We start from the raw sequence: 57,671 nt of genomic DNA, 5'->3' as shown, positions 1-57,671 counted from the left end.
AAGAGAGAGATCAACCTCGTGCCCACAATCCATGGTGAATACAACTTGCCTGGAAGCCACGAAACAGATCCTCTGTCGCGGGCTTCTTTTTATTTTTGAATATCTATTCAGAGGGCGACATAGGGTTAATCATGGAGGTGGGGAATCGGCGAGCTACTAGGAATGCGTGCTTGCACGCTAATCTACAATAGTCGCGTCATTTGAGATCATGCGTAACAGTTGACGGCGGGGCTATGAAGGAGGACCGAGGAAGTGGGCATGTTCCAACTCAAGGATACCCATGATAAACGATCATCCAGCATGTCTTTCGCATTGCGATGGAAGCATGAAAATTTGCGTTTGATTGTTCTAAGTGCTATTATCTCAATCGCTATGACTTTCATGTTACTGGTGTTGCTGTACGGTACGGCTTACAAGAGCGTATCGCTCGTAGTCAATGGACAAGAAACCGTTGTTTCGACGAAACAGTGGGTCCTGCAGCGCCTGTTGGATGAACAAGCTATTACAGTCGGGGAACACGACAAAATCTCGATGCCGCTTGATGCGGACATCAAGGACGGGGCCCGGATTGTAATTGACCAGGCTATACCGGTGACGGTTAGGGCAGACGGTACAACGAAGACATTCTACACCACAGAAAGAACCGTGAAAGCGGCGATCGAGGATTTGAATATTTCGCTTTCAGACGACGATAAGATCATGCCTGCCTTGACAGAAGAGCTAGAGGCTAATGAGACCGTATCGATCGTTCGTGTAGATAAACAGGTTGCCAAGACAGAGCAGTCGGTGCCGTTCGAAGTGGTGAAGAAGAATGATCCGACGCTCGAGGAAGGCAAGGAGAAGGTCGTACAGGCCGGCAAGGAAGGTCTGCTCGTGGAACAATACGAGAAGGTCTATGAGGATGGTCAGCTCGTATCAGAGAAGCTGGTTACGAAGACCATCGAGTCGAAGAGCGTTGATCAGATCATCGCCATCGGCACGAAGAAGAAGCCGGAGGTTATGGTTGCTTCCGCGGACGCAGGTACTGGCGCAGCGCAGACCGTAACCAAGTCAGGCGTTACCTTCAAGGCGAAGAAGGTGCTCAAGAGTGTAACACTGACCGCTTATTCGGCGGGTGTAGCTTCGACGGGCAAGGATGAGAGCCACCCGCTGTATGGCATTACAGCCTCGGGAGCGACGGTGCAGGAGGGACAGACGATTGCTGTCGATCCTGATGTCATTCCCATGGGCTGGTGGGTATACATCGAAGGGGTGGGCTTCCGCCGGGCAGAGGATACCGGAGGAGCTATTAAGGGCAACAAGATCGATGTTTACTTCGATAGTGAGTCCCATGTGAAGAAGTTCGGTCGCAAAAAAGGGCATACCGTGTATGTGATTGGCCCTAACAAGCCCAAATCGAGTTAATACCGGCGGTGCCTCAAGCTCTGCAAGACTTTTTATTGACTGTGCTCTAATCATATCGTAATTTCGATGCAAATATGTCATGATAAGAAGAGGCGATGCCTCTTCTTTTTTTGATTGATAATTAAAGCTTAGACGGACAGAGGGAAGGTTCAAATGATTAAGGAAGTTATCGTTGTAGAGGGCAAGGATGATACGATTGCGATAAAACGAGCGGTCGAAGCCGATACGATCGAAACGGGCGGCTCTGCGATCGGGGAGGCTGTGCTGCGTCGAATCGAGCTGGCTATGGAGCGGCGGGGGATCATTATCTTCACCGATCCCGACCATGCCGGAGAGCGTATCCGCAAGATCGTAGCGGCCCGGGTACCAGGCTGCAAGCACGCCTTTCTCGCGCAGGAGGAGGCGCTGTACAAAGGGGATATTGGCGTGGAGAACGCCTCGCCTGAGGCAATCGTGCGTGCGCTCAGCAATGTTCGGACAGAATATACGGAGCAGATGCAGCCGTCCACGCCGCAGATCGAGTGGAGTGATCTGGTGGACGCCGGTCTGCTCGTTCACCCGGATGCGGCGCGCAGAAGGCTGCTGATGGGCAATCTGCTTGGCATCGGATATGCCAACGGCAAGCAGTTCTTCAAGCGATGCACCATGTTCCGCATCTCGGCAGAGGAATTTGGCGCTGCGCTGGCACAGATGGAGGAGACGCTGGGGCAATCAGAACAGGATTAAGGGGAGACAGGGATGAGCAAGCAGGTGGGACAGGATGCTGCGCTTCAGGTGGCTACACCGAAGCGGACGAAGGAGATTATTGCAAGGCACGGATTCTCGTTCAAGAAGAGTCTGGGGCAAAACTTCTTGATCGATCAAAATATTCTCGATAAAATCGTGGCGGCTGCTGAATTGGACAAGACCAAGGGGGCGCTGGAGATCGGGCCTGGCATCGGCGCGTTGACCCAGAAGCTGGCCGATGCGGCCAAGGTAGTGACAGCGGTCGAGATTGATAACCGTCTGATTCCGATTCTCTCGGAGGTGCTGGAGGGCCAATCTCATGTGGAGGTCGTCCATGGCGATGTGCTGAAGCTGGATCTGCGGGCGCTGATGGAGCGGCGCTATGCAGATACGACGGGGGTCAGCGTAGTCGCCAACCTCCCGTATTATGTGACGACGCCGATCCTGATGAAGCTGCTTGAGGAGCGGCTGCCGCTTGAGCATATCGTGGTGATGATTCAGAAGGAGGTGGCCGAGCGGATGGCCGCACGGCCAGGAGGCAAGACCTATGGGAGTCTCAGCGTGGCGGTGCAATATTATTGCGAGCCGGAGCTTGTCTGTACGGTGCCGCATACGGTATTCATCCCGCAGCCCAACGTAGACTCGGCTGTCATCAAGCTGTCGCTGCGCAGCGCGCCGCCCGTACAGGTCAGTGACGAAGCGTTCTTCTTCCGCGTCGTGCAGGGGAGCTTTGCGCAGCGTCGCAAGACGCTCAGCAATAATCTGGGCGCGCTCGTGGGCAAGGAGCATCGCGAGGCGCTCCAGCAATTACTCAACGGCTGCGGAGTGGACCCTGGACGCCGCGGCGAGACGTTGAGTCTGGAGGAGTTCGCGCGCATCAGCGAGGCGCTGCTGGAGAGCGGTCTTGTTGCACAGATCAATTAATATTTAAGATCACCAATCCGGCTATTTGCCCATAGGATAGACGAAGAGGTGATCTATTCATGAAGCCAGGCGATCTGGTCGTGCGCCATTCCTACGGCGGCGATGTGTTGTTCCGTATCGAAGCTGTTCGTAATGCGTCCGCGATATTGAGGGGGGCGGATTACCGTCTGCTGGCGGACGCCCCGATGAAGGATTTGTCGATTGTAACCCACCCTGAACTGACGGATGCATCCAAGCAGGTTCGCATTAAGGAAGCCCAGACAACAGACCGGATACAGCAGCAGCAGCTTCATCAGCAGATGAGCTGGATTGACCGTCAGAGCCAGCCGGGACAGCCCTCCTATTTTGAGGTGCCAGGTGTGGTGCTGCATCTCGATGGCGATGCCAATTATATGAAGAAGAGCATGCAGCTCTATTCGACGATGCGCGTGCCTGCGCATGGCATCTATGTGCATGAATCGCGTATGGCGGAGATGGTTCATCGTCTGCTGCCGCAGGTGAAGCCGGACATTATCGTCATTACCGGTCATGACGGCGTATTGAAGCATCGCAACCCGCAGAGCGGATATTACAGCCTGGGCGGCTACAAAAACTCCCAAAATTTTGTTAATGCCGTGCAGGTTGCCCGGGATTATGAGAAAAGCATGGATGGACTCATCGTGATTGCAGGTGCCTGTCAATCCCATTACGAGGCATTGCTGCATGCGGGAGCGAACTTTGCCAGCTCGCCTGGCCGTATCCTGATCCATGCACTCGATCCGGTCTATGTGGCGATCAAGGCGAGCTATACGCCGTTCAAGGATACGATCAATCTGCCGGAAGTGATTAGCGGAACCATCAGCGGCATGGATGGCGTAGGCGGCATTGAGACACGTGGTCGATACCGGTTGGGACTGCCCCGTCCCAAGGCGCAATCGCAGCCGGCGGCAATGCCTTATTCAAGCATGCAGGCATAGTAAGAGGGCTGCATTCGACCTGCTGCCGGCTGAGCTGGGTTGTCTGTAGCCCAAGCAGCAGAAGAGTTAGCTTTCCTGGGACGAGGAGCTCGTTTCGGGAGAGCTTTTTGCTATGCGTGTTCAAGCGCGCCGATGGAATCTTGTTCTGGGTTGGCGTCTGCTTCATTTTCATTGGTATCGCAAGAAAAAATAAAAAAAGTTCATTGACAAAAACTTTAGAATACTGCTATAATATTTCCTTCGTTTGACAAGCCCCCTCTTTTTGGGTATAATGAATAAGGAAAGAGGTGGTTGTACACAATGGCAAAAAACGCGCTGTTGGAAATCAAACGCAGTTTGGAAGTCCATGTCGGGTCAAAGATCAGCCTTCGTGCTAATGGTGGCCGAAAGAAGACCATTGAACGTACCGGTGTGTTGGAAGAAATCTACCCCTCTGTTTTTATCGTCAAGCTAGACCAGGATCAGCATGCCTTCAAGAGAGTGTCCTACAGCTACGCAGATATTCTGACGGAGTCTGTCGAGGTAACGGTATGTAACGATGATGGACAAGTCAAGATCAGCTACCTGCAATAACATAATGCCTGCTATCGACAGTACAGAGTTATTTCCTCTGTACTGTGTTTTTTTTGTATATAGGGGTTTGGAGGGCAAAGCTGATGTCCATTGCGAATAGCGGAGGAGGACACAGCGCATTCTAAGCCTGAGCGCAACTGTGCTGAATTATTGCGCCGGAGAGGAGGGCTTGATTCCTGATGAGCAGAAGAAGGCGTTCTGTCATGTCGGAGAACCTGAAGTATGAGCTGGCGAAGGAGCTTGGCTTTTACGATACCGTTCAGAAGGAAGGCTGGGGAAGCATCCGCGCCAAGGATGCCGGCAATATGGTCAAACGCGCCATCGAGCTTGCAGAGCAGGCGGCATCCAGAACACCCCGGCCGTAATAAGGCCCCATACCTTGCTGTAAGCTTGAAAGCTAGGATGGACCCGCTCAGTATGCTGAGGGAATCCATCTTAGCTTTTCTTGTGCCCTTTTGTTATAATATGTGAAGTTGTAATTGATGACGAGCGGGTGACAAACATGAAGATTTATGAAAAAGCTCCAGCAAAGATTAACTTGCTGCTCGATGTGCTGCGCAAGCGTGAGGACGGCTTCCATGAGGTCGAGATGATTATGACGATGGTCGATCTCGCAGATCGGCTGGAGATGGAAGAGCTGCCACGGGATACGATCATTATATCGAGCCAGGCAGGCTACATCCCCCTGGACGAGAAGAACCTGGCCTTTCAGGCAGCCAGACTCATTAAGGAGCGCTACGATGTCCGCAAGGGAGTCTACATCCATCTGGATAAGAAGATTCCAGTTGCTGCCGGGCTCGCCGGGGGCAGCAGTGATGCGGCAGCGGCCTTGCGTGGACTGAACCGGCTCTGGGGGCTCGGAATCTCGGAGGAGGAGCTGTGCAAGCTAGGCGCGGAGCTGGGGTCCGATGTGCCCTTCTGTATCACGGGCAGGACGGCTCTGGCGACAGGCCGGGGCGAGAGGCTGCAGCGAATCAGCAACCCCCCGCAATGCTGGGTTGTCCTGGCCAAGCCGCCGATCAATGTATCCACCGCTGATGTATACGGCCGGCTGCGGGCAGCCCAGTTGGACAAGCATCCGTCAACAGCGGATATGCTGGACGCGATTGAGCGCGGCTCCTTCAACGAGGTGTGCGCTGCGCTAGGCAATGTGCTGGAGACGGTCACGCTGCCGCTCTACCCTGAGGTGGAGCAGTTGAAGGAGAGCATGCAGAGGCTGGGCGCAGAGGGCGTATTAATGTCGGGCAGCGGTCCTACTGTGTTTGGTCTGGTATCCAAGGAAGCGAAGGTAGCTCGCATCTACAATGGGCTGCGCGGCTTCTGTAAGGAAGTGTATGTGGTAAGAATGCTTACATGATACTAACGTTCTTCTTGTAAAAACCCGTATAAAAATGTTATATTGACATTATAATATTCGGGTTCTGCGGGGGGAGAGGTTATGAAGAAGTTAAAGAGAAGCGCAAGACTTGTGGAAATGACACAATATTTGTTAGCCCGCCCCCACACGTTAATATCGCTTACAGCATTCGCCGACCGCTATCAGTCTGCCAAGTCGTCCATCAGCGAGGATCTTGCCATTATCAAGGAAGTCTTCGAGGACGAGGGAATAGGTCAACTTCACACGCTGGCTGGAGCTGCGGGCGGTGTGAAATATATACCGATGATGGAGAAGTCAGCCGCGCTCGCAATCATGAAAGACATTTGCCGCCATCTGGAGCAGCCGGAGAGAGTGCTGCCTGGCGGCTATTTGTATATGACAGACATGCTGGGGCAACCGGCGATCATGAATGACGTGGGTCGGATGTTTGCCACGATCTTCGCGGATCGGGAGATTGATGTCATTATGACGGTAGAGACCAAGGGCATCCCGCTCGCTTATGCGACGGCGACCTTCTTGAATCTTCCGGTTGTCATCGTGCGCAGGGACAACAAGGTGACGGAGGGCTCTGCGGTCAGTATTAATTATGTATCCGGGTCGAACAAGCGCATTCAGACGATGTCTCTGGCACGCCGAGCGCTGAAGGAGCAGTCGCGCGTGCTCATCATCGATGATTTCATGAAGGCCGGAGGAACGGTCCAGGGAATGATGGATCTGCTCTATGAATTCAATGCGACGGTGGCGGGTGTCGGTGTGTTTGTGGAGTCGGGCGAGATCGGCTCGGAGGAGCGGTTGTTCGAGGATTACGTATCGCTGGCCAAATTGACGGCTGTTGATATGAAGACGAAGCATACGTCGGTCGTGCCGGGTAATTATTTTTCATCCTAAACCATACTAAGGAGGATACACATGTCGCGATTAAAGGTTATTTCCACTTCAGAGGCGCCCGCAGCGATCGGGCCGTACTCCCAGGCGATCCGTGTAGGCGATCTGCTGTTCACGTCCGGACAGATTCCGCTTGATGTAGCTGGACAGGTCGTGGAGGGTGGCGTTACAGAGCAGACGCATCAAGTATTCCGCAATTTGCAGGCTGTGGTGGCGGCAGCAGGTGCGTCGCTTAATGATGTTGTCAAGGCAACGGTATTTATTCAAGATATGGATCAGTTTGCGGCGATTAATGAAGTGTATGCCCATTATTTTGGTGATCATAAGCCTGCACGTTCTACGGTAGAGGTTGCACGTCTTCCAAAGAATGTGCTTGTCGAAATAGAATTAATCGTATCGATACCTGTCGAATAGCATCGAAAAACCTTTGTATGGAAAAATAATTATAAATTTGGTACTTTATTTTCCAGAAAAAAGAAGGATTTCGATCTGCCATGTGGAAGTATACACCAAGTCTTTGAGAGGCAAAGGTGGTGAACACAAGTGCAGATTACCGATGTCAGACTTCGCCGTGTGAATTCTGAGGGGAGAATGAAAGCGATCGCTTCCATTACCATTGACAATGAATTTGTTGTTCATGATATTCGTGTCATCGATGGTAATAACGGAATGTTTGTTGCAATGCCAAGCAAGCGGACTCCAGATGGAGAATTCCGTGATATTGCGCATCCGATCTCCTCAACCACCCGCGAAAAGATTCAGGCTGCCGTATTAGCTGAATACGAGCGTGCGGCAGTGGAAGAAGAAGCAGTGATTGAAGAAGGTGCATAATGTAAAGGTTATGGGGTATTAGGGAAAGGAGCCGTGCGCGGCTCCTTTTTCCTTGTGTAAGGGGGCTTCGTCGGGCCGAAGATTAGAATAAACTCAGATTTTTCATAAAGGACGAGGGTGGCCCCGATCTGCGGCTGAAAGTGGGCGGACAGACGTTTACACGGTGCTGCGGATGCGATATAGTAAGGTCGACATAGGTTATATTGGGAGGAATCGCAATTGAAGAAGATGGCGATTGTGCTTGCTGCAGGGCAGGGTAAGCGGATGAAATCGAAATTGTATAAAGTGCTTCATCCGGTATGCGGAACACCGATGGTGCAGCATGTTTTGGATATGGTGCAGGAGGCTGGATGCGAGCGCTCCGTTGTAATTGTAGGACATGGTGCAGAGATGGTGCAGTCTGTCTTAGGAGACAAGGCCGAATTCGTGCTGCAAGCAGAGCAGCTTGGAACCGGGCACGCAGTATTGCAGTCCAGAGAGCTGCTGGAAGGTGAGGCCGGGACGACGATCGTCATCTGTGGCGACACGCCGCTCGTCTCCAAGGAGACGGTGCTGGCTATGCTGGCACTGCATGAATCGAGTGCAGCAGCAGCGACAGTGCTCACAGCAGAGCTGCCTGATCCCACCGGCTATGGCCGCGTTATTCGCGGCGAGGGCGGTGAGGTCGAGAAGATCGTGGAGCATAAGGATTGCAATCCCCAGGAAGCAGCGGTCAGGGAGATCAACACCGGTACCTATTGCTTCGATAATCAAAAGCTGTTCGCAGCGCTTGCCAAGGTAACGAACAGTAATGCTCAAGGCGAGTATTACTTGACGGATGTCATCGGTATCCTGCAGCAGCAGGGGGACATCATCCAGGCGTATTGTACGCCGGATGCGGATGAAGCGATTGGTGTAAACGATCGTGTGGCGCTGGCAGAGGCGGAGCGCAGTATGAGAGCCCGAATTATGAAGCGTCATCTGCTCAACGGTGTGACGATTATCGACCCGGCGGCGACCTATATTGAGAGCAGTGTGGTCATCGGCGCCGACTCAGTCATCTACCCAGGTACGGTGCTGCGTGGAGCGACCTCGCTTGGCGAGGATTGTGTTATCGGGCCGCATGCGGATATTACGGATACAGGGATAGCAGATGGAAGTGTCATCCATCATTCGATGCTCAAGGGCGCACAGATCGGCTCGCGCTGTACGATCGGGCCTTATGCCAACCTGCGTCCAGGCTCTGTGCTAGGCGATGGCTGCAAGATCGGAGACTTCGTGGAGCTCAAAAATGCGACACTTGGTGACGGCAGCAAGGTGTCCCATCTGAGCTATGTCGGCGATGCAGTGGTCGGCAAGGATGTCAACATTGGCTGCGGCGCAATTACGGTCAATTATGACGGCTATAACAAATTTAAGACGGAGATTGGCGATGGCGCCTTCATCGGCAGCAATGTCAATCTGATCGCCCCTGTACGGGTCGGTGATGGAGCCTATGTGGTGGCGGGTTCGACGATTACACATGATGTCCCTGACAGCGATCTGGCGATTGCCAGAGAACGCCAGGTGAACAAGCCAGGCTATGCGGACAAGATTCGCAGTCGCGCCAAGGCGAAGAAGGAACGCCAGAATTAATAAAAAAACTCTCATGTTTATTCTCGGCTTGCCAGGGTAAAAATATAGGAATCCAAGCTTGACCACAAGGAGGTTTCCTAGCATGAATACAATGCTGCAAGTCGAGAAACGCACGGCTACAACCAAGGGTGAGCTGCGCAAGCTGAGACAAGAGGGGAAAATTCCGGGTGTTATCTACGGCAGACAAGTGAAGGAGCCGACCCCGCTGGCGGTTGATGCGAAGCAGGTTCAACATATTTTACGTACTGCTCCGAATGCGGTGCTGGAGATACAAGTGCCTAACGGCGGTACACAGCCCGTGATGCTGGGCGAGCTACAGCGAGATCCGCTGTCCAGACAGATCGTCCATGTTGATTTTCATCAGATCAATATGAATGAGGAGGTGCGGACGGCGGTTCGCGTCGAGCTTGTCGGTGAGGCGCCGGGGGCTAAGGAAGGTGGAATCATGCAACTGCTTCAACATGAGCTGGATATTCAATGCTTGCCCAGCCGTATTCCCGAATCCATACAGGTTGATATAACACAGCTTCAGATTGGCGAGAATCTGTTGCTGGAGCAGTTGCAGCTTCCTGAAGGCGTCGAGGCCAGGGCCGATGGGGACTTGGTCATCGTCACGATTCTGGCTCCGCAGAAGGCGCTTGATGAGGCAGAGGCTGCCGAGGCGGCTGAGGCTGCGGAAGCCGCTGCTCAGCGCTCTGAGGAAGCGAAGATGGAGGACATCAGCTCATCCTCGTAATAGAAGCAGCGCAATAAAGGGGCTGGCCCGCATGGGGCCGGCTCTTTTATTGTGCTGCTTGTGGAGGCTGCGATTCTATTAATAGCCCGGTCGCGATACAAAGGTAAATTGAGTGCGTGGGTAGAAAATATGATTAACCTTGACATAATTCGGACAGTATTGTTCAATGAACCCAATGTCTGTATGACATCCGATGGAATAAACCTGAATAGGGATGAGATGCTCCATATGATCTTTAAAGTGAATATCTTCGTACAATAGCTGTCCATGGAAATATAGCTCTTCTGCTTGCCCGAATTCGTATATAGGCATCTTAGCCATGAATATCACCTCATATAGAAGACAAATAGAAACAGGTAAACGTTGCATTAAAAAAAAATAATTTATATAAGGGAGATTGTCAGCATGAAATGGATTGTAGGTCTCGGAAACCCGGGGATGTCCTACCAGGGAACACGGCATAATGTAGGCTTCATGGTTGTCGATGAGTTAGCGAAGCGCTGGGACATTAAGCTGAACCAAAGCAAATTCAAAGGGCTTGCAGGAGAAGGTAATGTTAGAGGCACCAAGATTATCCTGCTTAAACCGATGACCTATATGAATCTGTCCGGCGAGTCGGTGCGTGCGCTGATGGATTTCTATAAGACGGATCTGGACGACGGATTGATCGTATATGACGATCTGGACACGGAGCTGGGACGAATCCGGCTGCGTTACCAGGGCAGCGCTGGGGGGCATAACGGAATCAAGTCAATTATCGCCCATGTCGGCACACAGAGCTTCAACCGGGTGCGGATGGGCATATCACGACCTCAGCCAGGGGAGATCATCTCGGATTATGTGCTCTCTAACTTTGCCAAGCGTGAACAGCCGCTTCTGCAGGATATGATAGCCTACGCTTGCGATAGCATCGAGTATGCCTTGACGCATCCATTCGAGGAGACGATGGGCAAGTTCAACCGTTAGTGATGCGTTGAATGACCTGCTATTGGGCATACTGGAGGTATAACCGATCTCCAGGAGGAATAAAATGGCTGTTAATTACGTTTGCCGTCACTGCAAGACGCCGCTCGGCACCCTATCCGGGCAGGCCGCCACAGAAGCCCGGACAGGGTTTCATTTCTTGACCCCTGAGGAGCGCAGCGATATAATAGCGTATAACCAAAATGGCGATGTGACCGTCAAAGTGGTCTGCGACTATTGCAGCGAGGCCATTGAGGCGAACCCTGAGCTGCTGCTGGTCTCTAATCCATTGCAGTAGATTGGGAATTAAAGATAGAATAAAACAGAAATTTACAGCATGATGACAGCTTTGCCATGACCTTAGGCAAAGCCGTTTACGCTGGCAAGCAGTTACGCGGCCGCTGCTCCTGACCCGTGCGGTGGCTGCCGTTTTATGTTGATGGGATGGAAGACAATAGCGGCAGGGAGCTGTATTAGGTCGGTACAAGAAACGAGGTGCCAACAGGATTGAAAGCGTTAATTGAAGCTTTTGCAGCAGATCAGGATGTGCAGCACATCATTGCGGGCATCCGCCAGGGAATGAAGGAGCAGATGGTATCCGGCCTTACAGGCTCCGCACGCCAGGTAATGGCGAGTGTGATGAGGCAGGAGCTGGACCGACCGCTGCTGATTATGACCCATAATATGTTTGCTGCCCAGAAGATTGCTGAGGATCTGCAGGAGTGTCTGTCTGCGGATGATGTATTGTTATATCCCGCTAATGAACTGGTGGCTGCTGAAGCGGCGATCTCCAGCCCGGAGACGCTGGCAGAGCGCATTAATGTGCTTGTTCGGTTGTCCAGAGGCTTTCGCGGGGTTGTTGTCGTTCCTTTCTCCGGGGTCAGACGCTATCTGCCTGCCCGAGAAGTCATGAGCGATGCGCAGATCGCCGTTAAGGTCGGCATGAATCTGCCAATGGAAGAGTTCTTGAAACGAATGGTAGAGCTTGGCTACGAGAGAGTCGATCGGGTGGAAGCCAAGGGCGAGCTAAGTGTACGCGGAGGTCTGGTTGATTTCTATCCATTGACGGAGCCTCATGGCTACCGACTGGAGTGGTTTGACGATGAGATTGACTCGATCCGAACCTTCGACCCGGCAGACCAGCGTTCGATTGACAAGCTGAATGAATATGTCGTCCCGTTATGCAAGGAGATTCTAGCAGATGAGCAACGCCAGCTTGCGGCTGCTCAGCATGCGCAGAGCTTGCTAGAAGCGCAACTGGAGAAGATGTCTGACCGGATGGCGAAGGACAGGATGCGAGAGGAGATCGGCGCGGAGATTGAGAAGCTCAAGCAGCAGCTCTATTTCCCGGAAATCTATAAATATATCTCGCTGCTCTACCCGGAGCGCCAGACCTTGCTGGACTACATTGCCGAGGACGCTATACTGATTATTGATGAGCCGACCCGCATCATAGAGACGGCGCGCCAATTGGAACGGGATGAGGCGGAGTGGGCTACTCATCTGCTGCAGAATGGCAAGTCCCTTCCGGGTTTTGTATTGTCTCGCAACACGGATGAAATTTTATATACACGATCTTTCCCTACCGTGTTCATGTCGTTATTTCTTCGGCAGATTCCACATACCCAGCCACAGAATATCGTCAATTTTACCTGCAGAGCCATGCAGAATTTCCATGGCCAGATGAATGTGCTCAAGGCGGAGATGGATCGTTGGAAAAAATCCGGTGCAAACGTTATCATGCTGGCGGGCAACGCCGAGCGTATGGATCGTATGCGGCGTGTGCTTCAGGATTACAGCATTGATCCGCCTGTACTGCTTGAGGGCAACCTGCAGACCGGGTTCGAGCTGCCGTCTGTGCATCTAGTCGTCATTACCGAGGGCGAGATGTTCTCGCAGAAGCAGCGTAAGGCTCGCCGCGTCGATAAGAAGATAGACAATGCGGAGCGGATCAAGAGCTATACCGAACTGAAGGTGGGCGATTATGTCGTTCACCAAAATCACGGCATCGGTAAATATCTGGGTATCGGCACGCTGGAGATTGGCGGTATCCATAAGGACTACCTGCATATCCTGTATGCCGGCGGCGACAAGCTGTCTGTGCCGATCGACCAGATCGATCTGATTCAAAAGTATGTCGGGTCCGAGGACAAGGAGCCGAAGGTCTACAAGCTAGGCGGCAACGAATGGGCAAGAGTGAAGAACAAGGTCAAGTCGAGCGTGCAGGATATAGCCGACGATCTGATCAAGCTGTATGCTCAGCGGCAGGCTTCCCCTGGCTTTGCATTCGGCAAGGATACGCCTTATCAGCAGGAATTCGAGTCGATGTTCCCCTACGATGAGACACGCGATCAGTTGCGTGCGATCGAGGAGATCAAGAAGGATATGGAGACGCCGAGGCCGATGGATCGTCTGTTATGTGGAGACGTAGGCTATGGCAAGACCGAGGTGGCGGTGCGAGCGGCCTTCAAGGCGGCTATCGAGGGCAAGCAGGTGGCGGTGCTTGTGCCGACGACGATCCTGGCGCAGCAGCATTATGAGACGTTCCGTGAGCGCTTCTCCGGCTATCCGTTCAATATTCAGGTGCTTAGCCGATTCCGCTCGCGCAAGGAGCAGACGGAGACGATGAAGGGTCTGAAGGCAGGTACAGTCGATGTGGTCATCGGTACGCACCGGCTGCTCTCGCAGGATGTCGTCTTCAAGGACCTGGGCATCCTTATCGTCGATGAGGAGCAGCGCTTTGGGGTATCGCATAAGGAGAAGCTGAAGAAGCTCAAGACCAATGTGGATGTGCTGACTCTGACGGCAACACCTATCCCGCGGACGCTTCACATGTCGATGCTTGGCGTGCGTGATCTGTCTGTTATCGAGACGCCGCCGGAGAACCGGTTCCCTGTACAGACCTATGTGGTGGAGTACAGCCCTTCGCTGGTGCGCGAATCGATCGAGCGCGAGCTGGCGCGCGGAGGACAGGTGTACTATCTGTATAATCGTGTGCAGGGCATCTATCAGATGGCCGAGAACATTGCTGCACTGGTGCCGGGAGCCCGTGTGGCGGTTGGTCACGGTCAGATGTCGGAGCAGGAGCTGGAGAAGACGATTCTGGATTTTCTCGATGGCGAATCCGATGTGCTGGTCAGCACAAGCATTATCGAGACGGGCGTTGACATTCCGAATGTTAATACGCTCATTGTGCATGATGCGGATAAGATGGGACTGTCTCAGTTGTATCAGCTTCGCGGCAGGGTAGGCCGTTCCAACCGGATCGCCTACGCGTATTTCACCTATCAGAAGGACAAGGTGCTGACCGAGGTGGCGGAGAAGCGGCTGCAATCGATTAAGGAGTTCACGGAGCTAGGATCGGGCTTCAAGATCGCGATGCGCGACTTGTCGATCCGCGGTGCAGGCAACCTGCTAGGTGCGGAGCAGCATGGGTTTATCGCCTCTGTCGGATTCGATCTCTACTCCCAGATGCTGGCGGAGGAGATTGCCAAGCGCAAGGCCGAGATGTACGGCGAGCAGACGGTACAGGTTAAGGAAGTCCAGACACAGATTGATCTCAGCATGGATGCGTATCTGCCATCGGATTATATCTACGATAGTATTCAGAAGATTGAGATTTACAAGAAGGTGGCGGTCGTGCGCTCCATCGAGGAGAGCGAGGATCTGCGCGAGGAGCTTGTGGATCGCTTCGGAGACTTGCCGCCAGCGGTTCATAATCTGCTGACAGTGACCAGGCTGAAGGTGTATGGTCGTCACTATGGCATAGAACAGATTAGTCAGCGCGGCGAGGAGCTGACCGTTCGTTTCGCTGAGGCGGAGAGCGGCAATCTGGACAAGAAGAAGATCGATCAGCTCTGCAGTCAATATGACAATCGAATCAAGCGCTTGAATCAGCCGCAGGAGCTGGGCATCATCGTGCAGTTGCGTGGTCAGGGGCTGGAGGATGAGTCCAAGTTGGCTATATTAGAACGGTTTCTGATACAATGTAAGGAAGCCATCAAATCGAAAGGGGAACTACAGGATGTTGCAAAATAAAAGCAAATCGTCTTGGCGCAGTCTCGTGCTGCTCATTGCGGCTGTGCTGATCGTCATGACGGTTGCTACGGCTTGCGGCAAGAAAAGCGAGACCAGTACCGAAGGAGGCACAAAGGAGCCAACAACGCAGACCGGCGGAGAAAAGCCTGCGGATAACGGCAATGTGATCGCGACCTATAAGGGCGGTACGGTAACGGAAGCGGAATTCAACAAATACGCGACGTTCTTCGGCTTCATGAACCAGCAATACGCGATGATGCTCAGCATCCCGCAATACAAAGAGCAGTTCCTCAAGGAATATGTCGGCTACAAAATTTTGTTCGCAGACATTGACGACACCACCAAGAAGGAAGCGGACAAGGATGCGGATGAATTCGAGAAGCAGTTCTCCGAAGCGATTGAAAAGCAACCGCAGATGAAGGAAGCGATGGATAAGGCTGGACTGACTCTAGAAGAAACCAAAGGCTTCTACCATCTGGTGGTTTCGGTGATGAAGGATGCCGAGAGCAAGGTGAAGGAGGAAGCAATCAAGGCGGAGTTCGATAAAGACCCAGAGGGCTTTACTCTGGTAGAAGTGCGCCACGTGCTAGTCGGCTTATCCAAGGATGACGGCAGCGAACGCAGCAAGGAAGATGCGCTCAAGCTTGCTAACGAAGCGAAGGACAAGCTGAAGGGCGGCGCAGCCTGGGATGAGATCGCCAAGGAATATTCTGATGACCCAGGCTCTAAGGATACTGGCGGGTTTTATGCATCCAAGGAAGTGAAGAGCTATGTGACTGCATTTAGGGAGGCATCGTTGAAGCAGCCGCTGAACGAGATCGGCGAGCCGGTGGAGACGGAGTTCGGCTACCATGTCATCCAAGTCGAAAAACGTCAGTCGCAAACCTATGAGACTATGGTCGAATCAACCAAGACATCGTTGCGCCAGCAGTTGGCAAGCACCATCATCTCTGATTTCATGAGCAATGAGCTGCCAGGGCTTCTGGAGAGCGTCAATCTGCCTCAGGAGCAGCCCGCAACAGAAGCTCCGTCCTCAGACACGGAGGGCACGAAGGAAGAGGCTCCAGCTACGGATGACGGAGCGGCAAAAACACAATAGCAATGAACAGAAGGAGAAGCTCTCAGGGGCTTCTTCTTTTTTTTGGCAATCCACGATTAGAATCTCAGGGGAAAATGCAACGCCTCTTCATAATGTTACTTATATGTAACTTTAAATAACTTTCTCTAATGTTAAATGATTGAAAACTTCATTTTCAAGACTTAAATCATCCCATTTTTGATTGAAAATTGATTAAATATAACCAAATGGGTTTTTTGTGTTAATTTAGTTGACATTAAATATTTCCGCACTCTATAATAAACACGAAATAAAGAAACATCCATTAATAACAATGTTCGGAATTAGAGAAAAATTGTAGGGGAGTGGGACGATGGGGAAAAATCGGGTGTTGGTATGGGCATTGTGTGTCTTGACGGTGTGTGTGATGCTCACGGGCTGTGGAAGCGGCAGTGGAGGGACGGGGAATAACAAGCCTGCTTCTACGGATGCCATAACTGGGGGAGATGGTGCGGATGGAGGAGATGAGGATGTTATTAAGGTCGGCATTCTCCATTCTCTGAGCGGTACGATGTCCATCAGCGAAGTATCTGTCAAGGATGCGGAGCTGATGGCGATTGCAGAGATCAATGCAGCCGGGGGCGTGCTGGGGAAACAACTGGTTCCTGTGCTGGAGGACGGCGCATCCGATTGGCCGACCTTCGCTGAGAAGGCTCGCAAGCTGCTGTCCGAGGATAAGGTGGCGACTGTGTTCGGCGGCTGGACGTCTGCCAGCCGGAAGGCGATGCTGCCGGTATTTGAGGAGCTTGGCGGGTTGCTCTGGTATCCCGTGCAGTACGAGGGACTGGAGGCCTCGCCGAACATCTTCTATACCGGAGCGACGACAAATCAGCAGATTGTTCCCGCTGTGACGTGGCTGCTTGAGAATCGGGGCAAGAGGTTCTTCCTGCTCGGCTCTGACTATGTCTTCCCGCAGACAGCCAACAAGATTATTAAGGAGCAACTGAAGGCTGAGGGAGGCGAATGGGTCGGAGAGGAGTATACACCGCTAGGACATACCGATTACAGTACGCTGATCGCCAAGATTCAGCAGGCTAAGCCGGATGTTATCTTCAACACGCTGAACGGGGACAGCAATGTAGCCTTCTTCAAGCAGTGGAAGGATGCGGGGATCTCCGCCAGTGATATAACCACCCTGTCCGTGTCGGTCGCTGAGGAGGAGATTCGCGGGATCGGAGTCGACGTGCTGGCAGGCCATCTGGCAGCATGGAATTACTATCAGACCACCGATACGGAGGCCAATAAGGCGTTCGTTGATCATTATAAGCAGGCATATGGGGCTGACCGCGTCACTGCTGACCCGATTGAGGCCGGTTATACGGCCGTCTATCTATGGGCTGAAGCTGTGAAGAAGGCGGGCACAACCGATGTCGCAGCGGTGAAGGAGGCGGCCAAAGGACTGGAGTGGGATGCTCCGGGCGGCAAGGTTACGATAGACGGCGACAATCAGCATATCTACAAAACAGTTCGCATTGGCGAAGTGCAGATGGATGGCCAGTTCAAGGAGCTGTGGAATTCCGGCGAGCCTGTCAAGCCCGACCCGTACCTGAGTGGTTATGAGTGGGCGGCCAGCTTGGGTACGCCTTAGACCCAGCTTGACGTACCCCCGGTACGCCTGCGAGAACGTGCCTGACCAAGAACGGAAATTCGGAGAAATCTGCTCCCGTCGGAGTTAGAAGACACACCCTGGACCCGTTACGCAGCCAAACACCGCGCGCCCAGACAGAAGCCAAGGCCTATAGGCTGCGATGCGCACAGCACTGGATGGGGCATGCACATGATAAGAGGTGATCGGATGGAACTTACAATTCTCCAATTGTTCAATGGCTTGAGCGTTAGCTCGATCCTGCTGCTGATTGCACTGGGACTGGCGATTACATTTGGCTTGATGAATGTTATTAATATGGCGCATGGCGAGTTGATTATGATCGGCGCGTATGCGACGTATATCACACAACAGATGTTCGCGAGTTATCTCCCTCCCTCCTTATTTGATAGCTACTTCCTGCTGGCAGTTCCGGTCAGCTTCCTCATCGCTTTTCTATTGGGTCTGCTGCTGGAGAGCACCCTCATCCGTTTCCTCTACGGGCGCCCGCTTGATAGCCTGCTCGCCACCTGGGGAATTGCGCTCATGCTGCAGCAGTTGGCTCGCACGATCTTCGGCGCACCGAACGTAGCGGTCAAAAGCCCCGCCTGGCTGGAGGGCGGCCTCAAGCTGATGGATGGCGTCGTCCTCCCTTACAAACGGTTATTCATCATCGGGCTTGTCGCTGTCACGCTCCTTGCCATGTTCCTCTATATCTATCGCAGCCATGCCGGACGGAGAATGCGGGCGGTCATGCAGAACCGCGATATGGCGGCCTGCCTTGGCATATCGACCCGCCGAGTCGATGCGATGACCTTCGCGATCGGTTCGGGAATCGCGGGGATCGCAGGCTGTGCGCTGACGCTGCTCGGCCCGATCGGGCCAGCGCTTGGGACGTACTATATTGTCGATGCGTTCATGGTGGTGGTGCTTGGCGGCGTCGGCAAGCTGGCGGGCACGATCTTCGGCGCGCTCGGCATCGGCCTGACGAATACGATGCTTGAATATTGGACGACGGCCTCGCTGGGCAAGGTGCTGGTCTTTCTCGGCATCGTCGCCTTCCTGCAATGGCGGCCGAAGGGACTGGTCGCGATGAAGTCAAGAGCTCTGGATTAGTACGTGGCGAAAAGGCGATGAAGGATGCCCTTGAGCGGGTTTGAAGACACGTCCTAGCAGCAAGAGGGTAACAAATACAAATGAGGTGATGGGATATGGCGCAGAGAAGTCCACTTACACCACAACGTATCTATATATTAATCGGATACGCGGCTGCTGCTGCCGCGCTGTTCTCCGCTCCGCTTTATATGAGTGATTTTCGGTTGAACCTGCTGGCCAAATTTTTGGCCTTCGCCATGGTGGCGCTCGGCCTGGATCTGATCTGGGGCTATACCGGCATCCTCAGCCTCGGACACGGCGTATTCTTCGGACTGGGTGCGTATGCGATGGGAATGTATCTGAAGCTGGAGGCCAGTGGAGGAAAGCTGCCGGATTTTATGAACTGGAGCGGACTCACACAGCTTCCGCTATTTTGGAAGCCGTTCGAGAGCTTCTGGTTCGCCGCTGCCGCCGGCATCCTGCTGCCGGTTCTGCTCGCGCTGCTCCTGGGCTTCTTCACCTTCCGCAATCGGATTAGAGGCGTCTATTTCACCATTCTGACCCAGGCGCTGGTTCTTATTACAACGACCCTGTTCATCGGGCAGCAGGCATTGACAGGAGGGACGAATGGCCTAACCGGCTTCAGCACCGTGCTCGGTGCTCCGCTCGGTGCGCCGGAGACGAAGCGGCTGCTATACTGGGCAACTGCGGCGCTGCTGCTGGCGATGTTTGTTCTATGCCGGTATATTGTTGCCAGTCGACTTGGCAAGGTGCTCCGCGCGATTCGCGACGGGGAGAACCGGGCGCGGTTCATCGGTTACAATCCTGCGATCTACCAGATGTTTGTCTTCTCGGTATCTGCCGTGCTGGCTGGTCTGGGTGGCATGCTGTTCGTGCTCCATGTCGGTATTATCTCGCCGTCTATGATGGCGATCGTCCCCTCGATAGAAATGGTGCTGTGGGTAGCGATTGGCGGCAGAGGTACGTTGGTTGGCGCAGCGCTGGGCGCGATCGTGCTGAATTATGCCAAGAGCGTCTTCAGCGAAACATATCCCGATGCCTGGCTATTCTTCCTGGGCGGGTTGTTCGTAATCGTGGTCGTCTTCCTCCCCAAAGGGGCGGTAGGCTTGATAGGTAAATGGAGATGGCCAAAAAGGAGGCAGAGCCCGTATGAGCAAGCTGAGCATGAACCACCCGTCCGTCATTCTGCAGTGTAAGGAGGTGTCGGTGGAATTCGACGGCTTCAAGGCAGTGACCGGCATGAACCTGGAGCTGGAGCGCAAGGAGCTGCGATTTCTGATCGGGCCTAACGGCGCGGGCAAGACGACGATACTTGATGTCATCTGCGGCAAGGTGAAGCCGGTGTCTGGCAAGGTGCTGTTCCAAGGGACGACAGACCTTACGAGGCGCAAGGAGCATCAGATTGCAGAGCTGGGCATTGGCCGAAAGTTCCAGGCACCATCCATATTTCCTACACTAACCGTGCTCGAGAATCTGGAGATTGCCATGCAACAGCGGCGTGGCCTGTTCGCAACCCTAAGGGCGAGGCTGACGACGGAGGAGCGAGAGCGGATCGGTGATCAACTGCAATTGATAGGGTTGGAGCGCCGATCAGCTTGGCGGGCAGGCGGCCTGTCTCACGGCGAGAAGCAGTGGCTGGAGATCGGCATGATGCTGTTGCAGGAGCCGGAGGTGCTGCTGCTCGATGAACCGGTGGCGGGCATGACGGATAAGGAAACGGATAAGACAGGGGAGCTGCTGCATCACATTGCGGCGCAGCGTTCAATCGTTGTCGTAGAGCATGACATGGAGTTTGTTCGAAACTATGCAAGTAAAGTGACCGTCATGCACGAGGGGAGGCTGCTCAAGGAAGGCACGATGGAAGAGGTGCAAAGAGATGAGCATGTCGCGGAGGTCTATCTCGGCAGAAAGCGGGTGGATAGCCATGCTAGCCGTTCGACAGCTTGAAGCCGGGTATGGAGAGAGTGTTATATTGCGTGAGGTGTCGCTGCAGATCAAGCCCGGTCAGGTGGTATGCTTGCTCGGGCGCAATGGGGTCGGAAAGACGACGCTAATGAAGTCGATTATGGGGCTGATCAAGGCGCGCAGAGGGAGCGTAGTCTACAATCAGATGGATCTGACGCGGGCCGCCCCCGCTCGGCGTGCACGCAGCGGTATCGGCTATGTGCCGCAGGGACGGGAAGTGTTCGCGCAGTTAACCGTGCATGAGAATATTCTGCTCGGGCTGGAGGCCTGCAAGCAGCGGACGAAGACGATCCCGGAGGAGGCGATCGCCCAATTTCCGGTGCTCCCTACAATATATGCACGGCGTGGGGGAGACCTCAGCGGCGGTCAGCAGCAGCAGCTTGCCCTGGCGCGGGCGCTGGCCTCCAGCCCGGATCTGCTGCTGCTCGATGAGCCGTGCGAGGGCATTCAGCCGTCCATTGTGGACGACATTCGCGATGTCATTCGATCCATTAAGAGCGATGGGAAGACAGCCATTCTGCTGGTGGAGCAGAGCCTGGACTTCGTCAGGCGTGTCGGTGACTACTTCTATATATTGGAGAAGGGATCCATGGCTTGGGAGGGGGAACGGGATCATCTGACGGAGGATGTCGTTCGGCGCTATCTAACTGTGTAAACTCCCGGACGTTATCCCACATGTTTAACCCGGCCACAGGAGAATGAAGAGGATAAAGAAAGTTCCATGATGCATCGATTCAATCATCGAATGTACAATATCGATCGTGGCTTCATCATAGAAAGGGGGCGCCCAGCATGTTCTGGGTAGCCCCCTTTATGAGTTTATGACCAACGAGTAGCGCTGGAACTGGCAGATTCGAAGGACAATAGCAGGATCAGAGCGAATAGACTAATGACAGATTTTCTCGTTTCTACCTATTGGTCAGAACAGAGAATTGTCATATTGGAGTGTTAGGGAGGAATTTTGTTGTGGGGAATCTCAGAAAAAAGGATTATATCCTCTTCTTCATTGTTGCCTTTTTAGGTTTAGCTGTAAATGTAACAAGTGGGTCGGGCCAATCCATCATTTTAATTATTGGAAAAATATTATTGGCCTCCGTCTGCGTGAGTGCTGTTTTCGGTACTCTCACCAATCTGCTCTTTAGAAGAAGAAATACCTGAACAAGTTTCTGGCCAGCCATTTCGCCATTTAATTATGGACATGTATAAGATATTGGGAGGGGATGAATACTATGGTCAGATTCGAAAAGAATTCACCGGGCTGAGCTGGATAGGTCATTGGACATGCTTCTTATGTCTCCCTGCACCATCTGGAGCTGAGCCGATTCAAGCTAAGCCTGGCTGCACAGAGGGTCGCCTCTTGTAGGTGTCTATCTGGCTTGTCTTATCAGCGGAATACAAATTTTTGGCGAAAGTGGGGCAACATGAAATGAAAGCAACAGGAATCGTTCGTCGTATCGATGATCTCGGCCGAGTGGTCATTCCCAAGGAAATCCGCCGGACGCTGCGCATCCGTGAAGGCGACCCGCTTGAAATTTTTGTCGATCGTGATGGAGAGGTTATTCTGAAGAAGTATTCTCCAATTGGTGAACTGGGGGATTTTGCGAAGGAATACGCCGAGTCGCTATTCGAGAGTACCAACCATATTACCATGATTTCCGACAGGGATTCGATTATTACGTTGGCCGGTGCTTCCAAGAAGGAATATCTGGACAAGCAGATCGGGCAATTGCTGGAGAATTGTATGGAGAATCGCAGGACAGTGCTTGAGGCGGGCAGCACAACTCAAGAGCTGGTGAAGGATTTCAGCGAGACGTACACCTCTCTTGTGGCTGCGCCTATCGTAGCAAGCGGCGACCCGATCGGTACGGTAGTGATGGTCAGTAAGGATGAGTCCGTGAAAATGGGCGAGATGGAAGTAAAAATGGCGGAGACGGCTGCCGGTTTTCTTGCAAAGCAGATGGAGCAGTAGCACTGCTCTAGATAGGTTGAAGCATGAAAGCTTCCACAGCGGGGAGGTGCTAGAACGGACCACCAAGCTGAGGAAGCTTTTTGGCATGCAATGACGTTGTTGACGGAGGAGGGGACGCATTAAGCCGGGGCAACGACCGCGGTGTATTGCGGCTCAGGAGGACGAGCTCCATAGCGGGCGACATGATCCAAGCGGACGGTTCCCTAAAGATTGTGCTGTGCGACAAGGGATTCATTGTGAGTCTAAAGGACTAGGTAATAAGTCTTATTTGATCGTGTGATGAAGGGGTTGCAGGTGGAGTACAGTCTGAAGAGACAGAGAAGCGTGCCAGGCGGTTATGCAGTATAATGGAGAAATGTGAAGCCGGATAGTTGAGTAAGCGGCAATTGGACTCCAGTGCTGCAGATAGGCAGGTGCTGCGGAAGCAATGAGCACAAACAATCGATTAAAGCGTCCCGACCAGCACAATCAGGATGGGATTCCAGGGATGAACCCCGGCGGGGAACAACAGGAGCCAGCCGCCGCAAGCGCTCAACGCGAAGCGGGCAGTAAGAGCAGCCAGTGGCTGCGAGGGGCGGCATTGCTCGGCGGTGCGGCGCTGCTCAGCAAGGTGCTGGGCACGCTGCAGAAAATCCCGCTCCAAAACCTGGCAGGCGACCGGGTATTCGGCATCTATAACGCGGTCTATCCGATCTATCAGTTGTTGCTGTATCTGTCCACAGCCGGAATCCCTGTGGCGGTCTCCTTGATGATTGCCAGACATCATGAAGCAGAGGATCAAGAAGGGATGCGCCGCGTGCTCCATGCCGGACTGCTGTTGCTTGCTTGTGGAGGTCTGCTCGGCTGTGGCCTGATGTGGTGGTTGTCCGGGGACGTCTCGCATTGGCTGGGCGATCCAGATACGCTCTGGGCGATCCGAATGGCCTCGCTCGGCTTGTGGTTCGTCCCAGCGGTCGGTGCGCTGCGTGGCTACTATCAGGGACAGCAGCAGATGCTGCCCTCTGCTGTATCCCAGATCGCGGAGCAATCGTTGCGGGTAGCGGCGATCGTCGGCATGCTCCTGCTCGGCCTAAGCGCTGGCTGGTCGGAGAGCGGGATTGCTGCGGGAGCTATGGCGGGCAGCGCCGTGGGTGGAGTCGCCGGGCTGGTCGTGCTGTTGATGTGGGCGCGCGGTACTGGGCCGGGGTCCGCGTGGCCTGCTGGCGGAGCAGCCCGGCGGGGAGCGGAACGCGCGGCCGATGCGAGCGGCCAGGAAGCCCGGGCTGCCATCACGCGCGGCGCGGAGTATGGCAGGCAGAGAGGGGCATTGCCCCCGGAGCCTTCGCCTTCGGAGCCTTCGCCACTGGCAGCCCGCCAGCACAGTGCAGCCGCCGCGGGTGAGCCTGGCGTGCAGGCAGGCGACCATGGCATCGCCGCCCAGCCAGGCACAGCCCAGCCGAGCGCAGCCGCCCTGCCGGCAGCGGCTCTGCCACAGGGCGGCCGCCTGCTGCGCCGCCTGCGCGCCCAGCCGCTGCTGGCGGAGATGCGCCGCCTCGCGCTGCTGGCTGCACCAGTGGCGATCGGCTCGCTGGCGGTGCCAATCGCGGGCATCGTCGACGCCATCACGGTGCCGCGCCTGCTCGCCCGCGCCGGGGCGAGCGGGGCCGAACTGATGACCCAGTTCGGCCTGTATAGCCGCGGCCAGCCGCTCGTGCAACTGGTCGTCATGGTGGCGGGCAGCGCAGCGGCGGCGCTCGTCCCGGCGCTCGCTGCGGCGCGGCAGCGCCAGGATCTGCGCGCAGCCGCTGTCCAGGCGGAGCTGATGCTGCGCCTGACCTGGTGGCTTGGCGCGGCAGCGACAGTCGGCCTCGTCTGGCTGGCGGAGCCGATCAATGTCCTGCTCTACGCCGACAGCCAGGCCACTGTGGCCTTCGCGTGGGTGAGCGCCACCGCGCTTGCCGGCGCGCTCAACGCTGTCACCGCAGCGCTGCTGCAAGGGCTGGGCCGCGTGCGCCTGCCCGCGCTGCTGCTGCTCGTGGCCGCGCTGCTGAAGGCGCTGCTCAATGCCGTGCTCGTGCCGGCATACGGCATCGAGGGCGCCGCCTATGCTGGCGTGCTCGCGCTCAGCGCCGCGGCTCTGCCCGGCGCTGTGGCGGCGGTGCGCGCCGCCAAGGCGCATCTGCCCGCCCGCATCTACGTGGCGGGCACACTGGGGGCGCTCGCGTGCATGGCCGCGGCGCTATGGCTCGTCGAGCGCGCGTATCACGAGCTGCTCGGAGAGCTGCCGCTGCGCATCGCAGCGGCCATATTGGCGCTGACGGGCGTAGCCGTCGGCGCCGCTGTATTCGCCGCCGCGCTGATCGCAGGCGGCGGCCTCAGCGCGCGCGAGCTGCGCGCGCTGCCCGGCGGCGAGAAGCTCGCCGGGCTGCTGCGCCGCATGCGTCTGCTGCGGCGCGAAGAATAAGAGAGGGAGATGAAGCGATGGAACCGTTCATCACAATTGTCGGGCTGGGCTCTGGAGACGCCGACCAGCTCAGTCTGGGCGTATGGCGCAGACTGCAGCGAATGCAGGAGCGCTATGTGCGCACCGGGGAGCACCCGATGCTCCGCCTGCTGCAGGAGGAAGGATTGGCGTACCGAACCTTTGATTACATATATGAGCAACAGGAATCATTTCCAGACGTATACGAGGCCATCACGGAGGAGCTGCTGGAGCTGGCTGTGAACCAGGCCAGACAGGCAGCGGGTGCCGGAGCAGGACAACCGGAGGGCATCCTGTATGCCGTGCCAGGCCATCCGATGGTCGCCGAGCGCACGGTGCAGCTACTGCGGGAGCGCTGCGCCGAGCGCGGCGTGCGGCTGGAGATTGCCGGAGGGCAGAGCTTTCTTGACCAGGCGTTCATCTCGCTGGGCTTCGACCCGATCGAGGGCTTCCAACTGCTCGATGCCAGCTCGATGAAGGCATCCCAGCTCCAGCCCGGTCTCCATACGTTGATCGGGCAGGTGTACGATACCTATACGGCCTCCGAGGTGAAGCTAACGCTGATGGAGGTCTACCCGGATGATTATCCGGTCGTCATCGGACACGCGCTGGGCGTGCCTGGCGAAGAACAGATGGTGACGGTACCGCTGTATGAGCTTGACCGGGTGCAGGGCTATGGGAACCTGTCGCTGATCTGGGTCGCTGCGAGCAGTGATGCTGGGCTTCGCGGCCGCTCATTCGATAGACTGCATGAGATTGTGCAGATACTGCGAAGCCCGGAAGGCTGTCCGTGGGATCGCGAGCAGACGCATCAGTCCATCCGCAAAAATTTTATCGAGGAAACCTATGAAGCGATTGAGGCGCTCGACAATGATGATCCTGACGGCATGCGCGAGGAATTCGGCGATGTGCTGCTGCAGATTATGCTTCACAGCCAGATGGAAGAGGAGCTTGGCAGCTTCTCCGTCTATGATGTCATCGAGGAGCTGAATGAGAAGCTGATCTTCCGCCACCCGCATGTATTCGGCAGCATGGGGGCTGATAATGCAGAGGAGGCATTGGTGAACTGGGAGCAGATGAAGGCGGAGGAGAAGGCGAGGAAGGGGCGCGAGCGGCGTGATTCCGTGCTGGACGGCGTACCGCCGATGCCGGCGCTTATGCGGGCGTACAAGCTGCAGAAGAAAGCCTCCAAGGTCGGATTCGACTGGGATCAGATCGATGACGTGTTCGCCAAGGCACAGGAGGAGCTGGCAGAGCTGCGTGAGGCGGCGGCTTCGGGCGACCCGGAGAAGACAGCGGGCGAGCTGGGCGATCTGCTGTTCGCGGCAGTCAATCTATCCCGATTCGTGGATGCGGACCCGGAGGAGGCGCTGGAGCGCACCAATCGCAAATTTATACGCCGATTCTCGTATATTGAGGAGCAGCTTCGTATAAACGGCAAAACTTTTGACCAGACTGATCTAATAGAAATGGATCAATGGTGGGAGGAGGCGAAGCGGCTTCGGGAGGACGGCTGAGAGCAAATATAGAGACTGGCTTTGACTCTGCGCGCAAAATCGCGCATACTGTTATGAGAAGATGAGCCTTGGCACAGCTTTGAGAGGTACAGCGCGTCATACAAGCTTATATTTTTTTAAAAGTTAGGCCATGTGCAGGATTTTCTTCCCATAGGGAAGAATAGTATCCTTCAGGTAACATCTTCAGCGTTAATCTTACTAGAGGCCGCCAAGAGCTGCCATATATTGATTTAATTAATAGGAGGAAAACAATATGAATAAAACGGATCTGATCAACAATATCGCGGAGAAAAGCGGGCTGTCCAAACGTGACGTCGAAACGGTGCTCAATGGTTTTCTGGGCGAAGTGACCGATGCGCTGTCCAGCGGCGACAAAGTTCAATTGATTGGCTTTGGCACATTTGAAACTCGCAAGCGCAGCGGACGTGTAGGACGCAACCCGCAGACTGGCACCACCATCGAGATTCCGGAATCCAACGTGCCCGCGTTCAAAGCCGGTAACAAATTAAAAGAAGCTGTAAAGTAGGACATGCGTCTCGATAAATTTTTGAAGGTTTCGCGCATTATCAAACGCCGCACTGTGGCCAAGGATGTCTCGGAGCAGGGGCGCGTGTGGATTAATGGTCGTGAAGCCAAGCCTAGCAGCACAGTCAAGCCCGGTGACGAGCTGAAAATTCAATTCGGGCAAAAGATTGTCACCGTGCGTATTGAACGTCTGGCGGAATCGACGCGGAAGGATGAGGCTGAGCAGCTCTATACGATGCTTGCTGAAGAAGCGATCCCGCGCACTAATCCGCTAGATTGGTAGTTTATTGCAGTTATTATGGAGTCGGCCCTGCGGGTCGGCTCTTTTGTTTGGCTCTCTGGGTGTTCTAAGCCCTGTCCCTCCATCATAAGCTAATGGTGGAAGGGGGGGACCAAGCTATGAATGACCAAGCCAAGAACAAGCGGCAACAGGAGCTGAAGCTGTTCAATCGCAAGCTGCTGGAAATCTCGGGCGTCAGCAATGTAGAGAGCTTTGACAACGAAGAGTTTCTGCTTGATACCGACTTCGGCTTTCTGGCGATCAAGGGGCAGAACCTGCATATCAAGCATCTGAACCTGGAGCAGGGGCTCGTTGCCATCGAGGGTCTTGTCCATTCGCTCGCCTATCTGGACGGGCAAGGGGCAGGCACCAAAACAAAAGGGTTGTTCGGAAAGCTGTTCAAGTGAATCTGAGCGTGCAGTTCGAGACGTTGGCCATGATGCTGCTGTCCGGCATAGGTATGGGAATCGCCTTTGACAGCTACCGGGTCGTGTCGAATCGACTCCATATCGGCCGAATCTGGATTCCTATTATGGATTTGTTATACTGGTTGGTGGCAACGCTCCTCATTTTTCGTGTATTGCTGGCGAAGAATGACGGGGAAGTACGAATCTACGTATTTCTAGGACTCCTAATAGGTACTGGGTTCTATTTTTGGCTGTTCAGTTCAACAGTCATCTCTTTTGTGGTATGGTTAATAGAAACATTACACAAACTGTTTCGGTTTCTTATTCGCTGCTTCCAGCTACTGGTCATTCGGCCGCTGCTGCTGCTGTACAAGCTGGCCAGAGTGCTGCTTGGATTCGCGGTGGCACTGTCGCTATTCACGATCAAGCTGATCGGCCAACTGCTTCGCCCATTCTGGCTGTTGTTATGCTGGCTCCTCAGACCGGCGATTCGGCCGATATGGCGGAGAATCGAACCATGGTGGCGGCGTCTTGATCTTGCGGGGCGCTTCATTCGCGGGTGGGCACGATGCAAGACGCTTTGGAAATCTTGGTTCAGGGAGGATTAGATGCATGAGGACAAGCGCAACGGTCAAGGCCAAGACAACTGGATATGAAGGCTCCAAGCGGCGATTGAAGTTGTGGCTGGTCTTTGTGGTTCTATTCATGAGCTGGGCCATCTATACGATGATCAATCAAGGATACAGCAAGGACAAGACGCAGGAGCGTTATCTTGCTGCTCAACATAAACTCGATGAAATCAAGCAAGCGCAGGATCAACTGCAGCATCGCGTGAACATGCTGACAGATCCTGAATATATTAAGGAGCTGGCACGCAAGGAATATGGAATGATCATGCCAGGTGAGCAACAAATCCAGGTATCAGGCCCATAATTGGCGTCATTTACGCGGCTGTCAGTTGACCTTGCTTTGGCGATTCGGTTATAATCACCGTAATGGAGGTTGGCAGTAATTTTTGGTAATGTCAGGAATATCGGTGCCATTCGGGCTGATTGCTCGGGTGTTTCCTCTGTCTGCCCCCAATATTTCATCACTTTCAGTTAAAGCATCTATTCCACTGCGTGGCGTCCGCTGTTATAATATAAGAGACAGCAGTCGTTAACGCCTGCTTCGCAAAACTTTTAGGGAGGAACATTTTATTCTATGGCAATTGAAGTGGGAGCCAAATTAGAGGGCAAAGTGACAGGCATAACGCATTTCGGGGCATTCGTCGATTTGTCAGGAGGTGTCACTGGGCTCGTTCACATTTCGGAAATTGCCGATAATTACGTCAAGGACGTCAAAGATCATCTTAAGATTGACGATGTTGTCAAGGTAAAAGTGATCAACGTGGACAAAGACGGAAAGATCGGACTTTCCATTAAACAGGCGATTGATCGTCCGGAGGGACACCAGCCGCCGCCACCGCGCGAGCGCACTGGCGGAGGTGGAGACCGTTTTCCACGTGGTGGAGGCGGAGACCGTGGCGGACGTCCGTTTAAGTCAGGCGCAGGCAAACCGTCTTACGGCAAACCTTCATTCGAGGATAAAATGTCGCGATTCTTGAAGGATAGCGAGGAGCGCATCTCTTCCCTGAAGAAAAGCACGGAATCCAAGCGCGGAGGCCGTGGAGCTAAGCGAGTCTAATAAGGATCATACAGCAGAACCGTATTCGGTTCTGCTTTTTTGTTGTTTCATGAGCAGTTGTGCCTGAGGCCTCTGTCATTCGCGAATCACGACAGCATATGATGTTATACCTTGTAGCAATGGAGCATGAGAGCAGAAATGTGCTGGATGGCGACCAGGTTCGTGCGGCCGCGCAAGCATAATGCGTCAATTTATAAATAGACCACAAACTTTCCCTGACGTATCCTTCTCCTCCGACAGTATCGGACGCCAACTCGCAATGTCCCCTTCATACAGCGCCACGTTTTTTGTAGAAGGCGCAGCCGCTTCCAGCTACGTGCTGGATACGGCAATCCCTTGCCCCTGCTGGGTCTGACATGGAATTCGTCATGCTCTGCGGCCCGTCGTTCCCTTGTCGGAAAAAACTTTTGGACGAGCTACGGGTTATGACAAACTTCATAATGGCTGACTCCTATAATTAGATTCACAAAAGCGCAAACGGAAGCAGCAGCCTGAAAGGTGCTTCACCGTTTCGCGTGCAGAAAGCGCAAACGGAAGCAGCAGCCTGAAAGGGTGCTTCATCAGTTTCGCGTGCAGAAAGCGAAAACGGAAGCAGCGAGGCTGAAAGGTGCTTCACCAGTTTCGCGTGCAGAAAGCGCAAACGGAAGCAGCCTACGGCTTGTAATCTTTCATTTCAAAAACACGGAATGGTGGTGCCAAATTTATGGACAAGCATAACCTGGTATGGATGCCCGGCGCAAAACGTGAGGGTGCGCTGCATGCGGCAATAAAGAGAGCTCTGGATTGGGTGGGAACGCTCCGCTGGGTGCAAATAATTGCAGCCAAACGATGGACGCTGCTGCTGACGGCGATCGGATTTTTGCTGGGGCGCGCCATCATATTGGAATCCCTGTCCCCTTTTGCCATCGCTTACTTCGCTGTTATCTACTTCTTACGTCGAGATGCCTACCGTCTGGTTGCTATCGCATTGGTTGCCGGCAGTTGGCTTGCTGCCTCTCCAGCGCCATTATGGATCGCGCTTCAGCTTGCGGTGTTCTTCTTAATCGTCAAAGGGCTGGAAGCGTATGAACGTGCCGAGCTGAACTATGCCCCGCTGCTCGTCTTCATCTCCATCATGCTCGTGCGTCTGTTCAATGTGGTCATACATGACGTTCTTGGATGGTATGAGCTGATGATGGTCGGCGTAGAGGCAGGGCTAAGCTTTGTGCTGACACTCGTCTTTATTCAGGCGGTTCCTGTCTTAACGATGACCAAACGTTCCAATTCCCTCAAGACTGAGGAAATTATATGCCTGATGATCATGCTGGCCTCCATTATGACAGGAGCTGTCGGCTGGATGCTATACGGAATGTCTATCGAGCATATTATGTCGCGCTACTTGCTGCTGGTGTTTGCGTTGATCGGTGGAGCGCCTATGGGCGCTTCGGTAGGCGTAATCGCAGGTCTCATCTTGAGCCTGGCGGATATGGGCGCGATCGTGCAGATGAGCTTGCTTGCGTTTGCTGGTCTGCTGGCTGGCTTACTGCGTGATGGAGGCAAATCAGCGGTAGCGTTCGGCATGCTGCTTGGTACTTCTATACTATCCATATATATTGGAAATCAAACCGATATTCTCGCCTCAACCTGGGAATCCGCCGCCGCTGCGCTGCTGTTTCTCTGTACGCCCCGAGGCGTCCTGCGAACGATTGCCCGGTATGTGCCAGGGACAACGGAGCATACGAAATCCCAGCATGAATATGCCAAGCGGGTACGCGATGTGACCGCTCATCGTGTGACACAATTCTCTGAGGTGTTTCGCCAGCTTGCGCGCAGCTTTGGGCCGCTTGCGCCGACATTGGAGGATGCGGAGAAGAAGAAGGACGAGGAGATTTCACATTTTATGAACGCTGTGGCCGAGAAGACATGCAGTAGCTGTCACCGCAAGAACTTATGCTGGGAGGGGAAATTCTATCAGACGTACCGTCTGATGACCGATATGATGCATACGATCGAGGAGGGGCGCCGTCCTGGTGTGAAGGAGGTGCCGCGCGAGTGGTCTTCACACTGTGTTCGCCCAAAGCAGGTGCTGAATGTCATGCAGCAGCAATATGAGCTGCACCGGCATGATCAACACTATCGCAAGCAGCTCCAGGATGCCCGCCAGTTGGTGGCGGAGCAATTGCAGGGCGTCTCACAGGTGATGGAGGATCTGGCGAAGGAGATTAAGCGGGAGGGACAGGAGCTGTATCTGCAGGAGGAGCAGATCCGGGAGGCGCTGGAGGGGCTGGGCCTCTCCATTCAGAGCGTGGATATTATATCGTTGGAGGAGGGTAACGTGGAGATTGAGGTTGCCCATACATTTGGCAAGGGCTATGATGAATGCCGCAAGATTATTGCCCCGCTGCTAAGTGATATTCTCGGTGAGCACATTGCGGTCAAGACCGAGCGCTATCCCGAGCAGAGCGGCCACCCGGCCACTGTACAGTTTGGTTCAGCGAAGGAATATGAGGTGGACACGGGGATCGCCGGGGCAGCCAAGGGCGGCGATCTGCTATCCGGCGACAGCTTCAGCACAGTGGAGCTGGGCAATGGCAAGTTCGCCGTGGCGATCAGCGACGGCATGGGCAATGGCGAGCGAGCGCGGCTGGAGAGCAGCACGGCGCTGTCGATATTGCAGCAACTGCTCCAATCAGGCATGGACGAGAAGCTAGCGATCAAATCGGTCAATTCCGTGCTGCTGCTTCGTTCGTCCGATGAGATGTATGCCACAGTCGATGTGGCGTTGATCGACATGTACACGGCGAAGACCACCTTCTTGAAGATCGGCTCCACACCGAGCTTCATCAAGCGTGGCAATGAGGTCATTATGGTCACGGCGAACAATCTTCCCGTCGGCATCCTGCAGGAGATCGATGTGGATCTGATCCGGGTGCAACTGCAGCCTGGCGATACGCTCATTATGATGACCGATGGCATCTATGATGCGCCGGGGCATGCAGTGAACAAGGAAATATGGATGAAGCGCGTCATCCAGGAAATTGAAGACGAGCAGCCACAGGAAATCGCAGAACGGCTGCTGGAGACGGTCGTTCGCCATCATGAGGGCGAGATTATCGATGATATGACGGTGGTGGTTGCCCGGATCGAGAAGCACCAGCCAGAGTGGGCCACCTTCCGCTGGCCGGGATTATCACGCATCGAACGGCCGCGAACCGTTAGCTGACAGTCAGGGGCGGGTTGTTGCATAGCACGGGTAGTGGAGGAGGATCGGCATACACCCGGCGCTGATGCAATGCCTGCCCTGCGCTCTGTCTGGCTCGCCACTCGCTTAGCAGCCTCCGCAAGTCCCCTGTCTAGGGCGTATCTGAAAACTCTGAACGGAACAGATCTGGTCGAATTTTCGTTCCAGGCAAGGCGCTTTTTCGCAGACATACCGGGGGTACGCCTGCGAAAAAGCAACGCAGCATGGGGCGAAAAGGCGGGGAGAGATGCCCTTGAACGGGTTTTCAGACACGACCTAGCTTCTATGAGTCTATCGGTATTATCCCTCTCCAAGTCTCCCCCAATTCTTCTCTCCTTCTCCCACGGCTTGTGTTCGAGCTGCGAAACACGGCTACGACCGTTTACATCGCTCTGCATTCGGCAATACTGATAGAGTGCGAGTCATAGATTGGTACTGTGAGGAGGAGAAGATGTGAAGCAGATTTTATTAATTACAGATGGCTACTCCAATGTCGGAATGAATCCGGTGACTGCCGCCGCGCATGCCTATGCGGAGGGGATCACAGTGAATGTAGTAGGTGTGCTCGACCAGGGCGATCTGGGAGAATCGGGCGCAACCGAGATTAATGAGATTGCCAAGGCGGGCGGTGGATTAAGCCGCCTTGTACATACGAAGGAGCTGGCGCGTACCGTTCAGATGATGACGCGCAAGACGGTCATGCATACGATTCAGAGCGCGGTTCACAAGGAACTGAAGCATGTGCTGGGCGATGGCTCGCTGGAGGCTCTGCCTCCCGATAAGCGGGGCGAAGTGGTGAGGGTGATGGATGAGTTAGGAGAGAGCGCACCCTTGCGTGTGGCGCTGCTTATCGACGCCAGCGCCAGCATGAAGTCAAAGCTTCAGGCCGTAGAGGAGGCGATCAAGGACTTGATGCTCAGCCTGCAGTCCCGGCAAGGCGACAGCGAGCTGTGCGTGTTCCATTTCCCAGGGGGGCGTAGCGGAGAAGACAGTGCGCTGGATCTGGGCTGGACGCGCAGCCTCAAGGATATTCCATCGCTATTCTCCAGGCTGCAGATGCAGGGCACGACGCCTACAGGGCCGGCGTTGATGGAAGTCATTGATTTTTACCGCAAAGATGATTATGGTAGAGGGAAGAATGATGAAACGGATGGACGAAGAAGTGGACGGGTCGGCTAAGCTGCAGTTGGCCGCTGGCACGGTGCTGCATGGCAAATGGCATGGCGGACGCTATGAGATTGAGAAGCTGCTAGGGGAAGGCGCCAATGGACAGGTCTATCTGGTGAGGCACGGCAGTCGGCACTACGCGCTAAAGATCGGTGCCGATGCTGCTGACCTGCAATCTGAAATTAATGTGCTGCGGGCGATATACGGACGGACAAGGAGCGGCTCCGAGTCGTTCCTGGTACAGGTCGATGACTTCACACATGCATCCGGCCGCGATTATTGCTTCTACATGATGCAGTATATTCAAGGAAGAATATTGACCGATTATCTCCATCGCGAAGGCTCGGATTGGTACGCGCTCATTGGACTGAACCTGCTGCGGCAGCTTGGGGAGCTGCATGAGGAAGGATGGGTATTTGGCGACCTGAAGCTGGAGAACGTACTTATCGCGAGCTACGGGCGGGTGCACCTGATTGACTATGGTGGCGTCACTGCGATGGGCAAGAGTGTGCGGCAATTCACCGAGCTGTATGATCGCGGCTACTGGTCGGCAGGCTCGCGGCGCGCCGATCCAAGCTACGATCTGTTCTCGCTTGCGGTGCTGCTCATCCAGGCTGCCGAGGGGGCCAAGCTGAAGCGGCTGGCTCAGGAACGCCGCCGCTCTGTGGATGCACTGCTGGCACTGGTGGCGGAGAGCATGCTCATGCGACCGTTCAAGCTATGGTTTCAGCAGGCGCTGAAGGGAGAATTCGAGAGCGCTCAAGAGGCAGCCTCCGCCTGGTCGGCGCAGCATCGCAGCAGAAGCTCATTCCAGCGTCAGCGTTCTTCCATGCGCTGGCTGGGAGGGGCTTTTGTCGCTTCGGCTATTGCTGCCGCCACCGCCGCCATCTGGTATATCCAGCTATGAGCGGGTTGCGTAGGCGGGCAGTCAGCGGTGCAGCCTCGGTCGAGCTTCCCCGGCCGACTTCTGCTAGTCGGCGGGCGAACGGCAAGCCGGATCATCCCGGCGGTTCACTCGCTTGCATCACGGCTGCAATGGCTATCGATACTACATATAGAGAGGGATGGAACCATGATGGAATTGGCGGATCGAGTCCGTAGCGCGGCGCGTGAGGAAGGACTATGGAAGGCGGGCGATACCATCATCGTCGCACTGTCCGGGGGGCCCGACTCGACCGCTCTGCTTCATCTGCTCTGGATGATGGCTCGCGAGGAGGGAATCACCCTGGAAGCGGCCCATGTGAATCATGGCTTTCGGGCAGAGGAGTCCGCACAGGAGCGGCAGATGGTCGAGGCATGGTGCGCAGAGCTGGGCATACCGCTTCATGTGGCAGAGCTGAACCTGCCGCAATACATAGCGCGTACAGGGATGAACGCACAAGCCGCCGCCCGCGAGCAGCGCTATGCGTATCTGCATGAGGCCGCTGCCGCCAGCTTGGCCCAGCGAATCGCGCTCGGTCACCATGCGGATGATCAGGCGGAGACGGTGCTGATGCGGGTCATTCGCGGGACAGGGCCCGGAGGCTTGGCAGGCATGCCCGTCAAGCGTAAGGAGAATAACGTGGAACTTATCCGTCCTCTGTTGCGTATTACCAAGGCAGAGCTTATTGCTTACTGCAATCATTACCAGTTGCCTTATTGTATAGACAGCAGCAATGAGAAGCGCCATTACTTCCGCAACCAGATCCGGCTGGAGGTACTCCCGTATCTGGAGCAGATCAATCCGCGGCTGTCTGGCTCGCTCCTGCGGCTCGCCGATATGGCGCGCGAGGATGACAATTATATGGAACACCAGACTGCTGCCATTATGGCGGAGAAGGTGAAGCTGGAGCCCCATGCTGCGATGATGGATCGGCAATCGCTGCTGGAGCTTCATGTTGCTTTACAAAGGAGATTGATTAAACTAATATTAAACTATCTTGTTAAGGAAAATGACGCCATTTCATATGATCGTATCGAGGCTATTCGTGAAGCTGCCGCACAAGGCGCTGCCGCAGGCGGCAATCTGGATGCGGGTGGGGGCGTCCGTTTTGCTGTTGATTACGGGGTATTAATCTGGCGGAAGGACAGTCATCAAGAGCCTTCGGCTCCTTATGCATATCCGTTGTCTGCCGATGCTGGCAGCTTGCTGATTGCACAGACGGGAGAGAGGCTAGCGCTGGATGTGCTGCATCAAGCCGAGCAGGGACTGCCGGGTGGACCCGCCTCGCGGGCTGAAGCGTGGTTCGATCTGGAGGCAGTTGCCTTCCCGCTTGTTGTACGCAGTCGGCGACCAGGGGATCGCATGGAGGTGTTGGGACTAAACGGCACAAAAAAAGTGCAAGATATGTTCGTGGACGCAAAGTGGCCGCGCTACAAGCGGGAGACCGCTCCGATTCTATGCGATGCTAATGGTATCATACTATGGATTCCCGACTTGCGTCGTTCTCCGCATGCCCTTGCAGGGAGACAGACCTCCAAGGTATTGCGCATTCGGCTTGAGAAGACGCCTATGGAGCAGGATCGTTAATTTGCCTGCCGCTCGAATGTACATCTGATTTTGCACATAAGTTGGATTAAGCTATTACGAAACAGGAGGTCGCAGCATTGTTGGACGATATACAGGAGATATTATATGATGCCGGGCAGATTCAAGACAAAATCAAGGAGCTTGGAGAAACGCTAAGCCGAGATTTCGAGGGACGTAATCCGCTCGTCATTTGCGTCCTCAAAGGCGCGTTTATTTTTATGGCGGATCTGGTGAAGACCATTACAGTTCCGTTGGAGATCGATTTCATGGCCATCTCCAGCTATGGACAATCCACCAAGTCGTCCGGTGTTGTCAAAATTATTAAGGATCTTGACGTATCGGTGGAAGGAAGAGATGTCCTTATTGTGGAAGACATCATTGACAGCGGATTGACCCTCAGCTATCTGATTGATGTGCTGGAGCGTCGCAACTCCAAGTCAGTCACGGTCGTCACCCTGTTCGATAAGCCGACTCGGCGTACCGTTGATCTGGAAGCCGACTATACGGGCTTTAGCCTGCCAGATGAGTTTGTGGTTGGCTATGGACTCGATTTTGCGGAGAAATACCGCAATTTGCCTTTTATTGGCGTACTTAAACCGGAAGTCTATGCAAAATCATGATAACTAACCGCCGTAGATGCCCATCCTCCATGCGTTCTATTGAGATGGAATGTCATGCTATGGTAAAATACTTAAAGCGTCTTGAGAGGAGGTAAGGGATGAATCGGATCATCCGTAACACGGGGTTTTATTTGATCATCTTTTTAGTGACCGTGGGTATTGTCCAGGCAATAAGCAGTTCCGGCGATACCGCCGTCGAGCTAAGATATGACCAGTTTCGGCAACAGATGGTGAGTAACAACGTTGCGACGCTCACATTGAAGTTCGACAAATACACGTACTACGCTAAGGGGACCTTTCGCACCAAGCCAGCCAATAATGCTTCAGACCAGTTCTATTCCCGCATTAATGTGGAAGAGTTCGCGCTGAAGGAAATTAATGATCTGGCAATCAGCAACAATGTAGAATACAAGTTTGATCCGATGGAAGGCCAAAGCTTCTGGCTGACGTTTCTTACGTCCATCGTTCCGTTTGTGATTATTTTCATCCTGTTCTTCTTCTTGATTAATCAAGCTCAGGGTGGCGGCGGCAAGGTCATGAACTTCGGCAAGAGTCGTGCACGCCTGTATAATGAGGAGAAGAAGCGGGTTACCTTTGAAGACGTCGCAGGGGCGGATGAGGAGAAGCAGGAGCTCGTTGAAGTGGTCGACTTCCTGAAGGACCCTCGCAAGTTTGCCGCCGTCGGCGCCCGCATCCCTAAGGGCGTGCTGTTGAACGGCCCTCCGGGTACCGGTAAAACGCTGCTTGCCCGTGCGGTTGCAGGCGAGGCAGGCGTTCCATTCTTCAGCATCTCTGGTTCCGACTTCGTCGAGATGTTCGTCGGTGTCGGTGCATCCCGCGTTCGCGACCTGTTCGAGAATGCGAAGAAGAATGCGCCATGTATTATCTTTATCGACGAGATTGATGCCGTCGGACGTCAACGCGGCGCAGGTCTTGGCGGCGGTCATGACGAGCGCGAGCAGACGCTGAACCAATTGCTCGTCGAGATGGATGGCTTCGGCGCGAACGAAGGCATCATCATTATCGCAGCTACGAACCGTCCGGACATTCTTGACCCGGCATTGCTGCGTCCAGGACGCTTCGACCGTCAGATTACGGTGGATCGCCCGGATGTGAAGGGTCGCGAGGCTGTACTGAAGGTACATGCGCGCAACAAGCCGTTGGCCAAGGACGTTAAGCTTGATGTGATTGCGAAGCGTACTACAGGCTTTACAGGCGCTGACCTGGAGAACCTGTTGAATGAAGCGGCGTTGCTTGCAGCACGGCGCAACAAGAAGGACATCGCGATGATCGAGATGGATGAGGCGATTGACCGCGTCATCGTCGGTACCGAGAAGAAGAGCCGTGTCATTAGTGACCGCGAGAAGCGGATTGTCGCTTATCATGAAGCGGGCCACACAATTATCGGCTACTTCCTGGAGCATGCCGATGCGGTACACAAGGTAACGATCATCCCGCGCGGACGCGCAGGCGGATATGTCATTATGTTACCTAAGGAAGATCGGATGCTGGTTACCAAGCAAGAGCTTCTGGACAAAGTCACCGGCTTGCTCGGCGGCCGCGTTGCAGAGGAGCTGTTCATCGGTGAGATTGGTACGGGCGCTTACAGCGACTTCAAGCAAGCGACCGGTATCGTCCGCTCGATGATTATGGAGTATGGGATGAGCGACAAGCTCGGACCGATGCAGTTCGGCAACTCGCAAGGCCAGGTATTCCTGGGTCGTGATCTGGGTCATGAGCAGAACTATTCTGACGCTATTGCCTATGAGATCGATCAGGAGATGCAGTCGATTATTAACGACTGCTACACTCGTGCCAAGGAACTGCTGAACGAGAAGAGCAAGGAAGTTCATCTGATTGCTCAGACGCTGCTGGCTGAGGAGACACTGGAATTCGAACAGATCAAGCGTCTGATCGATACAGGCTCTCTGGCTGGAAGCACGGAGGGGGAGACTCCGCAGGAGTCCCATGCCGAGCCGATCGTGGATGAGGTGGGCGACGTTACTGTGCGCATCCAGACACGCAAGGATGAAGAGGCGCCTGCTAATGGAGACATCCCGGAATCGAAGCCAGGCGACGATGACGGAGAGAATAATAAAGCTTAATTGGTTACGATGCTGCCCTTCACTGGAGGGCAGCTTTTTTTTGATTGTAAGGAATGATTATTTGCGGTTCACCTTACAAGGTCTTCCGTAGTTTCGCGAAATCAAGCCTTGCCCCGTTAAGGACGGCATCAGCCATTCTACATCGGTATCAAGCTGCGCTTGTGAAATTTATTACACGCATTCAGCTATAAGGCAACGTAGCGGAACGATTAAGCAAGCTAGGGGCAACATATTCGGTAGTGGCGGGCTTTGAAGCTTGTTGACAGGGTAGTCTGCGTTGTGTAAATTAAAGTGTAACTTCATCAAATAGTCAAGCTTTGGCTACACTAGGGAGAGCGCCTTGGCGCAGCCTGATGACATACAAGGAGAGGGTTTGCCGTGGAAGCATTGGCATTGGAACGCAAGGAGCAGCAGAATCGCGAGCTGCGCGAACGTCTGCTGGAATTGAAGAAGGAACGCAACGCCATTATACTGGCTCATTATTATCAGCGCGATGAAATTCAGGAGGTTGCCGATTTTCGCGGGGACTCCTTCCTGCTCGCCCAGAAGGCTGCCGAGACGGATGCGGATACGATCGTATTTTGCGGCGTTCATTTTATGGGAGAGAGCGCCAAGATTTTGGCTCCGAACAAGACTGTGATTATCCCGGACGAGCGAGCCGGTTGCCCGATGGCAGATATGGTGAATGTAGATGGACTGCGCAAGCTGAAGGCACAGCATCCGAATGCGACCGTTGTGACGTATATTAACTCGTCCGCGGAGATTAAGGCGGAGACGGACATTTGCTGTACGTCTGCAAATGCAGTCAAGGTGGTCAACTCGGTCGAGGGCGACGAGGTGATCTGGGTGCCGGACAAGAATCTGGGCCATTACGTCCAGCAGAAGACCGACAAGAAGATGATTATCTGGGAAGGCTACTGCAACACGCATGATATGTTGACCGTCAAGGATGTTGTCGAGATGAAAGCCAAGTACCCGAACGCGGAATTTGTTGTCCACCCCGAGTGTCGTCCTGAAGTTGTGGAGATGGGCGATTTTGTCGGCAGCACGACTGCTATTATTAAATATTGCAAGGAATCCCCGAACAAGGAATTTATCGTTGGCACAGAGGACGGTACCGGCTACCAGCTTCGCAAGGACAGCCCGGACAAGACCTTCCATTTTGCAACCAAGTACCTGGTATGTCCCAATATGAAGGTCAATAATCTGAAGAAGCTCGTGAAATGTCTGGAGACGATGCAGCCTCAGATTTATGTTCCGCCTCATGTTGCCAACCAAGCAAGGCTATCCCTGGAGCGCATGCTGCAAGTGAAGTAGCATGCGCTACTTCCTTGTAGGAGGAAAGCGAATGATTCCCAGATATTTAGTAGACGTTGCGCTGGATGAGCTGCCGGTAGTCGAGAAGGATGTCATCGTCATCGGTGCTGGAATCGCAGGCTTGTTCACTGCCATTCAAGCTAGTGAAAATAATAACGTACTTATGATTACCAAAAAATCGGTCATGGACAGCAATACCCGGTATGCACAGGGGGGAATTGCGGCGGTCATCTCCGAGGACGATTCTCCTGCTTACCACCGTCAGGATACGCTGATTGCCGGAGCAGGATTATGCAGCCATGATGCAGTAAGCGTGCTGGTGCACGAGGGGCCGCAGGGCATCGAGGATCTGATCCAGATGGGAACGCAGTTCGACCTGGAGGACGGAGAATACGCCTTGACCAAGGAGGGCGCGCATAGCCAACGCCGCATTCTGCATGCGAACGGGGATGCGACAGGGTACGAGATTGTGCGTGCGCTATCAGAGAAGGCGAAGACGCATCCGAATATAGAGGTATGGGACGATCACTTCGTCATCGATCTCATCACGACCGATGGAGAGTGCTGTGGTGCGCTGGTACAGAAGCCGGATGGACAGAAGCTGTTCGTTCGCGGCAAGGCAACTGTGCTCTGCTCCGGTGGAGCCGGACAACTGTACCGTTATACAACCAATCCAGATGTCGCAACAGGTGACGGTATCGCGATGGCTTATCGCGCAGGCGCCTACATACAGGATGTGGAATTCATCCAATTCCATCCAACTTCATTATGCTATCCGGGTGCTCCACGCTTCCTGATCTCGGAGGCTGTGCGTGGCGAGGGCGCTGTGCTTCGCAATATCAAAGGCGAGCGCTTCATGGAGAAATACCATGAGCAGCTCGAGCTTGCGCCACGCGATGTCGTCGCGCGAGCCATCGTCAGCGAGATCGAAGCGACACGTTCGACCTTCGTCTATCTGGACGTCACCCATGAATCGGCGGAGATGGTCAAGCACCGTTTCCCGACGATCTATGAATTTTGCCTAACGTATGGGCTCGATCTCACGACGGATTGGATTCCGGTGGCTCCGGCGGCGCATTATATGATGGGAGGCGTCAAGACCGATCTGCATGGAGAGACGAATGTCAAGCGTCTGTTCGCCTGCGGCGAGGTATCTTCGACGGGTGTGCATGGCGCTAATCGGCTGGCGAGCAATTCGCTGTCGGAGGCGATCGTATTCGGCAGACGCATCGTGCAGCGCATTAACGAGCTGCAGCTACCAGAGAGCTGCGCAGCGGTGATGGAGCGCGGGCCGATGGAGGAATGGCGGAGCGCATCGTCTATTCAGGCTTTCGTTGAGAAACGGCTGAAGCTGCAGAAAATTATGGTTCGTTATGCGGGTCTGAGAAGAGATGCCAACGGGTTAATGAAAGGGTTGTCCGAGCTGAAGCGACAACTGCCGATTTTTCAGACCGTATTGACCAAGCGGGAGGAGTATGAATTCGCCAACCTGCTCACTTGTGCGTTGCTGACGACACAGGCCGCGCTGGAGCGGGAGGAGAGCCGGGGGGCGCATTACAGGGAGGATTTCCCTGAGCGCGATGATCTGCTATGGCGCAAGCACACTGTCCTTCACCGGGAATACGGGGTAACAGAGGAGCGAATACAGGATGCATGAGCATGAGTTGGGGAGTTATAATGAGGCGCTGCGACAGCAGATTCGTAGCTGGCTGGCTGAGGATGTCGGCTCGGGCGATATTACGACAGAGACTACGATTGCGCCCGGGCATCAGTCGACAGCTATCATTCATGTGAAAGAGGATGGCATAATCGCCGGGCTGCCTGTGGCGGAGCTGGTGTTTCACATCGTAGATCCCGAATTACAGTTTCGCAGATGTGTTCTGGAGGGTGAAGCTGTCAACAAGGGAACGGTGCTGGCCGAGGTGGAAGGGAGCACGCACAGCCTGCTCACGGGCGAGCGGCTCGCCCTTAACCTGCTCCAGCGGATGTCAGGCATAGCCACCCGCACCCGGCAATATAAGGCAAAGGTAGGGGAGCGGCCTGTGCGGTTGGTGGATACGCGCAAGACGACCCCTGGACACCGGATGCTGGAGAAGTATGCGGTGCGCGTCGGCGGCGGAGCGAACCACCGCTTCGGGCTGTATGATGCGGTGATGATTAAGGATAATCATATCAAAGGAGCAGGCGGTATTCGCCAGGCTGTTGAGGCGTCGCGTGCACGTATTCCGCATACGATGAAGATAGAGGTGGAGACGGAGTCGATCGCTCAGATCGAGGAAGCGCTGGAGGCTGGAGCTGACATTATCATGCTCGATAATATGTCCAATGAGCGGATGCGCGAAGCGGTGCAACTGATTCGCGGCCGCGCGCCGCATGTAGTAATTGAAGCTTCGGGCGGCGTCAATCTGGAGACGATCGGCGGCATTGCCGATTGCGGTGTGGATGTTATCTCTGTGGGAGCGCTGACCTATTCATTTCCATCGCTCGATATTAGCCTTGATCTGAATGGCAAGAAGGGCGGGGCGGAGCAATGATCCTTGTTGTGGACGTCGGCAATACCAATATGGTGCTGGGCGTGTACCGCGGCCAGGAGCTGCTGCATCATTGGCGGCTGGGCACGAATCGCTCGACCACGGTGGATGAGTACGGCATTATGATTCACAATCTGCTGCAATTCGCTCACTTGGACATTCGAGAGGTGAAGGGAGTCATCGTCTCATCCGTCGTACCTCCGCTTATGCGGACGTTGGAGCAGTTATGCGAGATTTATCTCAAGCGGACGCCGATCGTAGTGGGGCCTGGAGTGAAGACCGGCCTGAACATACGGTATGAGAATCCGCGCGAGGTAGGCGCTGACCGAATCGTGAACGCGGTAGCAGGCATCGAGAAATATGGCAAGCCGCTTATCGTCGTTGATTTTGGGACGGCGACGACCTTTGACTACATTGACGAGGCAGGAGATTATCTGGGCGGCGCGATCCTTCCAGGAATCGGCATCTCTACCGAGGCGCTGTACCAGCGCGCAGCCAAGCTGCCGCGCATCGAGCTTGTGAAGCCGCGCAGCGTCATCGGTCGCAATCCCGTTACATCTATGCAGGCCGGCATTATATTCGGCTATGCAGGTCAAGTGGATGGCATCGTGCGGCGAATCGAACGCGAATTTAACGTCAAGCCTTTCGTCGTGGCGACGGGCGGGCTGGCTGAGCTCATCGCCAGTGAGACGGAGACGATCCGTCAGGTGGATCCGCTGCTGACCCTGGAGGGGCTGCGTCTCATATATGAGCGCAACCAGGATTGATCAAGAAGAGGCGCCTTGGGGCGGCTGATCGCCACAGGCTGCACATGTAGATATAGAATGACAATAGTGCGACGAAGGAGGGATTATAGTGGGCAACAGCAAGGATTATCTTGTCCGCGGAACCGCTCTTGGCGGCAAGGTGCGCGTGTTCGCAGTGCGCTGCACGGAGCTGGTGGACGAATTGAGAAGACGCCATAATACATTGCCGACAGCAACGGCTGCGCTTGGCCGGACGGCTGCGGCAGGAGCCATGATGGGTGCGATGCTCAAGGGCAAGGAGAAGCTGACGATTCAAGTCAAGGGAGACGGCCCGCTGGGGCAGATCGTTGTCGATGCCAATGCAGATGGCGAGGTCCGCGGCTATGTCGATCATCCCGATGTTCATCTGGCGAGCAATGCGCAGGGCAAGCTCGATGTGGCGGGTGCAGTGGGCCGCACAGGCTACCTGCATGTGATCAAGGATTTGGGCCTGCGCGATCCGTATCGGGGCAGCATCCCGCTCGTCTCGGGCGAGCTGGGTGAGGACTTTACGTACTACTTCGCCACCTCCGAGCAGACCCCCTCTGCTGTCGGATTAGGTGTGCTTGTCGATACAGATGGCTCGGTCATACAGGCGGGCGGTTTCATTATCCAGTTGCTTCCCGGGTTAACCGATGCGGACATTACGCAGTTGGAGCAGCGTCTGTCAGCGATGCCGCCTGTAACCTCCCTGCTCGATCAGGGCGAGTCCCCGGAGGGGATGCTCGAATTCATAGCGGGCGGCGATGTGAAGTTCATGGACACGCTGCCGATCGTATTTGCCTGCAAGTGCTCCCAGGAACGGGTGGGTGCCACGCTGCTCAGTCTAGGTGAGCAGGAGCTGCAGCAATTAATTGATGACGATGAGAAGGCGGAAGTCGTCTGCCATTTCTGCAATGAAGTGTACACGTTTGACCGTGACCATCTGCAGGCGTTGCTGAACCAAGCCAAGCCTGATCCGATTCACTAATAGAGAGGATCAGGGCTGAACATGAATAAGGCGGCGATGTGGAAAGGTTTGATCGCCCTACAGGCGATCTGTATGATCGTGCTGACGGTCGTGGTCGTTGTCAAGGTCGTACCGGATAGAGATAAACAGGACGACCCGGCGGCTCCCCCGGACCACGCGGGCAGCGAGAGGCTGGACGACAGCGATATTGCGGCTGTTGTTGGCCAACGGTATATTACCGTGAAGGAGCTACGGGATGCGCTTGTGAAGGAGTATGGGGATCAGATGCTGAATAAGCTGATGGTTCGCCAAGCGATTGATCTGGAGTCCGAGTCGCTCGGTCTTGAGGTTACAGAGCAAGAGATTCAGGAGGAGCTTCACGAGCGCTCTACCGGTTACGGCGGCGAGGCGGAGTATTTGAAGGCGATGAAGGATCAACTGGGCTTGACGGAAGATGAGCTCAGGCTGGAGATGCGATACCAACTGCTGCTGGAGAAGATTGCCACGAGGCAAGTCATTATTACAGATGAACAAGTAAAAGACTATATGAATGCTCATCCAGATATCTTTGGACCACAGGAGCAGGTTCGGATCGCCTGGATTGTGACCTCCTCGGAGCAGCTCGCCCGATTGGTGTTGGAGCAGCTTGAGGCAGGCTCGTCATTTTCCGTATTGGCACAGCGGTTCTCCGAGGATGAGTATACAGCTAACGATGGCGGAGAGATTGGGCTCGTGGACAGAAATGACCCGTTCATCGAGCGAGCCGTGATGGAGGAAGTTAGCCGTCTTCATGTCGGACAGATCGCAGGCCCTGTCACAGTCAAGCAGGGCTATGCCATCGTCCAGCTTCAAGAGCGCCAGCAAGAGGTAGAGCTGGACGAGCAGCGCCAGGTGGAACGCGCCCGCAAGCAGCTTGCGCTTGAGGAGGCCGTTCCGCTCGGTGAGATGGAGAACATCCTGCTAGATAAATATGGCGCGACTGTATACCAGAGTTAAACTCGCTATTGACAATTACTATTGACCGTTGTTAATATTAAAATAGTTAAAAACCAACTGAACCAGTCGGATTAAGGAGGCCTTTTAGCATGGCTAGAATTGTACAGAACGTAACCGATTTGATTGGCGATACACCGCTTGTTCGTTTGAACCGTCTGGTGCCTGAGGATTCTGCTGAGATTTATGTGAAGCTGGAATACCAAAATCCGGGTGCCAGTGTGAAGGACCGGATTGCGATCAGCATGATCGAGGTAGCAGAGCAGGAAGGGCGGATTAAGCCAGGCGATACAATTGTTGAGCCTACCAGCGGGAATACAGGCATTGGGTTGGCACTGGTTGCAGCAGCCAAAGGCTACAAGGCAATTCTAGTTATGCCGGAGACCATGAGCTTGGAGCGCCGCAACCTGCTTCGCGCCTATGGAGCGGAGATTGTGCTGACGCCAGGATCGGAAGGCATGAATGGCGCTGTGCGCAAAGCCGAAGAGATTCAGAGTGAAAATCCGAGCTACTTCATGCCGCAGCAGTTCAAGAACCAAGCGAACGTGAAGATTCACCGCGAGACGACAGGTCCTGAGATTGTCGAAGCGATCAACTCGCTCGACGGCAAGCTGGACGCCTTCATTGCCGGCATCGGCACAGGCGGCACGATCTCCGGCGCTGGCGAGGTCTTGAAGGAGAATTTCCCGGGCATTCAGATCTACGCTGTAGAGCCTGCGGCCTCTCCGCTGCTGTCCGGCGGCAAGCCAGGCCCGCATAAAATTCAAGGCATCGGCGCGAACTTTGTTCCAGATATTCTGAATCGTGAGATTTATGACGGTGTCATAACTGTAGAGAACGAGGATGCTTTTGAATATGCGCGCCGTGCAGCGAAAGAAGAAGGCATTCTGTGCGGAATCTCCTCTGGCGCAGCGATCTTCGCGGCGCTGAAGGTAGCGAAGGAACTGGGCAAGGGCAAGCGTGTAGTTGCGATTGTACCGAGCAACGGCGAGCGCTATTTGAGCACACCACTGTTCAACTTCGATAATTAATTGTGATCTTGTTCAAGAGCTGCACCTAGCATCAACGATGCTGGTGTAGCTCTTTTTTGCAGACGGATAGGAGCAGCTCAGGACATCGATACAACGAAGAACTATAGCATGCTGCGCACCCTGCAGCCGGAGCAGATGGATGGGGGATAGTGGCATAGCAAAAACCCTTCGTTTCTGCTTGCCTTTTCAGGCGGCCTTTCATTATACTTAGTGCAACCGTTAATGCAGGAGGATCGGACATGATTGGCATGACTTACGAGCAGTGGGAGCAGTGGGCGGCTACTGGACAATACACGATGCTGCCCTTGCTGCATCGACAGCAATTGGGAGGACAAGCCGGGGTAGATAACTGGCGGAGAGCATGGGAGTATGCGAGTCCTTATGCGATACTGATGGAGAGCGGCAAGGGCGGGCGCTATACGTATGCGGGTTTGCGGCCGGAGGAGATCGTGCGTGGGAAGGGCGAGCGCGCCGAGTCGCTGGAGCTGCATTCTGGCCGGAGAGCGCAGTTGGAAGGGCGGCCGCTTGAGGTGATGCGTCGCTGGGTGCAGCCTTACCGAAGCCCGCGTCTGACTGAGGGGCCGAAGTGGATCGGTGGCTGCGCGGGCTTCTTGAGCTACGATGTGGCTCGCTCGATCGAACGGCTGCCTGAGTTGGCTGAGGATGACCTGTCGCTGCCGGATTATCTGTTTATGAGGCTTAATGAGGTATGGATTATTGACCATCAGGAGGGTGAGCTATATTGCGCGATCCATACTCCGATTCCTGCCGATGCTGCGGGGGAGACGCTGCGCCGGCTGTATGACCGTGCAGTGGAACAGGCTACCCGCATGGCCCAGCTATGGCAGGAGCTGATACAAGCCGACGAGAGTGCACAGGCGAGGGAGAAGCGACAGCGGCAGCAGGAGCTGCTGCGCAGTGATCAGACGATGCATATTGATGTGGAATCGATCCCTGGCCGCACCTCGCCGTTCTCCAAGGAGGCGTTCATGGATGCTGTGCGCGCCATTCAGCGTTATATTGGGCAGGGTGATGTATTCCAGGTGAATCTGTCGCTGCGTCAGAGCATTGAGAGTGACCATTCACCAGAGGATCTGTATGAGTGGCTGCGGCTGTTCAATCCATCTCCGTACATGGGCTATCTGCGGGCGCCTGATTTTCAACTCGTGTCGGCCTCGCCGGAGCTGCTGGTCGAGGCGCGCGGCGGTCGCCTGGCGGCTCGCCCGATTGCCGGGACGCGGCGTCGGGGTAGAACCGACGAGGAGGATCGTCTGCTGGAGGAGGAGCTGCGGAGCAATGAGAAGGAGCGCGCCGAGCATATTATGCTCGTCGACCTGGATCGCAATGATCTGGGACGCATCTCGGAATACGGGACGGTATGTGTTAAGGAGCTGATGACGGTCGAGCGCTACTCTCATGTTATGCATCTGGTCTCCCAGGTGGAGGGTGAGCTGAGGCAGGGGAAGGATGCATTCGATGTCATTGCCGCCAAGTTCCCAGGAGGAACCATTACGGGAGCGCCCAAAATTCGGACGATGGAGATTATCGAGGAACTGGAGCCTGTGCGGCGTGGAGCGTATACCGGATCTATGGGCTGGATTGACTATAATGGGGATATGGAATTTAATATTATTATTCGCACGATGGTCGTTCAGGCGGGGCGGATTCATGTGCAGGCAGGTGCTGGCATCGTGATTGATTCCGACCCGGAGCGAGAATACTATGAATCGTTGAACAAGGCAAAGGCTTTATGGAAGGCCATTCAATATAGCGAGAGATTTCGTGAGCAAGCCATTCAACAATAGGGGGAGTCTGTCATGATTCTTGTAATTGATAACTATGACTCGTTTACGTACAATCTGGTGCAGTATCTGGGTGAATTAGGCGAGGAGATCGTGGTGAAGCGTAATGATGAGATTGATCTTGAGGGGATCGCCCAGCTTGCGCCGAATCATATCCTCATCTCGCCAGGTCCCTGCACACCCAATGAAGCAGGCATTAGCCTGGCGCTAATTGAGCGCTTCAAGGGGGAGATACCGATCTTTGGCGTCTGTCTTGGACATCAATCGATCGGTCAAGCCTTTGGCGGGGAGGTTGTACGCGCTGAGAAGCTCATGCATGGCAAAACCTCGCCGATTGTCCATGACGGTCGCACGATCTTCGAGGGGATTCCTTCTCCCTATACGGCAACCCGCTACCATTCTCTGATCGTCAAGCGCGAGACGCTGCCGGACTGTCTGGAGATTAGTGCGGAGACGGAGGAAGGGGAGATCATGGGGCTTCGCCATAAAGAGTACCCGATCGAAGGCGTGCAGTTCCACCCCGAATCCATCATTACGGAGCACGGTCTGACCTTGCTGCGCAATTTCTTGAAGCAGACAGCCGGAGCGGCTCGATGAAGATCGGCTGGAACGGGAAGATTATGAACGCGCAGGAGGCTGTGATCTCGGTCTATGATCACGGCTTTTTGTACGGTATCGGTCTGTTCGAGACGTTCCGAACCTATGGAGGGCGGCCGTTCCTGCTGGAGTGGCATCTTGAGCGGCTGGAGCAAGCCTGCAATGAGCTGGGCATTCGTTATACGGCCGATCGACCGCAGCTTACAGAGTGGATGGCTAGTCTCATGCGGGAGAACGGTCTGGAGGAAGCCTATGTGCGTCTTACGGTGAGCGCCGGGGAGGGGGAGCTCGGCTTGCCGATCGGAGACTATGATCATCCTAATGTGCTGCTGTTGGTCAAGCCGCTACCCTCCCCTGCACCACAACTGGAGTTGAGGGGCAAGGAGCTGCGCAAGCTGCGCACGCTCCGCAACACCCCGGAGGGGGCCGTCAGGTTTAAATCCCTCCATTATATGAATAATATTATTGCCAAGCGTGAGCTGGCGGCGTCAGGGGCAGCACCCGGAGCAGAGGGGCTGATGTTGACCGCCGAGGGGCACCTGTCAGAGGGAATCGTGAGCAATTTGTTCTTCGTCACCCCTAAGCGTACAATATGTACGCCGGCTATCCATACCGGCATTCTGCCAGGCATCACAAGACGTAAGGTCATTCAGTTGGCGCGGTCACTAGGCTATGTCGTCGAGGAGGGGCTATATGGCTGGGATGCGCTGTTAGATGCGGAGGAAATCTGGCTGACCAATTCCATTCAGGAGCTGGTGGCGGTTACGCGTGTGGTGGACGGCGAGGGAGCCGAGACGGAGATTGGTAACGGGCTGCGCGGCCCGGTGACAGAGCAGCTATTGGCTGCATACCGGAAGGAGACAGAAGCATCATGAGAGGGGAAGCGAGTATGCCTAGAGTATGGAACCGCTCCTATGTGTTCCCTAGCGGAGCCCGGCTGGAGCTGGGCAAGCGGACGCTGGTGATGGGCATATTGAATGCTACGCCGGACTCGTTCTCCGATGGCGGACGATATGTCGAGCCAGCCCGCGCGGCAGAGCACGCGCAGCGGCTGGCAGCAGCAGGGGCGGACATCATCGATATTGGCGGCGAATCGACCCGTCCAGGCGGCGAACCGGTATCCGAAGAGGAGGAGCTGCGACGGGTGGTGCCTGTCATCGAGGCGGTCAGGCGCGCCCTGCCCCAGGTGACGCTGTCGATCGACACCTATAAGGCGGAGACAGCCAGGCAGGCGCTGGCGGCAGGAGCGGACATCATCAATGATGTGTGGTCGCTGCAGAAGGACCCGCAGATGGCAGCTATTGCGGCAGCACACGGCTGTCCAGTGATATTGAGCCATAATCGGCTCGCGGCAGTGTATGAGGAGCTGGTTGCCGACGTTATTACTGATCTGCAGGCGAGCATCGCGCTGGCGCTGGCCGCAGGCGTGCAGCAGCATAATATATGGCTCGACCCTGGCATCGGCTTTGCCAAGACTCATTCTCATAATGTGCAGCTTATGGGATCGCTTGACGAGCTGTGCGGACTCGGCTATCCGGTGCTGCTGGGCACCTCGCGCAAGCTGTTCATTCGCAATGTGCTCGGCTTGCCTGCCGACCAGGTTGTGGAAGGGACTGCGGCGACGGTGGTGCTCGGGATTGCACAGGGCTGCCAGATCGTGCGAGTCCATGATGTGGAGCAGATTGCGCGAACAGTCCGAATGACGGATGCCATCATCTATTATGGACAGGAAGCAAAGGGGTGAACGAGAAGGATGGATACGATGGTTCTCAGAGGAATGCAGTTCTTTGGCTATCACGGCGTGTTCCCTGAAGAGAACAAGCTTGGGCAACGGTTCGGGGTAGAATTGGAATTGGATCTGGATCTGCGCCGAGCAGGTGAGAGCGATGATCTGGAGCAGACGGTGAATTATGCGGAGCTGCATGCTCTGGTCAAGCAGATCGTGGAGGGTCCGCCCTTTAAGCTGATTGAAGCGTTGGCAAATGAGATTGCATCGCGGGTTCTTGACACTTATACTATTATAAACGAAGTTGCAGTACGTGTGACCAAGCCTCATCCACCGTTTGAGATTCATTTTGACGGTGTGGTTGTGGAGCTTCGCAGAAAGCGGGATGACTATGGAAAGACCGTTGCCGCATGGAGATGAGCGGCTGAATATAGAGCAACGCCCCAAGGCCGCCTTTATTGCGCTAGGCTCGAATATGGGGGATCGTCAAGCGATGCTGGAGCAAGCGCTATACAAGCTGGACACCTGTGAGGGAGTCACTGTCCGCTGCTTGTCCCCGATCTACGAGACTGATCCGGTGGGGTATACAGATCAACCAGCATTTCTTAATATGGTTGCCCGCTTGGATACGACATGCGCTCCACTGGAGCTGCTGCATATTATGCAAGACATTGAGAAGGAGCTGGGACGCGTTCGTCTGGAGCGCTGGGGTCCACGCACGATTGACCTGGATCTGCTTCACTATGAGGGAGTCGTTATGGATTCGGAGGAGCTGACCGTTCCCCATCCTCGTATGATGGAGCGCGGCTTCGTGTTGGTGCCGCTCGGTGATTGTCTGGCGGACTATGTGGCAGAACCGCAGTTGCGGCGCAAGGTGGAGCAAGCGGCGTATGAGGCGCAGAGGGATCGAAAGGAAGGCATCACTTTATGGAATACCATCAACTGGCTCAACGGATAAGAGCGTTCCGCAAGCTCAAGGGATACACGCAGCAAGGGCTGGCAGAGCGCTTGAACATCTCGGTAGCGGTGCTTGGTTCACTGGAGAGAGGGACGAGGAAGCCGGAGGAGAAGCTGCTTAGCAGGATCGCCCAAGCGCTGGAGGTCAGCTATGAAGAGCTGATAGGGGAACCGCGTTCGTCATAGGCTGCAGGGAAGTACAGAGGCAAAGGAGCATGGAGAGCATGCTGAAAATCGGAAATATCGAAATGAAAAATAATGTCGTGCTCGCGCCGATGGCCGGTGTCTGCAATCCAGCCTTCCGGCTGATTGCCAAGGAATTCGGCTGCGGACTGGTATGTGCGGAGATGGTGAGCGACAAGGCGATTCTTCATGGCAATAAGCGCACGATGGAGATGCTGTATGTCGATGAGCGGGAGAAGCCGCTCAGCCTGCAGATTTTCGGCGGCGACCGCAAGTCCTTGGTCGAGGCGGCCAAGGTCGTCGATAAGCAGACGAATGCCGACATTATTGACATTAATATGGGCTGTCCCGTACCTAAGGTGACCAAGTGCGATGCGGGCGCGCGTTGGTTGCTTGACCCGAATAAAATCTATGAGATGGTCTCTGCGGTGGTTGATGCGGTCGACAAGCCGGTGACGGTGAAGATGCGGATCGGCTGGGATAGCGAGCATATCTATGCAGTCGAGAATGCTCAGGCTGTGCAACGAGCCGGAGGGAGCGCGGTCAGCGTCCATGGCCGGACACGCGAGCAGCTCTATACCGGTACTGCCGATTGGGAGATTATCCGGCAGGTGAAGGAAGCCGTGAGCATCCCTGTCATCGGCAACGGGGATGTGTTCTCTCCTGAGGATGCGAAGCGTATGCTGGAGCAGACGGGCTGTGATGGGGTCATGATCGGCAGAGGCGCTCTGGGGAACCCGTGGATGCTGTATAGAACGATTCGCTACCTGACTGAAGGCGAGATGCTGCCTGATCCATCTCCAATAGAGAGGATGCATATTGCGGTTGTTCATATGGATCGGCTGGTGAAGCTCAGGGGCGAGTCCGTTGCAGTAAGAGAGATGCGCAAGCACTTGGCCTGGTACTTGAAGGGGCTGCCTGGCGCAGCTCGCATCAAGGATCATATTATGGAGGAAACAAGCCGCGACAATATGGTGCAGATTCTAGGCAGCTACATCGATTCGCTGGGCGAGGCGGCCAGTGAGCCTGTCGCTTCGTCGGTTGACCAGGAGACGGTGGCGCATTAGTTGGGGTCTTATCATTAGGTGGGCAGAGTTCTGGTTATATGCCATGGTTACGGCAGCACCCTGGTGAATGAGACAGATTATGGGCATGAGGCCAGCCGCTTGCAAGGCGTAATCTTACGTCTTCCGAGCCTTAAAATGGTCTCATTTGCCTGTGATTGACATTTGGAGTCGACTGCAATATAATCATGCAATAGAATTCTGACCTGATGTTAAGGAAGCCAACATATAGTTATGATTAGTGATTCATACATACGGGTATGAAAATATGTCACGCGACAGGAGAATTGGTGAGATGAGCGATAAGGAAATCATCTTGACTCAAGACGGACTGAAGAAACTGGAGGAAGAGCTGGAGAATCTGAAGTCGGTGAAGCGGCGCGAAGTGGCGGAGCGGATCAAGATTGCTATTGGCTACGGCGATATCAGTGAAAACTCCGAGTATGAGGATGCCAAGAACGAGCAGGCGTTTATCGAAGGACGTATTATTACGCTGGAGAAGATGCTTCGCAACGCCCGTATCATTAATAATGACGAGATTGATATTGACACCGTAAGTATAGGCTCGATCGTAACCGTAGAGGATCTGGAATTCAAGGATACGATGGAGTATGCCATCGTCGGCACCGCAGAATCCGACCCTTCGCAAAACAAGATCTCAAATGAAAGTCCTGTCGGAAAAGCGATCCTAGGCAAGAAGAGGGGCACGGTCGTTGAGGTCAATGTACCGGCGGGCGTCATTCAATATAAAATTTTGGATATAAAGAAATAAACGATAGGTCTTTCTTTGCCCGGAAATCCGTTTTATACTGGATAAGGATGTGCTGAAGCCGCCAGCTTGCGGCGCGATACGTGTGGCGATTCAAGCTTCCTTTTTTTAAGGGAAGCTTTTTTTTCAAAATATAAGAGCGTATAAGTGACTGTATTATACCGGCTTATATTTCAATGCGGAGACGTCGCTGTGCCGCCCAAGGCGGTGTAGCCATTGACGCTTGTAGAGATGCAGATCATAAGAACAGAACATGAGGAGTTGAAGCAAATTGAGCCAGGATAATCAAGGACAGGATACACAGGAACTGAGCGAGCTGCTGCAGATCAGGAGGGACAAGCTGGATCAACTGCGCGGCTTAGGGATTGATCCCTTTGGCAAGAAGTACGTGCGGACGCATCAGGCGCAGGAGGTGCTGGACGCCTATGGAGAGCTGCCGAAGGACGAGCTGGAGGAGCTGTCGCCGGAAGTGAGCTTGGCAGGGCGAATCATGCAGAAGCGGGGCATGGGCAAGGCTTCCTTCGCCCATATCCAGGATCTGAGCGGCAAGATTCAGATCTATGTCCGTCAAGATGCGCTGGATGCCGCGAAGTATGAAGCGTTCAGTCTGCTCGATCTGGGCGACATCATCGGCGTGCGGGGGACGGTATTCAAGACGAAGACAGGAGAAACCTCTATTAAGGTGCTGTCGCTTGAGGTGCTGACGAAGTCGCTGCTGCCACTTCCTGAGAAGTATCATGGATTGAAGGATGTAGAGCTGCGTTACCGCCAGCGTTACGTGGATTTGATTATTAATCAGGATGTGCAACAGACCTTCGTCACTCGTTCCCGCATCATTCAGTCGATGCGCCGTTATCTCGATTCGCACGGCTATCTGGAGGTCGAGACGCCGACGCTTCATGCGATTGCGGGCGGTGCTGCAGCGCGTCCATTCATTACTCATCATAATGCGCTGGATATGCAGCTCTATATGAGGATTGCGATCGAGCTGCATTTGAAGCGGCTCATTGTCGGCGGTCTGGAGAAGGTCTATGAGATCGGCCGTGTATATCGGAATGAAGGAATCTCGACTCGTCACAATCCTGAATTTACGATGATTGAGCTGTATGAGGCGTATGCGGATTACAAGGATATCATGGAGCTGACCGAGAATCTGGTCGTTCATATCGCGCAGGAGGTGCTGGGGCAGACCACGATCCAGTATCAGGATTATGAGGTTGACCTGGGCAGCCCATGGCGCCGCGTGTCGATGGTGGATCTGGTCAAGGAGGCGACTGGTGTCGATTTTGCCCAGCAGCTTACAGATGAGGATGCGCATCAATTGGCCAAGGAGCATCATGTGCAGGTCGACCCGCATATGTCGGTTGGACATATTCTGAACGCTTTCTTTGAGACGTTCGTGGAAGAGAAGCTGATTCAGCCGACCTTTGTGACGGGACATCCGGTGGAAATTTCGCCGCTGGCGAAAAAGAATGACGAGGACCCACGGTTTACAGACCGTTTCGAGCTGTTCATCGTCGGGCGCGAGCACGCTAATGCCTTCACAGAGCTGAATGACCCGATCGATCAGCGTCAACGCTTCGAGGCCCAGTTGCTGGAGAAGGAGCAGGGCAATGATGAAGCGCATGAGATGGATGATGATTTCATCCGCGCACTGGAATATGGCTTGCCGCCTACAGGTGGACTAGGCATCGGCATCGACCGTCTTGTTATGCTATTGACCAACGCGCCATCCATTCGCGACGTATTGCTATTCCCTCTGATGAGAGAGCGTGCAGAGGATTAATGGGCCTGGCTTCATAGAAATACCCGCACAAGCCGGCTTAGCAGCATATGCTGCTAAGCCGGCTTGTTTTTTCTTGTATGGGATGTCTGGCTGCAAGGGGATGCTCGGGCCCCAAGGACGGCAATCGTAACAAATTGTAGCTTCCGCTCGTCTAGGGTGTGTATGCAAGTTCTGCAGGGAGCAGATGCTGCGGTTTTTCGTTCCATGCCGGTGCGTTCTACTCAGGTGTACCGAGAGGTAAGCAACGCGGCAGGGGGCAGAGGCGGTGGTGGGTGCTCTACTGTGGGCATATACATGCTCTAGGGAAGTGGAGGTGTGATGAGGGAAAATGAGGCGGATAACATGGGGTCTGATATGGGGGCTCGTTGCGCTGCTTGCAGGTAGCTGGAACTCAGCCTCCATCGGTACGGATGGCTTGAAGGCAAACGCCCAGGATAACGGAATTGCTCGACTGGAGAAGCATACGCTGGAGCTGCGGCTAGGTGAGAAGCAGTCTCTGCTGGACCAGTCAACAAGGCTGCAGACGGCGCCAATTCTGATTCGGAGAGATATGGTCTATTTTCCTGTGCGTACACTTGAGGCCGCAGGCGTGGCCGAGGTCAACTGGCAGGCAGAGCAGAAGCAAGCGAATATCGCCTCCATACAGACAGTAGATGGCTCGCTCAAGGAGCTTGGGCTACGTGCGCAGTCTGACGAAATCTATAAACTGGACGGCTTGCCTCAGGGTGCAGGTACGCTGACGTACAACCCTTTTACGTATCAGGGCAGAATGTATGTCTCCATCGATCTGTTATCGAAGCTTGGCATTCGTGCCGAGTATGCGAAGGAGCAACTGACGCTGCAATGGAGAACGCCGCATCTGGAACTCGGACAGCGTGAGCAGAAGACCGATAAGGAGTTGCTTGAATATATCCTGCTGTATGAGGAAGGGATACAGCCGCCTCAACTGCTAGCCATCGGAGCAGCAGGCTCGGGAACCGTAATGAAAGGGCAAGTGGAGAAGAAAGCCGTACACCAAGGGGAAGCCACATATAACCGGATAAGATTCTCGCTTGCGCTGGAGCCGGGGTTGAATCTGTACGAACTGGACTTGCTAGAAGAACGTCTGATAATCACTGTAGAACGAGAACCAGAGGAGGGCAGGAAGGAGCCCCTTCGGCTCACGGAAGAGGGGAGATCATACCTGATACTGGATCAGCCTGGCGAGAGGTGGGCGGCCTACTCGCCTGGAGACCGCGTCAAGCTGTCCGGCAGGCTGCTGCGCAATCAGCTTCCAGATGGTACTGATCTGGACGCTGTAACGATGCTGATCTACCGGTACACAGGGCAGGCTTATGAGGAGTGGGATCGGGTGTCTCTTGGGGTGAATCAGGGAAATGTTCATGGGGAGTATAGTGTATCGGAGCAAGGACATTACTTGTTTCAAATTATAAGTCCTACGTACACGATCGATCAGGGCAAATCCACGAGGGCGTCCCTGTGGGCAGAATTCAAGGCAACTGTTATGCCCTAGTCAGCATATGGTGATGTCGCTCTCAGCTTTGCAGGGGGTAGTTAAGAGCGTGATGTATGGAGGCAGTGAGTGCTGCATGGAGTGATCCGTGCAGCACTCACTTGTGCTTAGGCAGGCTATTCATTAATGAAGGACGTTAGTGAGCCTAAGCACCCATCTTGATTGCATTCATAAAAAATTAAAAAAAGCCTTGCCAAAGACAATTCAATCATGGTATATTATTTCTTGCGCCTGAGAGAGTGAGATAATGAAAGAAAAAAGATTTAAAAAAAGCTTGCAATCAACTAGGCGAATGTGTTATATTAATAAAGTCGCCGCTGAGAGATGCGGAGATGAAGAAAGCAAGAAAATTTGTTCTTTGAAAACTGAACAACGAGCAAAAAGCCCTGTA

55 protein-coding genes and 1 riboswitch (1 of these 56 running past the window's edge) are annotated in these 57,671 nt (G+C 54.5%); all 55 genes read left to right on the top strand.

Annotated features, from left to right (window positions below):
• A riboswitch (cyclic di-AMP (ydaO/yuaA leader) is annotated at positions 1-12 on the top strand (it extends 152 nt beyond the left edge of the window).
• 240 nt (positions 13-252) lie between these two features.
• The 55 genes from ACY1JZ_RS25315 to ACY1JZ_RS25045 all read left to right on the top strand — a co-directional run bounded on the left by ACY1JZ_RS25315 (position 253) and on the right by ACY1JZ_RS25045 (position 57,280).
• On the top strand, positions 253-1,404 hold the full coding sequence (locus tag ACY1JZ_RS25315) for a resuscitation-promoting factor (protein ID WP_270167059.1): 1,152 nt from the start codon (positions 253-255) through the stop codon (positions 1,402-1,404).
• A 153-nt stretch (positions 1,405-1,557) separates the two neighbouring features.
• On the top strand, positions 1,558-2,130 hold the full coding sequence (gene rnmV, locus ACY1JZ_RS25310; protein WP_462631527.1) for a ribonuclease M5: 573 nt from the start codon (positions 1,558-1,560) through the stop codon (positions 2,128-2,130).
• A gap of 12 nt (positions 2,131-2,142) precedes the next feature.
• Positions 2,143-3,054 carry a 16S rRNA (adenine(1518)-N(6)/adenine(1519)-N(6))-dimethyltransferase RsmA gene (rsmA, locus tag ACY1JZ_RS25305; RefSeq protein ID WP_462631526.1) on the top strand — a complete coding sequence of 304 codons (912 nt, stop codon included), beginning with the start codon at positions 2,143-2,145 and terminating at the stop codon, positions 3,052-3,054.
• Between the two features lie 59 nt (positions 3,055-3,113).
• Positions 3,114-4,010 carry a sporulation peptidase YabG gene (gene yabG / locus ACY1JZ_RS25300; protein WP_462631525.1) on the top strand — a complete coding sequence of 299 codons (897 nt, stop codon included), beginning with the start codon at positions 3,114-3,116 and terminating at the stop codon, positions 4,008-4,010.
• Between the two features lie 300 nt (positions 4,011-4,310).
• Positions 4,311-4,583: a biofilm formation stimulator Veg gene (gene veg, locus ACY1JZ_RS25295; RefSeq protein ID WP_199018837.1), complete on the top strand. Its 273-nt coding sequence runs from the start codon at positions 4,311-4,313 to the stop codon at positions 4,581-4,583.
• 179 nt (positions 4,584-4,762) lie between these two features.
• Positions 4,763-4,948: a small, acid-soluble spore protein, alpha/beta type gene (locus ACY1JZ_RS25290; RefSeq protein WP_270167066.1), complete on the top strand. Its 186-nt coding sequence runs from the start codon at positions 4,763-4,765 to the stop codon at positions 4,946-4,948.
• 137 nt (positions 4,949-5,085) lie between these two features.
• Positions 5,086-5,940, top strand: coding sequence for a 4-(cytidine 5'-diphospho)-2-C-methyl-D-erythritol kinase (gene ispE, locus ACY1JZ_RS25285; protein ID WP_462631523.1), 855 nt, complete (start codon positions 5,086-5,088; stop codon positions 5,938-5,940).
• Positions 5,941-6,021: 81 nt separating this feature from the next.
• Entirely contained in the window at positions 6,022-6,849 is an 828-nt protein-coding gene (gene purR / locus ACY1JZ_RS25280) for a pur operon repressor (RefSeq protein ID WP_270167069.1), read from the top strand.
• A gap of 21 nt (positions 6,850-6,870) precedes the next feature.
• Positions 6,871-7,260, top strand: coding sequence for a RidA family protein (locus tag ACY1JZ_RS25275; protein WP_270167071.1), 390 nt, complete (start codon positions 6,871-6,873; stop codon positions 7,258-7,260).
• Between the two features lie 129 nt (positions 7,261-7,389).
• Positions 7,390-7,677: a septation regulator SpoVG gene (gene spoVG, locus ACY1JZ_RS25270; protein ID WP_270167073.1), complete on the top strand. Its 288-nt coding sequence runs from the start codon at positions 7,390-7,392 to the stop codon at positions 7,675-7,677.
• 219 nt (positions 7,678-7,896) lie between these two features.
• Positions 7,897-9,291, top strand: a complete 1,395-nt coding sequence (gene glmU / locus ACY1JZ_RS25265) for a bifunctional UDP-N-acetylglucosamine diphosphorylase/glucosamine-1-phosphate N-acetyltransferase GlmU (protein WP_462631519.1) — start codon at positions 7,897-7,899, stop codon at positions 9,289-9,291.
• A gap of 82 nt (positions 9,292-9,373) precedes the next feature.
• Complete coding sequence (locus ACY1JZ_RS25260; protein WP_462631518.1) at positions 9,374-10,027, top strand: 50S ribosomal protein L25/general stress protein Ctc; 654 nt, start codon at positions 9,374-9,376, stop codon at positions 10,025-10,027.
• Positions 10,028-10,432: 405 nt separating this feature from the next.
• Positions 10,433-10,993 (top strand): aminoacyl-tRNA hydrolase, encoded by a 561-nt coding sequence (gene pth, locus ACY1JZ_RS25255; protein ID WP_462631516.1) that lies wholly within the window; start codon positions 10,433-10,435, stop codon positions 10,991-10,993.
• Positions 10,994-11,057: 64 nt separating this feature from the next.
• Positions 11,058-11,288 (top strand): anti-sigma-F factor Fin family protein, encoded by a 231-nt coding sequence (locus ACY1JZ_RS25250; protein ID WP_270167080.1) that lies wholly within the window; start codon positions 11,058-11,060, stop codon positions 11,286-11,288.
• A 209-nt stretch (positions 11,289-11,497) separates the two neighbouring features.
• Positions 11,498-15,028, top strand: coding sequence for a transcription-repair coupling factor (gene mfd, locus ACY1JZ_RS25245; protein WP_462631515.1), 3,531 nt, complete (start codon positions 11,498-11,500; stop codon positions 15,026-15,028).
• Entirely contained in the window at positions 15,015-16,127 is a 1,113-nt protein-coding gene (locus ACY1JZ_RS25240) for a peptidylprolyl isomerase (protein WP_462631514.1), read from the top strand. The genes mfd and ACY1JZ_RS25240 overlap by 14 nt, the downstream gene beginning before the upstream one ends.
• A gap of 331 nt (positions 16,128-16,458) precedes the next feature.
• A complete protein-coding gene (gene urtA / locus ACY1JZ_RS25235) occupies positions 16,459-17,733 on the top strand; it encodes an urea ABC transporter substrate-binding protein (RefSeq protein ID WP_462631513.1) in 1,275 nt (424 codons plus the stop codon).
• 207 nt (positions 17,734-17,940) lie between these two features.
• Complete coding sequence (gene urtB, locus ACY1JZ_RS25230) at positions 17,941-18,846, top strand: urea ABC transporter permease subunit UrtB (protein WP_462631512.1); 906 nt, start codon at positions 17,941-17,943, stop codon at positions 18,844-18,846.
• A 95-nt stretch (positions 18,847-18,941) separates the two neighbouring features.
• Positions 18,942-20,042 (top strand): urea ABC transporter permease subunit UrtC, encoded by a 1,101-nt coding sequence (urtC, locus tag ACY1JZ_RS25225; protein ID WP_462631510.1) that lies wholly within the window; start codon positions 18,942-18,944, stop codon positions 20,040-20,042.
• Positions 19,996-20,793, top strand: a complete 798-nt coding sequence (gene urtD, locus ACY1JZ_RS25220) for an urea ABC transporter ATP-binding protein UrtD (RefSeq protein WP_270167087.1) — start codon at positions 19,996-19,998, stop codon at positions 20,791-20,793. The genes urtC and urtD overlap by 47 nt, the downstream gene beginning before the upstream one ends.
• Complete coding sequence (gene urtE, locus ACY1JZ_RS25215) at positions 20,771-21,466, top strand: urea ABC transporter ATP-binding subunit UrtE (protein ID WP_462631509.1); 696 nt, start codon at positions 20,771-20,773, stop codon at positions 21,464-21,466. The genes urtD and urtE overlap by 23 nt, the downstream gene beginning before the upstream one ends.
• 311 nt (positions 21,467-21,777) lie before the next feature.
• Positions 21,778-21,969, top strand: a complete 192-nt coding sequence (locus ACY1JZ_RS25210; protein WP_462631508.1) for a hypothetical protein — start codon at positions 21,778-21,780, stop codon at positions 21,967-21,969.
• 268 nt (positions 21,970-22,237) lie between these two features.
• Positions 22,238-22,780 carry a stage V sporulation protein T gene (gene spoVT, locus ACY1JZ_RS25205; RefSeq protein ID WP_270167091.1) on the top strand — a complete coding sequence of 181 codons (543 nt, stop codon included), beginning with the start codon at positions 22,238-22,240 and terminating at the stop codon, positions 22,778-22,780.
• A gap of 427 nt (positions 22,781-23,207) precedes the next feature.
• Positions 23,208-25,223, top strand: a complete 2,016-nt coding sequence (locus tag ACY1JZ_RS25200; protein ID WP_462631507.1) for an oligosaccharide flippase family protein — start codon at positions 23,208-23,210, stop codon at positions 25,221-25,223.
• A 17-nt stretch (positions 25,224-25,240) separates the two neighbouring features.
• A complete protein-coding gene (gene yabN, locus ACY1JZ_RS25195; protein WP_462631506.1) occupies positions 25,241-26,758 on the top strand; it encodes a bifunctional methyltransferase/pyrophosphohydrolase YabN in 1,518 nt (505 codons plus the stop codon).
• A 253-nt stretch (positions 26,759-27,011) separates the two neighbouring features.
• Positions 27,012-27,284 carry an HU family DNA-binding protein gene (locus tag ACY1JZ_RS25190; RefSeq protein ID WP_270167094.1) on the top strand — a complete coding sequence of 91 codons (273 nt, stop codon included), beginning with the start codon at positions 27,012-27,014 and terminating at the stop codon, positions 27,282-27,284.
• 3 nt (positions 27,285-27,287) lie between these two features.
• A complete protein-coding gene (locus ACY1JZ_RS25185; RefSeq protein WP_270167095.1) occupies positions 27,288-27,566 on the top strand; it encodes an RNA-binding S4 domain-containing protein in 279 nt (92 codons plus the stop codon).
• Between the two features lie 116 nt (positions 27,567-27,682).
• The gene (gene yabP, locus ACY1JZ_RS25180; RefSeq protein ID WP_270167096.1) at positions 27,683-27,970 is read left to right on the top strand and encodes a sporulation protein YabP; all 288 of its coding nucleotides are present in this window, start codon (positions 27,683-27,685) and stop codon (positions 27,968-27,970) included.
• The gene (gene yabQ, locus ACY1JZ_RS25175) at positions 27,967-28,578 is read left to right on the top strand and encodes a spore cortex biosynthesis protein YabQ (protein WP_462631503.1); all 612 of its coding nucleotides are present in this window, start codon (positions 27,967-27,969) and stop codon (positions 28,576-28,578) included. The genes yabP and yabQ overlap by 4 nt, the downstream gene beginning before the upstream one ends.
• 4 nt (positions 28,579-28,582) lie before the next feature.
• Positions 28,583-28,903, top strand: a complete 321-nt coding sequence (locus ACY1JZ_RS25170) for an FtsB family cell division protein (protein WP_270167098.1) — start codon at positions 28,583-28,585, stop codon at positions 28,901-28,903.
• 270 nt (positions 28,904-29,173) lie between these two features.
• Entirely contained in the window at positions 29,174-29,656 is a 483-nt protein-coding gene (locus ACY1JZ_RS25165; RefSeq protein ID WP_270167099.1) for a S1 domain-containing RNA-binding protein, read from the top strand.
• A 703-nt stretch (positions 29,657-30,359) separates the two neighbouring features.
• Entirely contained in the window at positions 30,360-32,858 is a 2,499-nt protein-coding gene (gene spoIIE / locus ACY1JZ_RS25160) for a stage II sporulation protein E (protein ID WP_462631501.1), read from the top strand.
• A 471-nt stretch (positions 32,859-33,329) separates the two neighbouring features.
• Entirely contained in the window at positions 33,330-34,055 is a 726-nt protein-coding gene (locus tag ACY1JZ_RS25155) for a vWA domain-containing protein (RefSeq protein WP_462631499.1), read from the top strand.
• Positions 34,018-34,950, top strand: a complete 933-nt coding sequence (locus tag ACY1JZ_RS25150) for a serine/threonine protein kinase (RefSeq protein ID WP_270167102.1) — start codon at positions 34,018-34,020, stop codon at positions 34,948-34,950. The genes ACY1JZ_RS25155 and ACY1JZ_RS25150 overlap by 38 nt, the downstream gene beginning before the upstream one ends.
• A gap of 27 nt (positions 34,951-34,977) precedes the next feature.
• Positions 34,978-36,552, top strand: coding sequence for a tRNA lysidine(34) synthetase TilS (gene tilS, locus ACY1JZ_RS25145; protein ID WP_462631497.1), 1,575 nt, complete (start codon positions 34,978-34,980; stop codon positions 36,550-36,552).
• 77 nt (positions 36,553-36,629) lie between these two features.
• Positions 36,630-37,172, top strand: coding sequence for a hypoxanthine phosphoribosyltransferase (gene hpt / locus ACY1JZ_RS25140; protein ID WP_270167106.1), 543 nt, complete (start codon positions 36,630-36,632; stop codon positions 37,170-37,172).
• A gap of 98 nt (positions 37,173-37,270) precedes the next feature.
• Positions 37,271-39,277: an ATP-dependent zinc metalloprotease FtsH gene (gene ftsH, locus ACY1JZ_RS25135; RefSeq protein ID WP_462631495.1), complete on the top strand. Its 2,007-nt coding sequence runs from the start codon at positions 37,271-37,273 to the stop codon at positions 39,275-39,277.
• A 378-nt stretch (positions 39,278-39,655) separates the two neighbouring features.
• Positions 39,656-40,594 carry a quinolinate synthase NadA gene (gene nadA, locus ACY1JZ_RS25130; RefSeq protein WP_270167110.1) on the top strand — a complete coding sequence of 313 codons (939 nt, stop codon included), beginning with the start codon at positions 39,656-39,658 and terminating at the stop codon, positions 40,592-40,594.
• A 31-nt stretch (positions 40,595-40,625) separates the two neighbouring features.
• The gene (nadB, locus tag ACY1JZ_RS25125; protein ID WP_270167111.1) at positions 40,626-42,251 is read left to right on the top strand and encodes an L-aspartate oxidase; all 1,626 of its coding nucleotides are present in this window, start codon (positions 40,626-40,628) and stop codon (positions 42,249-42,251) included.
• On the top strand, positions 42,244-43,128 hold the full coding sequence (gene nadC, locus ACY1JZ_RS25120; RefSeq protein WP_462631493.1) for a carboxylating nicotinate-nucleotide diphosphorylase: 885 nt from the start codon (positions 42,244-42,246) through the stop codon (positions 43,126-43,128). The genes nadB and nadC overlap by 8 nt, the downstream gene beginning before the upstream one ends.
• Positions 43,125-43,892, top strand: coding sequence for a type III pantothenate kinase (locus ACY1JZ_RS25115; protein ID WP_270167113.1), 768 nt, complete (start codon positions 43,125-43,127; stop codon positions 43,890-43,892). The genes nadC and ACY1JZ_RS25115 overlap by 4 nt, the downstream gene beginning before the upstream one ends.
• A gap of 88 nt (positions 43,893-43,980) precedes the next feature.
• The gene (hslO, locus tag ACY1JZ_RS25110) at positions 43,981-44,880 is read left to right on the top strand and encodes an Hsp33 family molecular chaperone HslO (protein WP_270167115.1); all 900 of its coding nucleotides are present in this window, start codon (positions 43,981-43,983) and stop codon (positions 44,878-44,880) included.
• 21 nt (positions 44,881-44,901) lie between these two features.
• The gene (locus ACY1JZ_RS25105; protein WP_462631491.1) at positions 44,902-45,855 is read left to right on the top strand and encodes a peptidylprolyl isomerase; all 954 of its coding nucleotides are present in this window, start codon (positions 44,902-44,904) and stop codon (positions 45,853-45,855) included.
• 89 nt (positions 45,856-45,944) lie between these two features.
• Positions 45,945-46,883, top strand: coding sequence for a cysteine synthase A (gene cysK, locus ACY1JZ_RS25100; RefSeq protein ID WP_270167118.1), 939 nt, complete (start codon positions 45,945-45,947; stop codon positions 46,881-46,883).
• 239 nt (positions 46,884-47,122) lie between these two features.
• The gene (locus ACY1JZ_RS25095) at positions 47,123-48,688 is read left to right on the top strand and encodes an anthranilate synthase component I family protein (RefSeq protein WP_462631489.1); all 1,566 of its coding nucleotides are present in this window, start codon (positions 47,123-47,125) and stop codon (positions 48,686-48,688) included.
• 12 nt (positions 48,689-48,700) lie between these two features.
• Positions 48,701-49,282: an aminodeoxychorismate/anthranilate synthase component II gene (pabA, locus tag ACY1JZ_RS25090; RefSeq protein ID WP_462631488.1), complete on the top strand. Its 582-nt coding sequence runs from the start codon at positions 48,701-48,703 to the stop codon at positions 49,280-49,282.
• On the top strand, positions 49,279-50,157 hold the full coding sequence (gene pabC / locus ACY1JZ_RS25085; RefSeq protein WP_462631487.1) for an aminodeoxychorismate lyase: 879 nt from the start codon (positions 49,279-49,281) through the stop codon (positions 50,155-50,157). The genes pabA and pabC overlap by 4 nt, the downstream gene beginning before the upstream one ends.
• 14 nt (positions 50,158-50,171) lie before the next feature.
• Positions 50,172-51,026, top strand: coding sequence for a dihydropteroate synthase (gene folP, locus ACY1JZ_RS25080; RefSeq protein WP_462631485.1), 855 nt, complete (start codon positions 50,172-50,174; stop codon positions 51,024-51,026).
• Between the two features lie 9 nt (positions 51,027-51,035).
• The gene (gene folB, locus ACY1JZ_RS25075) at positions 51,036-51,428 is read left to right on the top strand and encodes a dihydroneopterin aldolase (RefSeq protein ID WP_270167127.1); all 393 of its coding nucleotides are present in this window, start codon (positions 51,036-51,038) and stop codon (positions 51,426-51,428) included.
• Positions 51,400-51,966: a 2-amino-4-hydroxy-6-hydroxymethyldihydropteridine diphosphokinase gene (gene folK / locus ACY1JZ_RS25070; RefSeq protein ID WP_462631484.1), complete on the top strand. Its 567-nt coding sequence runs from the start codon at positions 51,400-51,402 to the stop codon at positions 51,964-51,966. Before folB ends, folK begins: the two co-directional genes overlap by 29 nt.
• Entirely contained in the window at positions 51,936-52,151 is a 216-nt protein-coding gene (locus ACY1JZ_RS25065) for a helix-turn-helix domain-containing protein (RefSeq protein WP_270167131.1), read from the top strand. The genes folK and ACY1JZ_RS25065 overlap by 31 nt, the downstream gene beginning before the upstream one ends.
• 38 nt (positions 52,152-52,189) lie before the next feature.
• Complete coding sequence (dusB, locus tag ACY1JZ_RS25060) at positions 52,190-53,215, top strand: tRNA dihydrouridine synthase DusB (protein WP_462631483.1); 1,026 nt, start codon at positions 52,190-52,192, stop codon at positions 53,213-53,215.
• Positions 53,216-53,507: 292 nt separating this feature from the next.
• Positions 53,508-53,984: a transcription elongation factor GreA gene (gene greA / locus ACY1JZ_RS25055; RefSeq protein ID WP_270167135.1), complete on the top strand. Its 477-nt coding sequence runs from the start codon at positions 53,508-53,510 to the stop codon at positions 53,982-53,984.
• A 268-nt stretch (positions 53,985-54,252) separates the two neighbouring features.
• The gene (lysS, locus tag ACY1JZ_RS25050; protein ID WP_462631482.1) at positions 54,253-55,767 is read left to right on the top strand and encodes a lysine--tRNA ligase; all 1,515 of its coding nucleotides are present in this window, start codon (positions 54,253-54,255) and stop codon (positions 55,765-55,767) included.
• 328 nt (positions 55,768-56,095) lie between these two features.
• Complete coding sequence (locus ACY1JZ_RS25045) at positions 56,096-57,280, top strand: hypothetical protein (RefSeq protein WP_462631480.1); 1,185 nt, start codon at positions 56,096-56,098, stop codon at positions 57,278-57,280.
• The last annotated feature ends 391 nt before the right edge of the window (positions 57,281-57,671 follow it).

Source organism: Paenibacillus sp. J5 (assembly GCF_054955055.1).
This window is presented reverse-complemented; position numbering and strand designations above follow the sequence as displayed.

Coding starts and splice junctions, on each gene's coding strand:
- pabA (WP_462631488.1), top strand. CDS start 48,701: ATGATTCTTGTAATTGATAACTATGACTCGTTTACGTACAATCTGGTG.
- dusB (WP_462631483.1), top strand. CDS start 52,190: ATGCTGAAAATCGGAAATATCGAAATGAAAAATAATGTCGTGCTCGCG.
- ACY1JZ_RS25250 (WP_270167080.1), top strand. CDS start 11,058: ATGGCTGTTAATTACGTTTGCCGTCACTGCAAGACGCCGCTCGGCACC.
- ACY1JZ_RS25095 (WP_462631489.1), top strand. CDS start 47,123: ATGATTGGCATGACTTACGAGCAGTGGGAGCAGTGGGCGGCTACTGGA.
- ACY1JZ_RS25185 (WP_270167095.1), top strand. CDS start 27,288: ATGCGTCTCGATAAATTTTTGAAGGTTTCGCGCATTATCAAACGCCGC.
- purR (WP_270167069.1), top strand. CDS start 6,022: ATGAAGAAGTTAAAGAGAAGCGCAAGACTTGTGGAAATGACACAATAT.
- ACY1JZ_RS25275 (WP_270167071.1), top strand. CDS start 6,871: ATGTCGCGATTAAAGGTTATTTCCACTTCAGAGGCGCCCGCAGCGATC.
- folP (WP_462631485.1), top strand. CDS start 50,172: ATGCCTAGAGTATGGAACCGCTCCTATGTGTTCCCTAGCGGAGCCCGG.
- ACY1JZ_RS25045 (WP_462631480.1), top strand. CDS start 56,096: ATGAGGCGGATAACATGGGGTCTGATATGGGGGCTCGTTGCGCTGCTT.
- ACY1JZ_RS25105 (WP_462631491.1), top strand. CDS start 44,902: ATGAATAAGGCGGCGATGTGGAAAGGTTTGATCGCCCTACAGGCGATC.
- rsmA (WP_462631526.1), top strand. CDS start 2,143: ATGAGCAAGCAGGTGGGACAGGATGCTGCGCTTCAGGTGGCTACACCG.
- nadC (WP_462631493.1), top strand. CDS start 42,244: ATGCATGAGCATGAGTTGGGGAGTTATAATGAGGCGCTGCGACAGCAG.
- yabG (WP_462631525.1), top strand. CDS start 3,114: ATGAAGCCAGGCGATCTGGTCGTGCGCCATTCCTACGGCGGCGATGTG.
- nadB (WP_270167111.1), top strand. CDS start 40,626: ATGATTCCCAGATATTTAGTAGACGTTGCGCTGGATGAGCTGCCGGTA.
- veg (WP_199018837.1), top strand. CDS start 4,311: ATGGCAAAAAACGCGCTGTTGGAAATCAAACGCAGTTTGGAAGTCCAT.
- ACY1JZ_RS25170 (WP_270167098.1), top strand. CDS start 28,583: ATGAGGACAAGCGCAACGGTCAAGGCCAAGACAACTGGATATGAAGGC.
- rnmV (WP_462631527.1), top strand. CDS start 1,558: ATGATTAAGGAAGTTATCGTTGTAGAGGGCAAGGATGATACGATTGCG.
- pth (WP_462631516.1), top strand. CDS start 10,433: ATGAAATGGATTGTAGGTCTCGGAAACCCGGGGATGTCCTACCAGGGA.
- urtD (WP_270167087.1), top strand. CDS start 19,996: ATGAGCAAGCTGAGCATGAACCACCCGTCCGTCATTCTGCAGTGTAAG.
- urtC (WP_462631510.1), top strand. CDS start 18,942: ATGGCGCAGAGAAGTCCACTTACACCACAACGTATCTATATATTAATC.
- folK (WP_462631484.1), top strand. CDS start 51,400: ATGGAAAGACCGTTGCCGCATGGAGATGAGCGGCTGAATATAGAGCAA.
- spoIIE (WP_462631501.1), top strand. CDS start 30,360: ATGGACAAGCATAACCTGGTATGGATGCCCGGCGCAAAACGTGAGGGT.
- pabC (WP_462631487.1), top strand. CDS start 49,279: ATGAAGATCGGCTGGAACGGGAAGATTATGAACGCGCAGGAGGCTGTG.
- ACY1JZ_RS25290 (WP_270167066.1), top strand. CDS start 4,763: ATGAGCAGAAGAAGGCGTTCTGTCATGTCGGAGAACCTGAAGTATGAG.
- yabN (WP_462631506.1), top strand. CDS start 25,241: ATGGAACCGTTCATCACAATTGTCGGGCTGGGCTCTGGAGACGCCGAC.
- ACY1JZ_RS25190 (WP_270167094.1), top strand. CDS start 27,012: ATGAATAAAACGGATCTGATCAACAATATCGCGGAGAAAAGCGGGCTG.
- ACY1JZ_RS25200 (WP_462631507.1), top strand. CDS start 23,208: ATGAGCACAAACAATCGATTAAAGCGTCCCGACCAGCACAATCAGGAT.
- ACY1JZ_RS25240 (WP_462631514.1), top strand. CDS start 15,015: ATGTTGCAAAATAAAAGCAAATCGTCTTGGCGCAGTCTCGTGCTGCTC.
- urtB (WP_462631512.1), top strand. CDS start 17,941: ATGGAACTTACAATTCTCCAATTGTTCAATGGCTTGAGCGTTAGCTCG.
- ACY1JZ_RS25165 (WP_270167099.1), top strand. CDS start 29,174: ATGGCAATTGAAGTGGGAGCCAAATTAGAGGGCAAAGTGACAGGCATA.
- ftsH (WP_462631495.1), top strand. CDS start 37,271: ATGAATCGGATCATCCGTAACACGGGGTTTTATTTGATCATCTTTTTA.
- yabP (WP_270167096.1), top strand. CDS start 27,683: ATGAATGACCAAGCCAAGAACAAGCGGCAACAGGAGCTGAAGCTGTTC.
- greA (WP_270167135.1), top strand. CDS start 53,508: ATGAGCGATAAGGAAATCATCTTGACTCAAGACGGACTGAAGAAACTG.
- urtA (WP_462631513.1), top strand. CDS start 16,459: ATGGGGAAAAATCGGGTGTTGGTATGGGCATTGTGTGTCTTGACGGTG.
- spoVT (WP_270167091.1), top strand. CDS start 22,238: ATGAAAGCAACAGGAATCGTTCGTCGTATCGATGATCTCGGCCGAGTG.
- ACY1JZ_RS25115 (WP_270167113.1), top strand. CDS start 43,125: ATGATCCTTGTTGTGGACGTCGGCAATACCAATATGGTGCTGGGCGTG.
- ACY1JZ_RS25150 (WP_270167102.1), top strand. CDS start 34,018: ATGAAACGGATGGACGAAGAAGTGGACGGGTCGGCTAAGCTGCAGTTG.
- cysK (WP_270167118.1), top strand. CDS start 45,945: ATGGCTAGAATTGTACAGAACGTAACCGATTTGATTGGCGATACACCG.
- ispE (WP_462631523.1), top strand. CDS start 5,086: ATGAAGATTTATGAAAAAGCTCCAGCAAAGATTAACTTGCTGCTCGAT.
- ACY1JZ_RS25065 (WP_270167131.1), top strand. CDS start 51,936: ATGGAATACCATCAACTGGCTCAACGGATAAGAGCGTTCCGCAAGCTC.
- urtE (WP_462631509.1), top strand. CDS start 20,771: ATGCTAGCCGTTCGACAGCTTGAAGCCGGGTATGGAGAGAGTGTTATA.
- ACY1JZ_RS25260 (WP_462631518.1), top strand. CDS start 9,374: ATGAATACAATGCTGCAAGTCGAGAAACGCACGGCTACAACCAAGGGT.
- folB (WP_270167127.1), top strand. CDS start 51,036: ATGGATACGATGGTTCTCAGAGGAATGCAGTTCTTTGGCTATCACGGC.